The organism is Halorientalis pallida, from assembly GCF_004118325.1.
GTDB lineage: Archaea > Halobacteriota > Halobacteria > Halobacteriales > Haloarculaceae > Halorientalis > Halorientalis pallida.
In genome coordinates this window covers 294,424-348,260 of record NZ_RDFA01000001.1, presented here as the reverse complement: position 1 = coordinate 348,260, position 53,837 = coordinate 294,424, and the positions used below count along the sequence as shown (strand labels likewise).

Here is a 53,837-nt window from a genome sequence, read left to right as displayed (position 1 = left end):
CCGGCGCGAGCGTCGTCCACCTCCACGCCAGGCAGGACAACGGCGAGCGCGCCTTCCCGACCGAGCGGTTCCAGGAAGTCACCGACGAGGTACGGAGCCGGACCGAGGACGTGATCGTCCAGCACTCGACGGGCGGGACCGGGGCGTCGGTCGAGACCCGCGCCCAGCCCCTCCGGACCGACCCCCCGCCGGAGATGGCCAGTCTCGACATGGGGCCGCTGAACCGCTACGACCACCTCACGAGCGAGAACACGCGCGCCACCGTCGACGCGCTGCACGACGAGATGCAGGATCGAGGCATCAAACCGGAACTGGAGCTGTTCAACGACGGGCACATCAACGAGACGCACCAGTTACTGGAGCGACGCGACCTCGACGACCCTCTCTGTGCCACGCTGATCTTCGGGTCGGGGACGCTCACCCGGCCACGGCCACGGAACTTTCTGAACGCCATCGACGATCTGCCCGAGGGCACGCTGTTCAACACGCTCGGCTTTGGCCCCCACCAGCTCGCCTTCGCCACCATGGGCATCCTCTTCGGCGGCCACGTCCGCGTGGGGCTCGAAGACAACGTCTACTACGAACGCGGTGAAATCGCCGAGAGCAACGCACAACTGGTCGAGCGCGTCGCGGGGGTCGCCGAGACGCTGGGCCGACCGGTCGCGACGACCGAGCAGGCCCGCGAGATTCTCGGGCTATAACAGATCCGCGACCAGCCCGTCGAGGTGATCCAGTTCGTCGGCGTTGACGCCGTGGCCCATCCCCTCGTAGATGCGGGTCGTCACGTCGCCCCCGAGGTCGGACAGAATCTCCGCGGTCGCGTGGACGCGCTCCTCGGGGATGTGCGGGTCCACGTCGCTACAGCCCAGAAAGACTGGGGTCGACTCCAGATCACCCTCGATCGCGAGGTAGTCGTCGGGATCGACCGCCTCGCCGATCAATCCCCCCGAGAGGACCGCCAGGCCGCCGTAGCGGCGCCGGGTGCGGGCGACGAACTCGCTGGAGAGACAGCCGCCCTGCGAGAACCCGACGAGCAGGACGCGATCGTGGGGGACACCCGCGTCGACGGCGATCTCGACTGCGTTCTCGACCGCCTGCAGGCCGGAGGATCGACCGGGCTCGTTGCGCTCGACGGGTGCGAGAAAGGAGTTGGGGTACCAGGTGCTCCGGGCGGCCTGTGGGGCCAGCAGGGCGACGCCGTCGCGGTGGATCTCCCGACCGAGTTGCTGGACGATGCTCTCGGCGCTCGCGCCGCGGCCGTGGGTCAGCACGACTGCGGCCTCGGCGTCGTCGAGGTCGGCCCCGGCGGTGACCAGCGGCTGGTCCTGGTGGGGCCCGGTCATCGCTCGGCCTCTGTGGGGGTGGGTTCGTCGATGTCGGCCAGTTGCGACTCGATAGTCTCCCGATCCTCCGCGAGCCACGGCGGGAGTGTCAGCTCGCTGCCGAGTCCGGCCACCGACTCGTCGCGGGTGAAGCCAGGCGGGTCGGTCGCGATCTCGAAGAGGACGCCGCCGGCCTCCCGGAAGTAGATCGACTGGAAGTACTGGCGGTCCTTCTGTTCGGTGACGCGTTGCCCCCGCTCGATCAAATCCTCGCGCCAGTTCAGCTGTGTCTCGGCGTCGGGGACGCGGACGGCGACGTGGTGGACGGTCCCAGTTCCCTGCCGGCCGCGCTCGCCCTCGGGTCGGTCGAGAACGTCGACCACCGTCGCGCGCTCGCCGTCGGTCTCGTAACGCGTCCGTTCGCCCGCCTCGTCGACGGGTTCGTACCCCATCGACTCGAGGAGGCTCCCTGTGTCGTCGGGTGCGAGGGAGTCGAGCGTCACGCCGTGGAACCCGCGGATGGCGTGTTCCGCGGGGACCGGCCCGTCGGCCCACGGTTCGATATCGCTCTCGCCGGTGACCAGTTCCAGCGGCTGGCCGTCGCGGTCCTCGAAGGTGACGACCGAGTCTCCGAATCGCTCGGTCGGTTCCGCGACCGGGAGTCCCTCGGCTTCGAGGCGGTCGACCCAGAAGGCGACCGATCCCTCGGGGATCACGAACGCAGTGGCGCTGGGCTGGCCCCGGCCGACACTGCCGGACTGGCCGCTCTCGAACGGGAAGAACGTGAGGATCGTGCCGGGCGTGCCGACCTCGTCGCCGTAGTACAGGTGGTAGGTGTGCGTGTCGTCGAAGTTCACGGTGCGTTTGACGAGCCGCAGGCCGAGCACGTCGGTGTAGAGGTCGACGTTGGCCTGCGGATCGCTCGCGATAGCCGTGACGTGGTGGATGCCGGGTGTCTGGATGCTCATCTGGTGGTCTCCTCGAATGGAGGGTCATACGCGAGCGACGCATATAGGCGCTCTCTGACCACGATGCTATCAGGTGATACCGGTGTCACCGGGCCAGCCCGTCAGGCAGGGCGCTCGCCGGTCCCGGTGTCGTCCGCCGCCGACTCCGCGGGTCCGGCCCGGCCGAACAGGACGCCGGCGAGCGTGTGCGGGCTGTGGTTCCGGAGGACCGAGAGGAGATTCGCGGCGAACACGACGGTGTCGGCGGCGACCAGTGTGCTCGCGAGCGGGGCGACGACGGCGGGCAAGGCCAGCAGGTCGGCGGCGACGAGTCCGCCCGTGCCGGTGGAAAACAGGGCGAAATCCGCCGCCGCCAGCCGGTCGTCGATTACGGGAACGTCCTCGAACCCGAGGCGGTCGCTGTACCGGTGGACCCAGACGATGAACGGGACGACGTGGTAGAGGATGCCGAGGACGACGAACCCGACGACCCCGGGCGCGAGCAGGTGCGCAGTGCCGGGGCCGCCGAAGCGGTAGGCCAGCGCGAGCGGATCGGTCAGCCACGCCGGTGCCGTCAGCAGGCTCCAGCCCGCCATCGCGACGGCGTACCGCGAGAGCATCGGCGCCCGGTCGACGCGGGCCTCGATCAGCCGGCGGGCCAGCAGGATCGAGACGCACGCGACGCCGAGGAGCACGAGTGCACCGCCGATCCGTGCGAGCAGTGGGTTCCCCACCAGTCGACCGCCCGCGAGCGCGAGGACACCGGCGGGGTACCCGTACGACTCGATCCGGCGGCAGTGGTGATCGACTCCGTGGGGTTCGGTCTGGGTGAACGTCGTCGCGAGCTGGTAGAGCGCGCCGAACACGGCGAGCGTGGCGTGTGCGCCGACGAGACCTGTCCGCGTGACCGGCAGTGCGGCGAACACCGGCGTGACGCAGGACAGCGCGAGCAGGAACCTCGGCGCGGTCACGAGGACGAACGAGCGGAGCGCGAACGCGAAGTGGGCTTCGGTCACGTCGAGGCCGTCGACGCGGGCCAGGGTCCGCCCGACGTCGTAGGCGACGGTCCAGAACCCTGCCAGCGCGAGCGTCCCGAAGACGCCGTCGGCGACCGCGAGACCGGTCGCGCCGACGAGGAAGCCGACCGCGACGACGAAGTGCCGGAGCGGGACGGTCGTAGGCAGCCCCCGTCCGGCGTCGATGTCGCCAGGAACGACGCTCATGATCCGGGATACGTGGCGGTCCCTCGAACGGCTGTGGCCGAACAGGGTCGGTCCCGGTGCGCACAGTACCGACGGTGGACGCTAGAGGGGTGTTACGGTTGGACGGTCGAAGTCGCGAGAACGGGAGCGCGTGTCGGCCGGAGTCGGTTCGCCTCGTCGCGATCACTCCACGGTTCGGGGTTCGTCACCGGCGTCGAGCGGGGCGGGGTCGGCGTCCTCGTCGAGGTCGTGGGTGGAGTAGCGACGGACCGCGTCGGCGGGGCAGAGCCACACGTCGGCGGCGAACCAGCCGAACAACTTCGTCGCCTGCTCGTAGGCCACGTCGGCGTCCGGTGCGGTGACGCTGCCGACGTATCGCATGCGGCCGTCGGTTTCTTCGCGGACGAACACGTTCCACTCGCGTTCTGTGGCGTCCCGCGGTGCGTCGCCGACGCGGGCGCGTTCGGGTTTCTCGACCATGTGTCCTCACTCTGTAGTCTGGATGTCGGTCCTGTCCAATCCGTTCGTCACATCTCGTAGCCGGCGTAGCCCATCAGGTCGGCGAAGATGTCGGTGTCCATCGCCTCCTCGTAGACGATGCCGGTGACCATCCCGCCGGGGTAGGTGGCGGCTGCGTCGAGGCCGTTGGTCGCGTGGTTGACCTTGTGGCAGTGCATCAGGTAGATGCCGGGCTCTGCGCTGGCCTCGAACTCGATGGTGTGGCGCTCGGCGGGCGCGATGTTCGTGATGTCGCGCTCGAACTGCAGGGGTTCCGGGAGCTGGGTGCCGTCCTTCTCGACCAGGTCGAACCGGTGGTTGTGGGTGTGCATCGGGTGGGCCATGTACCCGCCGACGTTCACCATGTGGACCCGGACGGTGTCGCCCCGACTGACGATCAGCGGCGACCCGTCCTCGGGGTGGAGCGTCCGGGGGAGACTGCGACCGTTGACGGTGAAGACGTCGGCCTTGCGACGGGTCGGGCTGTAGCTCACGTCCTGGCCGGCGTACAGCCGGGGGAGCCGGGAGTCCCAGTCCTTCACGGTGAGGAAGTACTCGCGATCGGCCTCGTCGTAGCCTTTCGGGTCGACCCGGAAGATGCCGTACATCCCCATCTCGATGTGCTGGTGAGTCTGGTAGTGGCAGTGGTAGCCGTGGGTCCCGGGGGTGTTGGCGGGAATCTCGTAGGTGTGTTTCTCCCCCGGCGGAACCTTGATTCCAGAGGTCGTCGGCACGCCGTCGTCCTTCCAGGCCTTCTGGACGCCGTGGAAGTGGACGGTGTGGGGTCGCTTGCCGTCGGTGTTGTCCAGCGTCACCTCGATCACGTCGCCTTCCTGGGCACGCAGGACGGGGCCTGGGACGCTGGGTTGGCCGTCGTCGGCCGCGAAGGCCCACACTCGCGGGAGTTCGATGGGGCCGCCGAGCGACTCCTCGGGGTGGACCGGGAGCCGCGCCGGGACGGTCTTCAGGGTCACCTCGTTGTCCTGCTCGGCGAGATCGACCATCTCCGGCGGGGCCGCCGCCGGCAGCGACGACTGGTTCGACTGTGCCGCCGGCGTCGTCTCCGGTGTCCCGGCGGTGTTCTCGGCGCGCGGAGCGCCCTGACATCCGGCCAGCGCGACGGTCGCCGCTCCGCCAGTTGCCGTCACGAAATCACGACGCGAGAACCGCGTTCCCGGCGCACTCATCTGGTCGCTCATGACAGCTTCAGCTTGTGGTGAGTGATATATACGGGACAGGAGGATTCCAACGGCCCGGGAATTCATTCGAACATGTTCGGCTCGGGAGCTACCTTGGCGGTCCCCACCCGTGGCCTGCACACGCCAGGCAAGTACTTTCCGCCGGCGACGGCGTACGCGGCGTGTGCGGCTGGTTCACCTCTCCGTTCCCGACGCCGACCGGGCGGCCGTGGTCGGGGTCCTCGACGACAGGAATCTCGGCTACGTCGAGACTGCGGGTGCGGGCGACCTGGCGGACCGTACCCTGGTTTCGGTCGTCGTCCCGGCGGACGCCGTCGAACATCTCCTCGACGACCTCGAAGCGGTCGGCTACGACGACGACACGTACACCGTCTCGCTGGCGGCCGAGTTCGCCAGCTTTCCCGGTATCGACGCGGTCCAGGACGAGTGGGCGGCGACGCCGAACAAACTGGCGCCCGCGACGCTGCGCTCGAAGGCCAAGGACCTCCGGTACAACACGCAGACGTACCTCTGGATGATGTTTCTGAGTACAGTGGTCGCGACCGCGGGCCTTCTGCTGGATTCGCCCGCTACCGTCGTCGGATCGATGGTGCTCGCCCCCATCGTAGGGCCGACGTTGACCGGCAGCGTCGGCGCCGTCCGCCGGGACTGGCAGATGGTCGTCGACAGCGTCTACCTGCAACTGCTCGGGATGGGGCTGGCCGTCGGCGGTGCGGTCGTCGTCGGCCTCGCGACCCGGTGGTTCCTGACCGTGCCGCCGTCGCTGGCCGTCACGAGCATCGAACTGGTGACGCTCCGGCTCTCGCCCGGTCTCCTGCCGCTCGTCGTCGGACTCGCGGCCGGGGCCGCCGGCGCGTTCGGACTGGCCACGAAGGGCCAGGTGAGTATCGTCGGGGTCATGATCGCGGCGGCGCTGATCCCGGCCGCCGCGGCGGCGGGAATCGGGTTCGCCTGGGGGAAACTCCTGCTGGGCCTCGGTGCGACCACGCTCCTCGTCTCGACCCTGCTCGCGGTCAATCTCGGCGGGTACACGATGTTTCGATATCTCGGCTACGGCCCCGACGAGGTCCCGACGGAACCGCTGGCAGGTCGACACGAGCGAACCGTGTTTCTCGTCGCCGTGATCGGCGTCGCGGTCGTACTCACTGGCCTCGCGGTCGTCGGACTCGCACAGCAGAGTACGTTCGAGCGGGACGCCACCGCCGCGACGGCGCGCGTCCTCGACACCGAACCGTACCGCGGGCTCTCGGTCAGTGACACGACCTTCGAGTACGCCGGCGTCGGTCCCGTCTCCGAGCCCACCACCGTCACGGTCACGCTGGCTCGCACCGGGAACCGCTCCTATCCAGACCTGCCCGAGCGACTCGCCCGCCGGATCGCCGACCGGACCGACACGTCCGTCGCCGTCCGGGTCCAGTACGCCGATTACGATACCGCCACGGTCAGAAACCGGGACCCCGGTCGCGACTCGCCACCCTCCCGACCCCCGACCAAAAATTATTTTGTCCTCTCTCGCATCAGCTTGGACAAGCTCGCTTGCTGTAGTCAAAGCGAACTTGCAATCAATCCATGACCCAGGACACACTCGTACTCGTCGGGCAGGAGGGGACACACGCCAGGGAGACGCTGGCGACCCACGCGGACCGCGTCGCGCGCCGCGGGGCAGTCGACGCTGCCCACGCAGTGACGTATTCCGAGGAACCCGGCCGGGAACTCCGCGACCGATTTCGCTCCCTGCCCGAGGGCGTCGTGTACGTCGTGCCGGCGTCGCTGGCCCACAGCCGCGAGACGACGGACGTGCTGCCGCGGACCTTCCCCGCGTTCGACGGGACCGTGCGGTACTGCGAGCCGATCGGGCAGAGTCCGGCGATCACGCGGCTGGTGACCGCGCGCGCGACCGCGCTGGTCGAGGCCGGCGACGACGGGACGCTCGTCCTCGTCGGCCAGGGCAGCAGTTCCCAGCCTTACCACCGGCAGATGGTCGAGTACCACGCCACACGGATCGCCGAGCGCACCGACTACGCCGCCGTCGAACCCACCTACCTCCTGCAGAACCCCGCCGTCGAGTGTATCCGCTACGCCGTCGAGACCGACCGTGCCGTCGCCGTTCCCCTCTTTCTGACCGCCAACGCGACCACCGATCGCCGCATCCCGGCGAAACTCGAACTCGATCGTGGCGGGATGGCCTACGCCGATCCACTGGGCGACCACTCGCTCGTCACCGACGCCATCGAAGGCGAGATCACCCGTCAGCGCGCGCTGGCGGCCGCCGACCGGGCCACGCCGACCTCCTTCGAGGACGCGCTGGTCCAGGGCGCACGCTCGGTCGCCACCGACGGCGAAGGCCGGCCATAGCCCGGCGTGGCCTCCGCCTGAACCCCCCGCCTGTCCGTCGGGTGTGGACCGCTACCACCTGCCGTTCGCGCCCGGGCGACTTTGCTAACACTCTTGAATCGTGACCTCGTCGTGTGCGGTATACGTGTATTTTTCGCCAACCGACACCCAGCAACACGCTCTCGTTCCACGACTATGTACACTATCGACGGGTGAACTGTGAATCCGAGTCGTGTCGACTCGATCGTCGATCTCACGTACGGGCTGCTGATCGCGCTCTCCGTGGCGCTGATCGTGGTCGTCGACAACGCCGCTGGACTGGCGTTCGGGTTCGGCGTCCTGCTCTCCTATCTCATCCACGTCGTCTGGAAGATGGCCCGGTTCGACCCCGACTGGATGACCACTGCGGTCAAAGAGACCGTCCAGGAGACCGTCGACGAAACCGTCGGCGACACGGTCGAGGAAACGGTCGGTGAGACCGTGGAGAAAACCGTCGACGAAACTATCGAAGAGACCGTCGAAGCGAAGGTCGGCGAGACGGTCGAAGAGACGGTCGGCGAGACCGTCGAGGAGAAAGTGGGCGAGACGGTCGAAGAGACGGTCGGCGAGACCGTCGAGGAGAAAGTGGGCGAGACGGTCGAAGAGACGGTCGGCGAGACCGTCGAGGAGAAAGTAGGTGAGACTGTCGAGGAGAAAGTGGGCGAGACTGTCGAAGAGACGGTCGGCGAGACCGTCGAGGAGAAAGTAGGTGAGACCGTCGAGGAGAAAGTAGGTGAGACTGTCGAGGAGAAAGTGGGCGAGACGGTCGAAGAGACGGTCGGCGAGACTGTCGAGGAGAAAGTGGGCGAGACTGTCGAGGAGAAAGTAGGCGAGACTGTCGAAGAGAAGGTAACGGAGAGGGTCGAGGAAACCGTCGAGGAGACGCTCGAAGAACAACTCGACGGTGCGGAGGACGACGACTCGGCCGAACACGAGGACGACGAAGACGGGGGGAGCTGATGGTCGCGATACTGCTCGTGGTCGGCGTCCTCGTGGCGATGTTCGTCGCCTACAACATCGGCGGCTCCACGACGGGGCCGGCGTTCGGGCCGGCCGTCGGCGCGAACGCGATCTCGAAGACGGGTGCAGCGGCCCTGATGGGGCTGTTTTTCTTCCTTGGAGCCTGGACTATCGGGCGGAACGTCGTGACGAAACTCGGGACGGAGCTCGTGGTCGACACCGGTGTGTTCACGCTCGAAACGTCGATCGCGGTACTCTTCTTCATCGGAGTCGCGCTGCTCGTCGGAAACGTCTTCGGTGTGCCGGCCTCGACGTCGATGACCGCCGTGGGCGCGATCGCGGGGCTGGCCCTCGCCGGCGACGTGCTCGACCTCGCGGTCATGGGCGAGATCGTCATCTGGTGGGTCGTCTCGCCCATCATCGGGTTCTGGGTGTCGCTGATCATCGGCCGCTACTTCTACGCGCGACTCAACAAGTTCGTCGCGATGGAGCGCAGCGAGGGGCCGCTACTCGATATCGACCGTTCGGGGCTGGTCCCGATCCCTCACGTCCACCGAACCACCAACCGACGGGAGTTGATCGGGACGGTCACCGTCGTCGCGATCGGCTGTCTGATGGCCTTTAGCTCCGGGACTTCGAACATCGCCAACGCCGTCGCGCCGCTGGTCGGGAGCGGCGAACTCGCGATGGATCCCGCGATCGCTCTCGGGGGCGTCGCCGTGACCATCGGTGCGTTCACGATCGCCCGGCGGACGCTGGAGACGATGGGCAGTGACATCACGGAACTGCCGCTGACGGCGGCAATCGTCGTCGCGTCGGTCAGCTCCACGCTCGTGGTGTTCCTCTCGGTCCTGGGCATTCCAGCTAGCTTCGTCATCATCGCGACAGTGTCGATCATCGGACTGGGATGGGGGCGAGCGACCCGAGCTGTGACCGTGCCCGAGGCGGTCAGGAAAGAGAAAGCGCCGCCAGTCACCGTCGACGCGCTGGCCGACGACGAAGCCGGTGAGGAGCTACCACCCATCGGTGAGGAGGAGCCCGACAACGTCCCGCGCGCGGGAAACCTCTTCGACCCTGCGACGACCGCCCGCGTCGTCCTGATGCAAAACGTCGTGCCCGCCATCGCGACGCTCGGCGCGTACCTCACCTTCCGGTACGTCCCGATCTTCGGCCTCTGAGGGGCCCCGCCCCTACTCTCGACGGACGACCAGCACCGACAGATCCGAGAATGGCGTGTCTTCCGGCCTGTCGCCGCCCGCGTGTTCGGACAGTCCGCCGAGCGTCGTCCGCGTGATCGACTCCTCGTCGTGGGTCAATCGCTCCAGTACGAGTGCGTCCAGTTCCGCTGGCGCACCCGCATCCACCAAGTCGGCAGCCACGTCGCCGGGCATCAGGTCGTACGGCCGGGGCAAGACGAGCAGGTGACGCTCGCCCACGGCCTCCCGGAGCCCCACCAGATCGGCCGACAGGTCGCCACTCCTGTGCAACGTGACGAACGCCGTGTCCTCCATCGGCGTCCGGGCGCGCGAGGCCGCCACCTGGAGCGCGGAGATGCCCGGCACGACTCGCACCGGTCCGGTTCCGGCTTCCTCGGCGGCACGCTCTACCTTCCCGAGGAACTGGTAGCCCGAGTGGTTCGGGTCGCCCATCAGGACCGCCGTCCCGCGCTCCCCCGAAGCGACACGCTCGGCGAACCGGGCCAGCGTCTCGCCCTCGTCGCGGTAGCCACAGGTCAGCAGGTCGGCGTCGGTCAGGTCCGCGACGAACTCGACGACCGTCTCGAAGCCGACGACCACGTCGGCCTCGGCGATGGCCCGCCGCCCCCGCGGCGTCAGGAACTCGGGATTGCCGGGACCGATGCCGACGGCGTGGATCGGATCGTCGGGATCGACCGGCTCTGGTTCACTCGCGGCGAACGCGGCCGGGTCGGGGCCCGAATCCAGATCGTAGTCGTCGGTCATTCTGGAAGGTCCACCGCACCGTCTCGTGCGTCGCTGGCGACGTGGACGAGTTCGTTGGTCAGCCCGGCGGCGAGCCCGCTCCCGCCCCGGCGGCCGACGTTCGTGATCGCGGGCACGTCGTGTTCGGCGGCCACCGCACGGAGCCGTGTCCGGCTCTCGGCGGCCTTGACGAATCCCACAGGTGTGGCCACGACGACGGCGGGCCGGGTCCCGTCCTCGATGCAGTCGGCCAGCGCGAGCGCCGCGGTCGGGGCGTTCCCGACGACGGCGATGGCCCCGTCGTAGACGCCCTCGCGGTCGAGTTCGAGGACGGAGGCAGCGGTGCGTGTCATGCCGGTTTCGGCCGCGAGGTCCGCGCCGTTGCCGATGGCCTTCCGGACGGGGCAGTCGTGACCCCGGCCGGTGATGCCCGATTTGACCATCGTGATGTCGGTGACGATGGGCCGTTCGTCCAGCACTGCCCGCGCGCCGGCGACGACGGGTTCGTCGTCGGTCTCGCCGGAAAAGCGGACGAGGTGCTGGAACTCCGGATCGCCCGTCGCGTGGACCGACTTCTGTCTGATGCGGTCCGCAAGCGTCTCGTCGGGGACGAGTTCGCGCACGCGATCCATCGAAGTCTCGGCGATGTCCATGGCGTTCTCGGTGGTCGCGCCGAGGTCGGCGTACTCCTCGAAATTTGAGCCATCAGTCGTCATCGCTGGTCACCTCCTCGGAATCCTGGCCGGCGCGGTCGGCGGCCGCGCGGGCCTCCAGGTCACCGTCGACATCCAGATTGAGGTCACGCAACCGGTCCTCGGTCGCCTCGTCGGCGTCCCAGAGACCACGCTCGATGGCTTCGAGCAGGGTGTCGGTGATCGAGTCGAGTGCCCAGGGATTCACCTCTTTCAGCCAGTCCTGGCGTTCCTCGTCGAAGGCGAACTTCTCGGCCACGTCCGCCCAGAGGTGGTCCGAGACGACGCCGGTGGTGGCGTCCCAGCCCAGCACCACGTCGACCGTGGTCGAGAGGTCGCCAGCACCCTTGTAGCCGTGGTCCTCCATCGACTCGATCCACTCTGGGTTGAGGACGCGGGCGCGCATCGCCTTTCGCACTTTCTCCTCGTTGGTGTACACGTCCACGTTGTCCGGATCGGCCGAGTCGCCGACGTAGGACGCTGGTTCCTCGCCGCTCGTCTCCGCGACGGCGGTGATGAACCCGCCGTGGAAGGCGTACCAGTCCGAGGAGTCGAACTCGTCCTGTTCGGCCGTGTCCTCGATCTTGACGGTGGCGTCGACGTTGCCGAGGCGGCGCTCGAAGGCGTCGTGGGCCTCGCTGACCTTCCCACGGGAGCCCATCGCGTAGCCGCCCCACTGGACGTAGACGTCGGCGAGGTCGCTGCGGTCGTCCCAGTTGCCCTCGTCGACGGCCTTGTTGGTCCCCGCACCGTAGCCGCCCGGGCGCGTGGTGAACACGCGGTGTTTCGCGGCGTCGCGGGCCTCGCTCGCGTCGAGGCCCTCCGACTCCAGGTCCTCGGCCTCCTCGTCGACGTGTTTCTTGACGTAGTTCATGTCGTGTGGCTCGTCCAGATCGATCACGGCGTCGACGGCGTCGTGGATCACGCCCGCCGCGGCGGGGAAGGCGTCCCGGAACAGGCCGGAGACGCGGGTCGTCACGTCGATCCGTGGTCTGTCGAGTTCGTCTAGCGGGATCGGATCCACGCCGTCCACGCGGCCCGCGTCGGTCCACTGGGGTTCCACGCCCATCAGTGCGAGTACCTGCGCGATGGTCTCCCCCCTCGTCCGGACGGTCGGGGTGCCCCAGGCCACGACGCCGATCTCTTCGGGATACTCGCCCTCGTCTTCCAGATGGCGTTCGGCCACGCTGTCGGCCACCTCGCGCCCGACGTCCCAGGCGCTCTTGGCCGGGACCTTCCGTGGGTCGAGGGTATAGAAGTTTCGCGCGGTCGGGAGCAGGTCGACGCCGCCGCGCGTCGGCGCGCCGGAGCCACCGGGGGGAACGTACTCGCCGGCCAGTGCGTCCGCAGTGCGGGGAATCTCTTCTTCCGCGCCGGCCACGCGCGGCGCGGCTTCCTCGCAAATGAACGCCAGCGCCTCGCGGAGGTCCTCGTGTGCGCCCGAGTTCGCGCGGGCATCCCCGAGCGGGTCGATGTCGACGACCAGTAGGTTCATGTTGACCTCGCTGTCCCCGTCGTCGAGTTCGCTCTCGGGCACGTCGAACTCGTGGTCGGACAGCGTCCCCACGAGGTCGAGACTGGTCTCGTACACCTCGTCGGCCGCCTGCGCGTAGGTCATGCCCAGGTCCTCGTCGTAGGTCCCAGGCTCGTCGAGCATCCGCTGGTAGTCGACGCCCAGCACGCCCGCGACGGCCTCCCGGAGGCTCGGGCCGCCGGGGTTGTCCAGTCGCGTGAGCGCGACCAGATACTCGGTCAGTCGGTCGCCATCGGGTGGTTCACCCATCGTGTGCAGGCCGAGCCTGATCTGGGTCGTCTTCACGTCGGTCAGGTACTCGTGGATGCGCTCGACGAGGGCGTCGATGTCCACCTCGTCGCCCTCGACGGTGCCCTCCGCGAGCGTCGACCCAGCCTCGTCGGGGCCCCTGACATCAGCTTTCTCGTCGATCTCCCCTGCGATCCCCAACTCGACTGATAGATCGAGGTCGTCGACCGTCTCGCGGATGCGATCGGCCAGCGCCTCGCCGTCGTCCGTACGAGCGTCCTCCATCCCGGCCTCCCGATAGCGGTCGGCCAGTTCCTCCAGATCGGCCAGGTCGTCGTAGGTACCTGCGTTGCTCATCACCGGCGTGAGGTAGTCGACGACGGCCGCGTACGAGCGGCGCTTGGCCTGCGTCCCCTCGCCGGGGTTGTTGACGATGTAGGGATAGACGTTCGGAATCGCGTCGATCAACTGATCGGGCGCACTCTCGCCGTCCAGCCCGACGGTCTTGCCGGGGAGCCACTCCAGACTGCCGTGGGTGCCCAGGTGGACGACGGCGTCGGCGGCGAACTCCCGCTCGAGCCACTCGTAGAAGGCCACGTAGTCGTGTGGCGGCTGGAGATCGGAGTCGTGGTACACCTTCGAGGGGTCCATGCCGAACCCGCGCGGCGGCTGGACCGTGACGAGGACGTTCCCGAACTCGACGCCCGGGATGGCGAACGGTCGGTCCGGGGCCTCGCCCCACTCCTCGATCACGTTCTCGCGGAACCGCTCGTCCTTCTCGGCGAACCAATCGCCGTATCGGTCCGGGGCCACCGTGTCGACGGAGAGTTCCCGCACGTCCTCGGGGGCGACCCAGCGGTCGTCCAGCGTCAACTGCGCGGTGAGGTCGTCGATCAGCGACTGGCCATCCGGGGGCGACCGACCGCCCATGTCGTACCCGCGAGCGCGGAGTTCGTCCAGCAGGTTGACGGTACTTTCAGGACTATCCAGCCCGAAGGCGGTCCCGATGCCGTCGTCGCTGGGCGGGTAGTTGTGGAGGACGACGGCGACCTGCTTGTCCGCGTTCGGGGTGTGCCGGAGTTCGGCCCAGTTGACCGCCAGGCGGGCGGCGTGGTCCACGCGGTCGTCGATGGGGAAGTGCTGTTTCGGGGCGCTCCCGATGTCCGCGGTGTCGTCGGTTCGCTCCTTGCCGCTGATCGGGTGGGTGATGACGTTGCCGTCGAACTCCGGGAGCGCGACGGACAGTGCGAGTTCGAACCCCATGACGCCGGTGTCGCTCGACTCGTACCGGGAGCGCGAGCGCATCGTCGTCACGGTCTGGATCACGGGGACACCCAGCCGATCCAGGAACACCTCTTCGGCGGAATCGCCCTCGTCGCTGGCGCTGCGGCCGCGCTCGTCCATCGACAGCGAGAACATGAACGAGGAGAGCACGGCGTCGACGACGGACTCGCCGTGGGCGTCGAGCAACCACTCCTCGGTGACGCGTTCGGCGTCCCACTGGCCCTCGGCGTCGGTGGCGGGTTCACAGAAGATCGGGAGCGCGTTCGCGCCCTGGGCCTCGACCGCCCGGACCTGCGCGTCGACGTAGTGCGTGTTCTCGTGTGTCCAGTGAGACTCGTAGAACCAGATGGCGACGGTCGGCGCGGCCGGATCGAACGTCTCGACGAGTTCGTCGTAGCTCGCCGCCGGGTGATCGGGGTGGTAGACACCTTCCGTCGGGAGATCGACGGGCTCGTCGTAGGCCGGGTCGGCGTCGGTCGCGTAGGTGGCCGTGAGATAGCGCAAGCAGTTGGCGACGTTGGCCGTGCCGCCCCGTTCCAGATACGCACAGGCCTGTTCGCGCTCGGCGCTGGCGACAGTCGTATCCTCGACGGCGAAGGCGTCGCCGGTCGCCTCGACGATCAGGGGGACGCCCGCCTCGGCCAGTCGCTCGCGGGCGTGGTCGTAGCCCGGCATGCTGTCCTGACCCCCGTGCAACCAGAACACGACCGCCGTCGCGTCCGTCAGTTCGTCCACGAACGCGTCCACGTCGGCCACGCCGTCGAGGTCCCCGTCCGAGCGCACGACCAGGTCGCTCTCGACCTCCGCGGCCGCGCGCTGGACCGCGCCCAGTTCGTTCTCCGTCGCAGTGTATAACCCGATCTTCGGCATAACGTTGTTAAACCTCTGTTTACTTAACGCAAGTATGGTTGATTACGGCGACGGCAAAAAAGCTTCGCAGGCCCGGGCCGAGCGTGGCGCGAATCGGCCGGCGTTCGGCGAGATCGTCGGGCAGGCGGCGTTCAAGCAGGCTTTACTCGTCGTCGCGGCGAACGACGACCTCGACGGACTGCTCGTGTCCGGGGAGAAGGGGACGGCCAAGTCGACGGCCGTCCGCGCGCTGGCCGGTCTCCTCCCCCAGCAACGGGCGGTCGCGGATTGCCCGTACGGCTGTCCGCCCGAGGACCCCGCCGGGCAGTGTGCGGACTGCCGGGACCGCGACGATCCGCCGGTCGAGACACGACCGGTACCGCTGGTCACGCTCCCGCTGGGTGCGACCCGGGATCGGGTCGTCGGGACGCTCTCGGTCGAAGATGCCCTCGACGGTAACAGTGAGTTCGAGCCCGGGTTGCTGGCGCAGGCCAACCGCGGAATCCTCTACGTGGACGAGGTGAACCTGCTGGACGATCACCTGGTGGACGTGTTGCTCGACGCGGCGGCCAGCGGGGTCAACCGCGTCGAGCGCGACGGCGTGAGCGTCAGCCACCCCGCCGAGTTCACGCTCGTCGGGACGATGAATCCCGAGGAGGGCGACCTCAGACCGCAGTTGCGCGACCGCTTCGCGCTCCAGGCCACGGTGACGGGCTGTCGGGAGATCGAGGACCGCGTGGCGATCATCCGCCAGGCGCTCTGTGAACCTCCGGGGTCGGATACGGACGCCGACCCCGCGGCCCGACTCCGGCGGGCGCGTGACGCTCTCGGGGACGTGGTACTGCCCGACGAGTTCGCGGCCGACATCGCAGAGTTGTGCCGCGACGCGGGCGTCGACGGCCACCGCGGAGACATCGCCACGGCGCGTGCCGCGAGGGCGCTGGCGGCGCTCGACGGGCGCCCGCGAGTGATCGAGTCCGACGTGCGCCGGGCCGCCGAGCTGGCGCTCCCCCACCGGCTCCAGTCCCGACCCTTCGAGGACGCCCCGGATCCCGAGGACGTCCTCGACGATCACTTCGACGGTGACGACGCCGACGGAGAGGACGCCGACGGGGACGGGACGGGCGGCGACGGGAGCGAGGGAAGCGACACCGAGGGGAGTTCCGAAGAACCGACAGCCGACGACGAGCGGGCCGACGGACCCCGATCCGACGGAACCGACCCGGCGGACGGCCAGGGGGGTGACCGATCCGGCGACGGTGACGGCGACGGCGACCGCTCCGACGGCCAGGACCACCCCGACGGCGGTGACGGCCGGAACGGGCAACCGTCACCGACCGCCGAGGGTGATACGGCCGGTGACGGCGAGCCCGGTGCCGAGGAAACCGAGTCTGGGACCGATTCGGACGGAGACGAGGCGGAAGACGGGACGCCGGCCACGCCATTGCTCCCGGGCCAGCGACGTGCGGAGATCGGTGACGCCGCCGCACCGGACCTGTCACCACCCGACCCCCTCGGCCGGGGCGAGGAGAGCCGCGGTGGCTCGCGCGCTCAGTCGGCCTCGAGTCCCGACGCCGAGGGCGGTCGCGTGCGGACGACCCGGACGGACGGGCACGACGGTATCGACGCGTCGGCCTCGGTCCGTGCGGCGGCCCAGCGGGGCGGGTCAGCGGTGGAGTCCCGCGACCTCCGGCAGTCGGTCCGGGCTGGAAATACTGGGGCGCTGGTTCTGTTCGTCGTCGACGCGAGCGCGTCGATGCGGGGCGCGATGCGGACGGCGAAAGGGACGGTCCTGGAACTGTTGCAGGACGCCTACGAGGCTCGCGACGAGGTGGGCTTCGTCGCGGTGGCCGGCGACGAGGCCGACGTGGTCCTCCCGCCGACCGACAGCGTGACCCGTGCGGCCCGCCACCTCAAGGACCTCCCGACGGGCGACCGGACGCCACTGCCCGACGGACTCCGAACCGCGAGGGCGGTGCTGGACCGCGCCGATCCGGACGCCGCGGTCGTCGTGCTGGTCACCGACGGCCGGGCCAACGTCGCCGACGGGAGCCCGACCGCCGAAACCCGCGGGGCCGCCCGCGACCTGGCCACGCTGGACGCCGAGACCGTCGTCGTCGACGCCGGCGACGGGAGCCGTGCGGAGGTAACCGACCTCGTCTGTGACACTCTCGACGCCACTCGGGTCCCGCTGTCGGCGCTTTCGGCCGACCGCGTGAGCGCCGCCGTCGACCGCAACTGAGATTTGGCGCACTCGAAAGTTTTACAACTAAGCTTGCTGTTGTACAATCGTAGTTTACTATGGCGACAGCGAACACCGTTCACGGACGTATCGAATCGGCGCGGCCGGCGCTGACCACGCCGCGGGTTGCACTCGGTCTGACACTGATCGCGATTCTCGGATTCACCCTCCTGTTCGTGCAGGAGCCACTGGTCCACGACTCGCTGCACAACGCTCGGCACGCGGCGGGCATCACCTGTCACTGATGCTCGAGTCGTACCTGGTGCGCGGACTGAAAGCCGGCCTCGTCGCAGGCGTCGCACTCGGGCTGTTCGTCGCCGTCCTGGCGAATCCGATGATCGCCGCGGCCGAGGGCCTGGCCGGCGACCACGGCGGCCACCACGCCAGTGACGGCTCGGGCGGCCACCACGCAGGCGAGGGGGGACACGGCGGACAGGAGGCGTCGGGCGTTCTCGGCGTCGTCTCCGCGCCGCTGATCAGCGTCGTCGGCGGCGTGTTCTGGGGCCTCCTGCTCGGCGTGCTCACGTTCGGCCTCGCTTTCTACTTCCTCGAACCGGCGATTCCGGGGACCGGGGCCACCAAGAGCGCCATCGCGGCGGCCGGCGGCTTCGTCACCGTCTCGGGTGCGCCCTGGCTCGTCTTGCCGCCCCAGCCACCGGGTGTCGAGCAGGCGCTCTCGACGGACGCACGGCTCGCCCTCTACGCCGGGCTGATGCTCGCCGGATTGAGTGCCTGCCTGCTGGCCGGATACGTCTACACCGGACTTCGCGACGGCGGACGAGGCCGCGCGCTCGTCGGTGCGGCGGTGCCGTTCTGTACACTGGTCGGCCTCGCGTTCGTTCTCCCCGCGAACCCGGCGACCCAGTCGCTCCCGGTCGCGTTCGTCGCCGCGTTCCGCGCCCAGGTCGTCTTCGGCCAGGCGATGGTCTGGACGCTCCTGGCCGGGACACACGCCTGGCTGGCTGCGGGCGACGAGACAGACGAAAAACAGTTCGCGACCGATGTGGGCGTCGACGACCCGGTGACCGCGGACTGACCGGTTCTTCTCCCGTCTCAACTCTCGACGAGCAACCGGTACTCTCCACGAACGTCGTTTTCGTCGTGATAGGCGACCGGTTCTTCGATAGCGACCACGCGCTCCCCGTCGAGCGCCGCGGCCGTGAGTACACCGTCGGCGTCGCGGGTCGATACCGAACCGTCGGCCACCTCGAATACCTCCAGGCCGTGCCCCGCGGCGTCGCGGTCCCGGAAGTGCTGTGCGCTGGGCACGGCGACCCGGCCGCCTGCGGTCCCGATCCCGGTCGCGAACCCGCCGACGGGTTCGCGCCAGGCGCCCTCACCGTCGAGCGTGACTCCGACTGCCGTGTGCTCGTTCGGGTGTCGCGCCTCGGTCTCGCGACCCTCCTCGGGGTAGGTGTTGCCGGTCACGAAGACTGCGCCCGCCGACGTGGCGTGGACGTGGTTCGGGTAGGCGTAGACCCGCTCGCCGTCGACCGTCTCGGGCGTCGCCAGCGGAACGCACCAGCGGTGGCTCCCGTCGTCGTTCAGCAGGTACCCGCAGTAGTCGCCGTGACTCGCGACGACGATCCCGTCGTCGAGCAGGGAGACGTCGCCGACCCGTCGTCCGCCGTCGGTCCCGGGGTCCCAGGTCGTGCGCTCGTCGCCGGACTCGCGGTCCAGGACGACCAGCCCGCACTGGTGGTCGCCGGGACACCGGTTGTAAGCAACTGCAACACGACTGTCCCGAACCGCGAGACTGATCGGGGAGGCGTCCGCCCGATACCGCCAGGCGACGGTACCGTCGGGATCGAACGCGTAGACGACGCTGTGGAACGTTCGGCCGTCGTCGCAACGTTCGTACCGCCGCGCCGCGACGTAGACTCGCTCGTCGCCCGCCACCACGTCGGCGACGAACGGCAGGAGAAATCGCGTCTCCTCCTGTGGGTCGCCCACGTCCGTGGCCGTCTCGTAGCGCCACTGCAGGTCCCCCGAGTTCAGGCCGTGACACCGGACAGCCCCCGAGGGACCGCGTTCGCCGACGATTGCCGTGCCCTCGAAGGTATCGATGGACACGAGGCGCCCGTCGCAGGTCTCGCTGCCGCTGTCGGTCCAGTTCGGACGCAGGTCGCGGTCGAACGCACGGAGGTCGCCGCTTCCCGTGCCGACGAGTACTGTGTCGCCGGCGAGCGCCACGGCCGACCGTTTGCCCAGGTGGCGCGAGCCGGCCGGTTCGATCTCCCCGAGCGATGCTGTTCGGCGGCCGAGACTACTCATCGACCGGGAACGCCTCGTGGAGGTGATGGTGGGCTTCGCCGAAGCCGCCGAGGACACTCTCGGCCTGCTGGGTCAGCCGGTGGATCGCCCGCTCGGCGTCACGGACGGCCACGAGCCGACCCCGTGTGTAGTCGTACTCGGGGTCGTCGGGGTCCATCCGCGCGACCTCCTCCTCGAGGTCGACGAGGGCGGCATCGAGGTGCCGTTCGATCTCCGGTAACGTCTCCGCGTTGGCGAGCGCCTCGATGGGCCCCTCCATGCTCCCCTCCAGTTCGTTCCGCGCGTGTTCGCGCGTGCTTTCGTCGCCGATGCCGAGTGCCGTCATGACGCCCAGTCGCAGGGCTTCGAGTTCGTCACAGCTCATGATTGTTGGTGTCGATCACAGCGTCTGATCGACGAGGTCGGACACGATGCGGTCCCGGTCGAGGTGGGACGAGACGATGCGGTCGGCGTCGTCCTCGTCGGCGTCGCCGTACCAGACGCCGTCCGGATAGACGGCGACCATTGGCCCCTCGCCACAGCGGCCGAGACAGGAGGATCGGGTGACGCGCGCGTCGCACTCCTCGGAGTCTCGGACGGCCTGACGGAGGCGTTCGAGGACGGCCGGTGCGCCGTCGGCGGCGCAGGTCTGGTTCGTACAGACCGCGACGTGTTTCTCGGGTGCGTCGTGGACGTGCGGATCGTCGGCCACGTCCTCGCGGTCGGCGTGGGTCTCCTGGTGGGTCAGGGCGCGGAGCATGGCCCGCGCGCCGCCCACGTCTTCCTCGTAGCCGTCGAGTTCGACCTTGTACTTGCAGGTGTCACAGGACATCTCGACGCTCCCGCTCCGGGCCTCCTGCCAGCGGTCGCCCAGCACGTCCAGCAATCGTGAGTCCGTGCCCAGCGGGTCGCCCGCCGCCGCGTCGACGTAGGGATACTCGTCGTCGAACTCGTCGGCCGAGTCTCGAATGCGCTGGGTCAACACGCCGTCGCCCAGCATGTACGGGATCACGACCACCGCGTCGGGGCGATGCTTGGCGACCCCGTGCAAGGATTCGTCCAGCACGGGTTCGGTCACACCGATGAACGAGGCCTCCACGCGGGCGAAGTCGCGCCCCTCGTCGAGCAGGCGGGCGAGTTTGTGCACGTCGCCGTTGGCGTCGGGGTCGCTGGACCCCCGGGCACAGACGACGGCGAGGACGTCGTCTTCGGTCCGGTCGACGCCGAGTTCGGCTTCGACGGCCGCCGCGCGGTCGTCCAGCAGGTCGACGATGGCGGGGTGAATCCCGAGGTGTGCGCCGTTGTTGACGGTCAGCCCGTCGTGTTCCGCCCGGGCCTGCTGGACTGCCAGCGGCACGTCGTTTTTGACGTGACTCGCCGCGAACAGCGAGAGCGGGACGACCGTGACTTCCGAGACAGCGCCCGCCAGTCCCGCGATGGCCTCGGGAATCGCCGGTTCGGCGAGTTCGAGAAAGCCCGCGTCGACGGGCACGCCCAGCCGCTCTTCGAGGGCGACCGCCAGGTCGCGGACCTGCTCGTTGGATTTCTCGCGCCGGGAGCCGTGGCCGACCAGCAGGACCGCCTCGTCGTCGAACGCGCCGGCGGCGTCGCTACCAGTGGTGCTCCGACTCACGGGTCGAGGCCCTCCGCCTGTTCGAGGCTCCGCTGGAGTTTCCGTCGCCGTGAGGGCGCGAACAGTCCCGTCTCCTCGCTGCCCTCGTAGAGCCACGGGCCGACGGTCGGGACGGCCGCGTCGTCGACGCCGAACCAGTGGCCACCCGAGGAGGTCTCGGCGATCTCCCCACAGGGTGCGTCGACGGGGAGCCTGCCGAGTAGACTCCGGATGGTCTCCAGCAGTCGCCGGTCGTCGGCGACGAACGAGAGCCCGACCGTTCCAGCCGAACTCTTGAAGCAGACGGTGCCACAGCCTTCCAGCAGACCCCGAAGGAGTTCCCGGTCGTGATCGGCGAAGGTGTCGAATCGGTAGCCGCCGGGCTGGCCGCCGCGGGGCAGGCCGAACGCCGCCGACGCGCGACCGGGCAGGTCGCCGAACACTTGCACCGTGTACTCCTCCTCGGTTCTGGTGATCGACGTATCGTGAGCGTACTCCCGCTCGCGGATGCGCTTGTCGACCTGTTCGGCGCCGGCGATAGCGGCGAGCCGACGGGCCGCGGTCTCGTCGCTCGTTCGGACGGTGATCGAGTCCTCGCCGAGGTCCCCGTCGCCGACGACGCGGCCCCAGAAGTAGGCCGTCTCGGGGTGGCTGGCCAGTAGGTCCGAGGGGACGCCGGTCTCGACGCTCACGATTCGCCCTCCTCTGTGGTGACGCTGATCGCGTCGACCGGACAGGCCGCGGCGGCCTGTTCGGCGTCGGCGAGTCGGTCGTCGTCGAACGTGACCGTCACCGTCCCGTCGGCCGGTTCGGGGCCGTCGGCCGCCTCGCCTTCGATGCCGGCCAGGCCGTCCGCACGCTCGGTGAACCGGTCGTCCCGCACGAGACAGGCGAAGATGCCGTCGCAGGCCTCCCGGTCGAGTGTGACTCTGTACATGGTCAGTAGTCGTACTTGGTCTCGTAGCCGCGGGGGGTCACCATCCGGTCGTCCCAGACGTACGTGTCCTCGTTGCCCACGAGAATCGTCGTGGTCATGTCGATCAGGTCCGTCTCGCCCAGTTCGGGCAGTTCTTCGAGATCGACGATCTCGACCCGTTCGTCCTCGCGGCCGGCGGCGTGGACGACGCCGACCGGCGTCTCGGGATCGCGGTGTTCCAGCAGGATCTCACAGCACTTCTCGAAGTTCTCGCGGCGCTTCCGGCTCCAGGGGTTGTAGATCGAGATGGTGAACCCTTCCTTGGCGGCCGCGTGGAGCCGCGACTCGATCGTCGGCATGTCGGTGAGGTGGTCCGACAGCGAGATCGAGACCGTGTCGTTCACGAGGGGTGCGCCAACGCGGGCGGCACAGGACTGGGCGGCGGGGACGCCGGGCACCACGTCGAAATCCAGCATCGTGGCGGTCGCGCCTTTGGACTCGACGATCTCCAGGGCGAGCCCCGCCAGCGCGTACACGTTGGGGTCGCCGCTGCCGATGATCGCCACGTCGTTGCCGGCCAGCGCCCGGTCGATGGCCTCCTCGGTCCGGGACACCTCGCCGCACATCGGCGTGTCGTAGATGTCCTCGGCCGCCTCGGTGATTTCGTCGGGCAGGAGTTCGACGTAGGTCGTGTAGCCGACGATGTGCTCGGCCTCCGCGAGGGCGGTCTTGGCCCGGTCGGTCATCCCCTCGGGCTGGCCGGGTCCGAGGCCGACGGCGACCAGCTGGCCGGGGTCGGCCTCGAAGTCGTCGACGGTCGCGCCGACTTCCTCCTCGTCGTCGGTCGATGCGCCACAGCTCGAACTCGAACTTGACGAGTCCGTGGACGCGCCGCATTTCGACTCGCTACTCGTCTCGTCGGTGGCCGTCGTTGCGCCACACTTCGATTCCGTCTGCGTCTCTGTACTCGCGTCGCTCGTGGTGGTATCGTCAGTACTCATGGGTCAGAAATCCTCCACGTCACGCCCGCCGCGGGGCGTGACGAGAAACTCGCGGTGGTCGTTGGTCCAGACGTTCGTCTCGTGAGTGCCGATCAGGATGGACGACCCCATCCCGCCGACCTTCTCGTCGTGGTCGGTCACGTCGGCGAGGGTGGTGATCGTGTGTGTCTCGCCGTCGACGTTGCGGCCGGCGTCGTCTCGGCCGGCGTCGTTGACGATCGCGACTGGCACGTCGTCGGCCCGCTCCTCTCGGACGACCTCGATGGCCCGTTCGTAGTCGCGCCAGCAGTTGTAGAGGACGATCACGAATCCCGAGATCGCGGCCGCGCGCAGTTTCTCGGCGATCTCGTCCCAGCCGCGCCACTTGTCCGACAGCGAGACCGTACAGAAGTCGTTCGAGAGCGGCGCACCGAGGTTGGCCGCCCCGCCCAGCGCCGCCGTGACGCCGGGGACGATCTCGATGGGCACGTCGGTCGCGCCGTCCTCTTCGGCCATCGTGAACAGCAGGTCCGACTTCCCGTAGACGTTCGGATCGCCGCCGGAGACGTGGGCGATGTCCTCGCCCGCGCGAACGCGCTCGAAGGCCTCCCGCGCGAGCTCGACTTGCTGCCCCATCGTCGACCGGACCAGCGTCTGACGGTCGCCGTTCGGGCGTTCGAGGACCGTGCCGTCCTCCGACTCCGACGCGACCGCACCGCCGTCGGCGGCCGCCTCGACCGCCGCGCTCTCGGGCGGCAGGGTGCCGTCCCTCCGGAGGAACTCCTGGTAGAGGTTCGAGGCGATCACGCAGTCGGCGGTCCGGATCACGTCCTTGGCCCGCTGGGTCATCCCGCCGGGGAGTCCGGGGCCGATGCCGACGACGTAGAGGGTGCCGTAGTCTTCGGCTGGCGTCCGCTCACCGTCGGCCGCCTCGGTCCCGGTCATCGGCCGACCGCCACCGTCACGGCCTCCTCGTAGCGCTCCTTCTCCCGAATCAGTTCGTGCTCGCGCCCGCCCGCGATGGCGCTGGCCTCCGAGATCCCGGGCCAGCCGATCAGCTCCTTCGACCGGGATGGCGTCGGTCCCTCGAACTCCTCCAGAGTCTCCTTCTCGAAAGAGACGACGCCCAGGTCCAGCTCGGCCGCGGCGTCGAGCAACCCGTCTTCCTCTTCCTTCCGTGTGCCGGTCGCCACGAAGTCCACGTCCCCGAGGTCGTACTTGGTGCCTTCGAGGGCATCCTTCCAGGCGGTCTCGAACTGCTCGGCTTTCGCACCCGACACGCTCCCGGTTCCGAGGACCACGCCGCCCTCGCCGTTGCGCTTGAGGACCGTCACGTCGTCGTCGACCATCACGGCCTTCGGGCCGTCGAGGCGTTCGACCGGGCCGAGTTCGTCGTCCAGCACGGCGAGGTTCGTCGCCACCGTCGAGTCACCGTTGACGACGTGAGCGTCCAGCGCTTTGGCCTGCTTCTCGACGCCCTGCTTGTCCGCGGCCTCCGAAGCCGTCGTCATCGCCGGCACCGCGCCCATCGTGGCGAGGTCGTCGGCCACCTGGTTCGCGCCGTGGTGGCCGCCCGTGATCGGGATGGCCCACGTCAGTTCCTCGTCGACGACGACGATGGCTGGATCGTCCCACTTGTCGTCAAGTAACGGCGCGGTCTTGCGCATCGCGATCCCGCTGGCCATCAGGCCGACGAAACAGTCGTACTCGCCCCAGTGCTCGGCGAAGACCTCACCGTGGTACTCGATCAGGTCGATGGTCTCGTACCGATCACCGATTTCGTCCCTGATCTCCTCCGCTGTGTTCCACTTGCGATCGAAGGAGACGATCGCGATCTCCTCGGCGACCTCCCCGTCGCTGTCGGGGGTCGAGCAGTGACCGCCGCTCGATTCTTCGCTCTCCTCTGTGCTCGTCTCGGCCGTGTCGTCCGTGTCCGTACTCATCAGTCGTCTGCCTCCGTTTCCGTGTCGTCGCTCCCGCGCGACGCCCAGCCGTCGTAGAGGTAGGATCGTTCGTAGCCGTCGCCCGCGACCGCCTCGCCGATGATGACAAGCGCCGACGCGCGGTAGCCCGCCTCTTCCACCCGGTCACCGATTGTCGCGATGGTGCCTTCGATCACGTCCTCGTCGGGCCAGGACGCGTGGTAGACCACTGCGACGGGCGTCTCGGGGTCGTGGCCCTGGTCGAGCAATCGGTCCATCGTGTCCGCGACCGCGTGAGTACCGAGATAGACGCAGGTCGTCACGTCGCCCATCTCGACGAACTCGGCGATGTGGTCCTCGTCGGCGTCGAGCGTCTTGCCCTGCGGTCGGGTGAACGCGACGTGGTTCGAGACCTCGTTGAGAGTCAACTGCGTTCTGAGGGTCGCGCTCGCGGCGAACGCCGCGGTCACGCCGGGGACGAAGTAGGTCGGCACGCCCTCGTGTTCCAGCGCGTCCATCTGCTCCAGTGCCGCGCCGTAGATGGCGGGATCGCCGCTGTGGAGCCGGACGACGTTCTCGCCGTCATCGTAGGCGTCCCGCATCAGCGGGATCAGCTCTTCGAGGTCCTTCCCGATCGAGGAGACCGTCTCCGCGTCCGCGCAGTACTCTTCCAGCAGTTCGCTGTTGACCAGCGAACCGGCGTGAACCACCAGATCGGCGGTCTCGACGAGTTCCCGGCCGGCCACGGTCAGCAGTTTCGGGTCACCGGGGCCGGCACCGACGAAGGGGATGCCCTCCTGTTCGTCGCCAGCGCTGTGCTCGTAGACCCGCGAATCTCGCTCCGAGCGGCCTGCGGTGGCGTCGATAGCGTCCTGCGGATCGGTCTGCGAGTCAGTCATCCGACCGCACCTCCGGGGACTCGTCGCCACAGGCGACGCCTTCCGCGCGCTCCTCCGTGACGGGACCACTGTGGCCGTCTGTCGTCTCGAACTGGGCCGTCGCCAGCGCTTCCGCCGCGTCGCTCCGTGTCGCGTAAGCCAGCGTGTAGTAGTCACGCTCGTCGATCTCGCCTGGGTCCTCGGTCACGACCGTCTCGCCCTGTTCCATGAACAGCCGGCGGCCGTAGGTCACGTCGTAGCCGGCGTCGACGAGCCCCTCGTGTGTCGCGGGCGCGTCGGTCACCTTGAACAGGATCATGCGGTCCGGACCCGTCGGCGAGCGGCCCTGGTCGGCTTCCCGGAGCGCGAGCCCCGAGCCGGCCGGGACCTCGACGCCCAGCGCTGTCGCGAACGCGGTCATGGCGCTGACCCCGGGAACGACTTCCAGGTCCACGTCGGGGTGGAACGCGTCGAGGGTCCGTCGCAGGTGGCCGAACGTCGAGTAGACGTTCGGATCCCCGAGCGTGACGAAGGCGGCGTCGCCCTCCCGGGCACGGGGTGCGATCTCGGCCGCCGCCTCTTTCCAGGCCCGCCGGAGTTTCTCCTCGTCGCGGGTCATCGGGAAGTCGAGGTCGCCGATCCGAGCTTCGGGGACGTGTTCGGTCGCCACCGTCCGGGAGAGTCGCCCGGGGGAGTACACCACGTCCACGTCCTCCAGAATTCGCTTGCCGCGAACGGTCACGAGTTCGGGCTCACCCGGACCGAGGCCGATGCCGTAGAGGGTCATCGCTGGTCCTCCGGGAATCGCGAAGCTTCGCTTCGCTCACCACCATCCGTGGCAACGTCCGTCGCGCTCCCGATCAACATGTAGACCGGATTGTCCGAGTCGAAACTCGTCGCGCCGGCGAGTTCGTAACCGTGGCTGACCTGGAACTGCACGACGTCTTCGAGGAGCCCGCGGTCGCGAAAGGCCTCGGTTGCCGCGCCGGCGACTTCGAGCCGCGAGACGTTCATGATCACGCGGTCGACGCCGGTCTCGGCGGCGTGATCGAGGACGGCCTCGTAGTTGCGGCTGCCGCCGAGAAAGAGCGCGTCGGCGTCGTCGGGCAGCCCGTCGGGGGCCTCCGTCGCCCGCAGGTCGACTGCGGCGCTGGTCTCGTTTTCTTCGAGGTTCTTCCGGGTCACCTCCAGGCGCGATTCCTTGCGTTCGACGGCCGTGACACGCCCGGCTCGCCGGGCCGCTTCGATGGTGACCGCACCGGTACAGGAGCCGACCTCGACGAAGTGATCCGCGTCCGTGAGCCCCAGCTTCGAGAGCAACACGGCCCGGACCTCGGGCTTGGTCGGCCCCGCCTTCGCGTCGTGTGGGAGCGCTACGCGGGACATCACCAAATACAACCGGAGTCTCGAATAAAACAATTTTGGTTGTACTAACGAAAGCTAATTTTTCAAAATGCGTCGAGAGCGGCGCTCTCGGGAAAGTAGGCCGGGAGTATGGCAAAAGTACTTGAGTTTCCGGGTCCCACGGGCAATCATGACAGCGGACGAGTCCGGTGACGCGAACGTGCTCCGGAGCAAGCGGGACGCGACGCGCTACCAGATCCTCGTCCAGATCGCCGAGCGCCAGCCGGCAGTCAGCCAGCAGGAGGTCGCCGACGCCATCGGCATCACGTCCCAGGCGGTCAGCGACTACCTGCAGGACCTCATCAAGCAGGGTTTCGTTCAGAAACACGGTCGGGGTCGCTACGAGGTGACCAAAGAGGGGGTCGACTGGCTCATCTCCCACACCAGTCGCTTACAGGAGTACGTCACGCACGTCTCCGAGGAAGTGATCGGACAGGTCGAGATCGAGACGGCGCTGGCGACGAGCGACATCGAGGAGGGGCAGGCCGTCTCGCTGTCGATGCACGACGGCACCCTCCAGGCGACGCCGGGAACCACCGGCTCCGCGACGGCGGTCGCGGTCACCGGGGCCACCGCCGGCACGGACGTAGGTGTCACCGACTTCGAGGGCGTCCTCGACTACGAACTCGGTGACGTGACCATCGTCTCGCTCCCCCGGGTGGACAACGGCGGGAGCCGCACCGCCGACACCGACCGCGTGGCCGACCTCGCCGTCGACGCGGACCTGCTCGCGGTCGCCGGGACCGAGGCGCTGGCCACCGCCCGCGCCGCCGACCACGAACCCGATCTGCGGTTCGGGACCGCCGACGCCGTCCGCGAGGCCGCGACCCGCGGACTGGACGTCCTCCTGCTCGCCGTCGAGACCGACCTCGCGGGCCACACCGACCGCCTGCGGGAGGACAACGTGAGCTACGAGATCGTCGACGCCGCGGAGTGAGGGTGTCGTCGGTCACGCGACTCGAACTCGTCGGACCCCGCCAGGCCGGCACCTGCCCGTGTTCCCCGAATACGTTCGGGACCACACCCACGGCCTCGCTGGCCGTAGCCGCCCGTCTGGACATCCCTTCGCCGTTCTCCGGCGACGACGCGACCTTCGACGAGTACGACGCGTTCGTGCCCGAGCGCATCCCCGACCCCGGCACGTACCTCGACGACCACGTCCTGACCGGTCGGGAACACCTGGCCTTCCACCGGCAGACCCGTACGCTTTTTCACGAGCGAGGCGTCTACGACACGACCTTCGGCTACGACCTCGCGCGACTCAACCTCGACGTGCGTCACCCCGACGCTGGTACCGGTACGCGCGCGCGAGCCCAGTCTGACGGTCCCGACGCGGGCGACAGTCGCGTCCTCGTCGCCGAGTTCACGCCGACTACCGAGTTCTGTCCCCAGAGCACGAGGCTCGCGAAGGGCTCGTTCCCGGCCTGGAACGGACTCGCCCACCGCCACGAGTACGACCTCCTCCGGGTCCGGATCGACGAGATGCACTACGAGAGCGCCGTTATCAACGAGGAGTTGCGCGACCACGAGAAGTGGTACCTGGAGTCCGGAACCCTGCCGGACCAGCGCGGTGGCACGGGTGACCCCGGTGACGGGGAATACGTCGAGGGGCCCGAGACGCCGTTCTAGTCGAGTCGCTCGAACTCGACGGAGTCGAGCCGGCGTTGCAGTTCGCCGTCGATCAGGAGTTCCCCCGTCCCGGTGAGCGTGACTTCGTGATCCGGAATCTCGAAGATCAGCGACCAGTTCGACCGATCGAACGCGGCGAGTGACTCCAGTGCTTCCGTGTCGACGTAATCGTACAGGGAGTAGTCGAGTTCGTGTGGTTCGACGCCGTCCACCTCGGCGACCGCCCGGACCACCTCGACGAGTACACTCTCGCGGCTCATACTGCCCCGCCTTCCCGTTTCTCTTCGAGGCGGTGACATCCATGGGGCAACTGCGGCGGAATATGGTCGGTGTTTGCGTGCAACGCCTCGAACACCGTAGCCACCTCCTCGAATCTCGGACCGCGCTCGACACAGACGGGCTCGCGGTCCCACTCGACGAAGCCCTCCTCGGCCGGCAGCGGGAGGTGGTTGCGGATCAGTTCAGTCGGGAGTCGCTCGGGATCGTCGAGCAGGTACGTCGGATTGGCGGCCTGGGGGAGCGATAACGCCGGGTCCGGCGAGGACTCCAGCAGGTTGACGACGACCTGCCGTCGCTGCTCCGCACTGACCGCCCGGAACACGGCGTCCCAGCGCGAGATCATCTCGGCCTTCGCCCGTTCGCGGGGTGGCATACAGTTCACTGGACCGCCACCGCACAGAAAGCATTTTTGAAGGACGCTCCGGACGCTCCGTCACCGCCGTGCCCGCTGTCGGAGGATCCCGAACAAGTTCGGGACAATCCGGAGGCCGGGCCGCCGGGAACTGTCGGTGTATGCCAGCTATCGACGTGCACGAGATCCCACCGAAGGAGCGTCACCCACAGATCATGGACACCTTCGCGGAGGACGACGCCGAGGTCGACGCCTTCGACGCGGACAACTACGAGGTGCGCCGCGAGGACACCGAGAAATTCGTCGCGGAGTTCCCCAAGCAGTGATGGCCGAGACCGTCGCACTCGACGAACTGACTGGCTCGCCCCACGCGAAACTGTTCGACGAACCGCTGGTGGTCCGGCTCGATCTGTCGGCTGGTGAGACGGTCGACCCGCACCGCCATCCCGAACGGACGGTCGTTCTGCCCCCCCCCCCTCGGGCGAGATGGCGCTCGATCTCGACGAGGAGACAGACGACCTGGAACCGGACGACGTGATCCGGTTCGACGGCCGCCGAGAGGTGTCACCGAGGGCCGTCGAAGACAGCGAGGCGCTACTGGTACTCGCCCGCCGGACCGAGGACTAGTCGCCGAACAGGTCGAGGGCGATCCGGACCGGGTCGCCGTCGGCGTCCGGGGTTTCGGTCACGGCGTCCAGACGACGGTCACGACGGCCTCGTCCCGTTCGACGGTCCCGTACGCGTAGCCCCTGTCCTCGAGTTCCGGGAAGGGGTGCTGTGGCGCGCGGTCGTTGAACTGGCCCAGAACGGTCCCGTCGTCCAGGTCCGCCAGTCGCTCCAGCGTCCGCGTCGGCGGCTTCGGCGGCCCGAGGTCGCGCACGTCCAACCGTTCCTGCGGTGCCGACTGGGGCGCACCCGTCTCCTCGACGGCTCCGTGAGCGACGTCCGTGGGCTCGACTCCCATACGCCGACGTACGGCGACACTGCCCCCAATCCTTATGTCGAACCCGTTCGCACGGAGTGCCGAACACGTTCGGAACCGCCTACTGGGGAGCGTGGTGCCAACTCTCTACTATCCCATGCCACGAGCCAAACTGAGCGTCCGACTGCCGCAGGCGGCCTGGATCGGCGACCTCTCGACGGACTACCCTGACGTGGAGTTTCGGGTGCTGGCGGCGCTCCCCACGGGGGAGACGGGTGTCGGGCTGGTCGAACTCAGTGGCGAGGACCTCCCGGCGGTGATTCGGCGCATCCAGGAGCGCGAGACCGTCGTGTCGCTGGACCTGCTGGGGCAGTCCGACGACCGGACGCTGATCCAGTTCGAGACGACCGAACCGCTCTTGCTGTTCTCAGTCAAGGAGTCCGGGATCCCGCTCGAACCGCCGGTCGAGATCCGGGGTGGTCTCGCGACCGTGGAGGTGACCGCGTCCCGGGACCGGCTGTCGACGTTCGGGTCGCAACTCGAACAGTTCGGGATGAGCTTCGAGGTAGAGTACGTCCGTCGGACGGTCGATTCGACGGACCAGCTACTGACGAACCGACAGCGAGACCTCGTGGCGGCGGCGGTCCAGCAGGGCTACTACGACACGCCCCGGGGGTCGTCCCTGACGGAACTGGCCGACCACCTCGGGATGGCGAAATCCACCGTCAGCGAGACGCTCCACCGTGCCGAAGAGGCCATCGTCAAGGAGTTCGTCGCGGAACTCGACGAGGGCCCGATCGCCGAAGCCCAGTGACGCTCCGCGGCTCGTCGTTCCTACGGCGTGGGAACGTCGCCCGCGGGTTTTGAAACCGGGCTGTGAACGTGTACACATGAGCACGACCGAACCCGACCCGATCCAGGCCGGTGTCAGCGTGACTCTCGCCATCACGCGACCCCGCGAGTGTCCGCTCGCGGACGCGTCGAGCCGTTCCGGGGCGCGGGTCGACTCGGTCGCCCGGACCAGCTGTGGCTCCCAGAACAGTACCAGCACGGAGTTCACGGTCCAGACCGACTCCACGACCGACGGCGTGGACGGCGACCCGGTGTTCCGGACCGACGAAGGCGTCCGGTATCGCCGTCAGTGCGAGGCCGAGACCTGCCCCGCCGACCTGGTCGAGAGTTTCTGCTGCCCCGTCAACGACGTTCACGCCGTCGACGGAACGCTGTACGTAGTGTTCTACGCGCCCGATACCGATCAGGTGCGCGACATCGTCGCGGCCGCCCGCGAGCGGTTCGACGACGTTGCCGTCCGCAACCTCAGTCAGTCCGGTGAAGTGGTCGGGAACGGCTTCGTCTCCGTCGATACGGGCCGGCTGACCGACCGCCAGCGCGAGGTCCTGACGACGGCCTACGACATGGGCTACTTCGAATACCCGAAGGGGGCAAACGCCGAGGAAGTGGCAGCCGAACTCGAGATCTCGCCGTCGACGCTCGCGGAACACCTCGCGGCGGCCCAGCAGAAGGTCCTCGGCCCGGTGGCCAGCCAGGACTGAGCGCCGACGTGCAGGGCCGCGAGAGCGACCGCATCTACGACCCCGACGCGAAGGGACCCAGTCACGAGGGCCCCATCTACGAGTGACCGCCCGTTTCGGCGCTCGATATCGGTCACTGTGTTCGACACGAGGGTTAATCCGTCCCGAATACTGTGGTGCGATATGGCACACCACGAGACCGATGCGATCGGCCGGGTCTTCGGTCTCCAGCGGACGGCGGTCCGCGAGAGCCGCAGGGCTGTGTGGAACGGGCTCGTCCTCCAGCGACAGGTCGACGACGCGGTGCTGGTCGGCATGCGGGCGGAAGCGGCCACGCGCGAGGCGGTCGTCGAGTCGTGCGCCGACGCCGTTCGCGGCGGTGCCGACTGGCTCGCCGGCGTCCTGCCCGGTGAGGGGCCCGGCGACGAACCGGGGCCGCTCCGACGATTGCTCGACCGTCCGATCGACGCCCTCGTGAGCGCGAACGCGACTGCCAGTGACCGGTTCGTCGGTGCCGCCGACTCGGGGTTCGACCGCTACGAGCGGGGGCTCCGGTCGGTGTTGCTCGCGATCAACCGCCAGCTCAACGTCTTGCTGGACAGACACGAGGCCCTCGAACAGCGGCTCCGTGAGTACGTCGCGTCCCTCGACGAGGACGAACGCGACGAGCAGGTAGCCGAGTTTCGCCGCCAGTTGTCGACGCTCCAGGCGGACCTCCGGACGATGCACGCCCGCCTCGCGGGCTTCGCGGCCGCGATGGCCGACTGAGCCACGGGACACCAGCCGACGCCGAACTGCCACTATCGCATCACTAGCCTTCAAGCGGCTGGCTACCGACAGTCGGGACATGGCAAACGACAGTAATCCGGTGAGCCAGGCGTTCGAACTCCAGCGACAGGCGCTCGAACGGAGTCAGAAGGCCATGCAGCAGGGTATCGAGTTCCAGCAGCGGCTCAACGAGGCGATGTTGAGCGGGGCCGAAGGCGGGGCCGAGGCGACCGAGCGCGGTTCGGAGATGACACGCGAGGCGATCCACAGCACCCTCGACACGATCGAGGGGATGGTCCCCGATGGCGAGACCGACTTCGACCAGATCCGGGACGCCATCGACCAGCAGTTCGACGCCGCCGAGGAGGCGACCCAGCAGGCCAACGAGCAGGCCATCGAGTTCACGGAAGCCGGCTTCGAGAACGCCGAGTCGGCCGCCGAGTCCTACGTCGAGTCCGTCGATCAGCAGGTCGAACAGCTCCGGCAGGCCCACGAGGATCTCGAAGAACAGACACTCTCCTTCCTCGAACAGACCGAGGAACAGCTCGAGAAGCTCCAGCAGGAGACCGACGGCACGCCGTTCGACGGGTTCGAACAGCTCCAGACCCAGATGGAAGAGCTGCGCGAACGTCTCAGTCAGTGAAGTCGGCACGCGAGCGGAGATCGGACTTCCGTCACCCGATTCGGCCGGTCGAGGGCTACTCTTAAGAGTGCGGCGTACGACCGCCCACGTACAGCCATGGCAGACGAAACGCCAGTCAGCGAGATCATGAGTTCTCCGGTCAAGACGGTCGGGAAGGACGCGACCGTCGAAGAGGTGGCGCGTGTGTTCGCGGAGGAGGGCGTCGGCTCACTCATCATCGGCGAGGACCCCATCGACGGCATCATTACCGAGTACGACGTGGTCAAGTCCATCGGCCAGGGCAAGGACCCAGCGGACACGACCGTCGGCCAGTTGATGTCCGAACCGGTCGTGACCATCCGGCCCGACGACACCGTAGAGAACGCCGGTGACCGCATGGGCAACAACGGCGTCAAGAAACTGCCAGTCACCGAGGGCGGCGAGCCCGTCGGCATCGTCACCACGACGGACCTGGCTCACTTCCTGCCCCACCACCGGCTGGAGATGGCCGGACAGACCGAGGAAGACGTCTCCGACGGCGAGTTCGAGTAACTGCCCACCCCGACGCCGACCGCCACCGTGTTTTAATTGTCCGCATCAGTTCCCCCGAAACTATACCCATTCCCGACCGGGTTGTGACCCATCCGCAAGGATCTGGGTGCCGGAATGCGTGACTACGACTACTATCGGCAGACGTTCGCCGACCTGGAGTTCCCGCTGGCGTTCGTCGACCGTGACGCGTTAGACGGAAACATCGAGCAGGTACGGACGCGGGCCCGCTCGCTCCCGGTTCGGATCGCCTCGAAGTCACTGCGCTGTCGGGCGGTCATGGAGTACGTCCTCGACCACGACGGCTTTCGTGGCGTCATGTGCTATCACGGCGCGGAAGCCGCGCACCTGGCGGCACTGGGGTTCGAGGACCTGCTCGTGGCGTATCCGATCTATCAGCCGTCGGAACTGCGGACCGTCTGTGAGACGGTCGAGTCGGGGACGACGATCACGCTCATGGTCGACGGCGCGGCCCACGTCGAACGCGCCGGGGAGGTGGCCGCCGAGATCGGCGTCGAGGTCCCGCTCTGTCTCGACGTAGACATGTCGAGCGAGCATCTGGGCGTGTTCTTCGGGACGCGGCGCTCGGACGTTCGGACGCCGGCCGACGCGCTGGCGGTGGCCGACGCCATCGAGCGAACCGACGGGGTCCGACTCGACGGGGTGATGGGCTACGAGGGGCAGATCGCCGGCCTCCCGGACCGGAACCCCGCGAACAACGCGGCGGTCGACGCGGCCGTCCGCCTGCTGAAAGAGCGGTCGAAACGCGCCGTCGCCGACCGTCGCGGGGCCGTCGTCGACGCGCTGGCCGACCGCGGGCACGACCTGCGGTTCGTCAACGGCGGCGGGACCGGGAGCCTGGCGTACACGACCGACGACCCCGCGGTCACGGAAGTGACCGTCGGCTCCGGTTTCTACGCGCCGACGCTGTTCGACCACTACGACGGGTTCCAGCACACGCCGGCGGCTGGGTACGCGATCGAGGTCACTCGTCGGCCCGCCGACGACATCTACACCTGTCGCGGCGGCGGGTACGTCGCGTCCGGGCCCGCCGGCTCCGACAAGGCACCGACGGTCGCGCGACCCCGCGAGGCCGAGTTGACCGACACGGAAGGTGCCGGCGAGGTCCAGACCCCCATCGAGTACGACGGCTCGCTCTCGCTCGGTGATCCGGTCGTTTGCCGCCACGCCAAGGCCGGCGAACTGTGTCGCACCTTCGCATCGATGGCGGTCGTCGCCGACGGCGCGGTCGTCGAGACGGCACCCACGTACCGAGGTGACGGGAAATGTTTCATGTAACCACGACACCGACAGCCGAGTTCGACGAACAGCACGGGGCGACCCGGAGAAATCATGAGCAGTGAGTGGCGCAACTGGGCCGGGACGGCGTCGTGTCACCCACAGCAGTGGGAGACGCCCGCCTCGGAGGAGGAACTGCGCGAACTGGTCGCTGGCCTTGGACCAGGGGCCGGCACGCTTCGCGTCGCAGGGTCGGCCCACTCGTTCCCGCCAGTCGTCCCCAGCGGTGACGTGCTCGTCACCCTGGAGAACTACAGCGGTATCGTCGACGTCGACGAAGCGGCCCAGCAGGTGACCGTCCGCGCCGGGACGCCGCTGTCTCACCTGTCGAGCGAACTGGCCGCCTACGGGCTGGCGATGGAGAACCTCGGCGACATCGACCACCAGACCGTCGCCGGGGCGATCAGCACCGGCACCCACGGCACGGGCAGCGACCTGGGTATCCTGTCCACGCAGGTCGCCCGCATGGGGCTCATCACCGCCGACGGGACCGTCGTGGAGTGTTCGCCCGACGAGCGGCCGGACCTGTTCCGGGCCGCCCAGGTTTCGCTGGGTGCGCTCGGGGTCATCTCGACGGTCACGCTGGACGTGGTCCCCGCGTACGACCTCGAACTCCGGACCCGACCGATGCCCCTCGACGCCTGTCTCGACAGACTCCCCGAACTTCGTTCGGAGAATCGCCACTTCGAGTTCTTCTGGTTCCCCCACACGGAGACGGCCTTCGTCAAGACGATGAACCGGACCGACGCCGATCGGACGGGACCCGGCGGCGACTTCGACAGCAAAGTCGAGAACCTCGCGTGGGAGGTGCTGTGCCGGCTCTCGACCAGATTCCCGTCGACTGCGCCGTACGCGACCAGGGCTGCCGCGTGGTCGTTCTCGTCGGATCGGGCCGTCGGTCCGAGTCACGAACTGTTCGCCCACGACCGGACGGTCCGCTTCGCCGAGAGCGAGTGGAGCATCCCCGCAGACGAGATCACGCCGGCGATCCGGGAGCTCAAAGCTTGGATCGAGCGCCACGACGAACCGGTCACGTTCCCAGTCGAGGTCCGGTACACCGCCGGCGACGACATCCCGCTCAGCCCGGCCTACGGCCGTGAGTCGGGGTTCGTCGCCGTCCACAAGTACCACCGCAAGCCCCACCATCGCTACTTCGAGGCCGTCGCGTCGATCCTCCGGGAACGCGGCGGCCGACCTCACTGGGGCAAACTCCACTCGCTCGACGGCACGGACGTTCCGGCCCTGTACCCGGAGTGGAACACCTTCCGACGTGTCCGCGAGGCGTGTGACCCTGGCCGCCTCTTCCTGAACGACCACCTCGACCGGCTGTTCGGACAGTGACGATGGCTGAGCGGTCGCGCCGGTCGCCGTCCCGCCATCGCCGCACCTGATCACCCGGTGTCGATAGAAACGTCGTCGAAACCGCCGTCCTCCGAGAGATAGAGTCTACTGACCGCCGTCCCAGTCCATCCGGCACGTCTCGTCACAGAAGTGCGCCGACTGCACCTGGTCGTCTTCGATCCACGTGATGACGCGGTGCTCCGGTTCGTCGACGACGAGATCCCCACACGTCTCACAGACGGGCGCGTCGTCCTCCGATACGTCTTCGCCGATATCCGATGTCGGATCGACCATTGAGTGTACCTCTGCAACCGACGTACTTAATCCCACATATCGCCGCCGAGTGTCGAGGCCCGACAGCACCGGACTGTGGGCCCGAGTGGACTCAGATGGAGCGCTCGTATTCGGGATCGAACATCTGGGCAGACATCGGGGCCGGGTCGCCCTCGGTGAGGTTGTACTCGCTGAAGTCGGTGACGCCGGCCTCGGCGAGCAGTTCCTCGTCGTAGACCGCGTTGCCGGTGAACTCGGCGGGGTCCCGAGAGAGGATCTCCATGACGGTGTCGGCGACGATCTGGGGGGTCCGCCAGTCGTCCTCGGTGCCCATGCCGAAGTAGCGGGTCGCTCGCGTGTCGATGGCGGTCACCGGCCAGAAGGAGTTACAGCCGATGTCGTAACCGCCCAGTTCCTGTGCCAGCGAGAGCGTAATGAACGACATCCCCATCTTCGACCACGAGTAGGCGGCCTTGCCCGGGGAACGGTCGATCTCGACCGGCGGCGCGTTCGTCAGGAGCCACGCGTCCTCCTCGGTGTCCTTGAGGTGGTCGATGAACGCGCGGGAGACCAGATAGGTGCCCCGGACGTTGACCTCGTTCATGAGGTCGTAGCGGTTGCCCGGCATCTGCTCGACGTTGGCCATCTGGATCGCACTGGCGTTGTTGATCACGATGTTGATCTCGCCCATCTCGTCGATGGCCTCCTCGACAGCGGCCTCGACGGCGTCCTCGTCCCGGACGTTGAGCTGGATGGCGTGCGTGTCGACGCCCTTCTCGGCGCACTCCTCGGCCGTCTTGTGGATCGTCCCCTCCAGGTCGGTGTCGGTGTCGTCGACGGTCTTGCCCGTCGAGACGACGTTACAGCCGGCCTCGGCGAGTTCGAGCGCGAGCGCCTTGCCGATGCCGCGGGTGGTTCCGGTGATGAACGCGGTCTGACCGCTCAGGTCTGGTGTCTCGATCATCCGTGACTGTTCCACTCTGCCATACCTCATATAACTCCTGCAACCGCAGTCGGTACGGGAAGCGGTGGACCGCGACCGAACGGTGTGAAATTAAGTCCGGGCCCCCCTAACAGCCGGTCATGCCATCGGCCGTCGTCGCCAACGCAAAGCGTCTGGTCGTCTGGGTCGTGAGCCTCGCGGTCGCCGCCCTCACCGTCGCACTCGCGAGCGGACTGGTGCCCTGAGTCAGCGATCCCGCGTGACCGACTCGCCAGGCTCGGTCGTCGCACCGGGCGAGAGGGTCAGCCCGGGGTTCAGGCTCGTGTTGATGCCGGTCTTCGCGCCGTCGCCGGCCACGACGCCGAACTTCCGGCGACCGGTCGAGACCCGCTCGCCCTTGACCGTCAGTTTCACGTGCTCGTCGTCGTGTCGGAGGTTCGCCACCTGGGTCCCCGCCCCGAAGTTCACGTTCCGCCCGAGGACGCTGTCGCCGACGTAGGACAGGTGGGGCACGTTCGTCCCCTGCATGATCACGCTGTTTTTGATCTCGACGCCGTTGCCGACGTGGACGTCCGCACAGAGCAGTGTCGAGCCCCGAACGTACGCGTTGGGCCCCACGTCCGCGCCGCTACGGAGCAGTGCGGGGCCCTCGATCACGACGCCCGGTTCGACGGTCGCGCCCGCCTCGACGACGACCGGCCCCCGGAGGTCGGCGTCCTCGCTCACGTCACCCCTGACTGCGGGTTCGAGATCGCCGAGTTTCCACTCGTTGGCTTCGAGCAGTTCCCACGGCCGGCCGACGCCGAGCCAGCGTTCGACGTCGACCGTCCGCACGTCGAACTCGCCGATCACTCGTTCCAGCACGTCCGTGATCTCGTGTTCGCCGCGTTCACTCATCGGCACGTCGAGCCAGTTTCGTGCCTCGGCGGGGAAGACGTACGCACCGACGTTGACCCGGTTCGAGGGCGGATCGTCGGGTTTCTCCACGATGTCCGTGACGGTGCCGTCCTGCACGTCGAACACGCCGTAGGGGGTCGGGTCGTCGACGGCGTACGTGCCGACGGCCGGCCCGCCCGAGAGAAGGGCCGAGAGCGCGGCCGGATCGTAGAGGTCGTCGCCGTTCAAGACGGCGAAGGCCCCGTCGATGTGGTTCTCGGCAGCTTTCACCGCGTGGGCCGTCCCGAGCTGTTCGTCCTGGACGGCGTAGGAGACCGGCACGCCCCGGTAACGCTCGCCGAAGTGGTCGCGGACGGTCGCCTGCTCGTAGCCGACGACGAAGACGAGTTCGTCGACGCCGGCTTCCACGGCCGCGTCGGCGGTGTGGGCCGAGAGCGGTCGGTCGGCTACCGGCAACATCGGTTTCGGCAGCGACGCCGTCAGCGGACGCATCCGCGTCCCCTCTCCCGCGGCGAGGATCACAGCCTGCATGTTCGGCCCTGCCGCTGGCTCCCACATAGCCCTACCGGCTGTTCGTCACCGTAGGACGCGCATTCTTATGTTTGCACTCGCCACGACCGGACGCAGCGCTCGGCGCTGGCGCGGCTCACGAGAATCGTCCGGGGTGAACGGAAGGGGCGAGATTCGAACTAGATGCAGACGCTCCTGCGCGGGCTGTGACTTCCGGGACTCAGATCCCCGACGCCGCTCAGCGATTCAGCGACGGCTCGGCGTCGGCACGCCTCCCCGGAAAGAATCGCTGAACGGAAGGGGCGGGATTTGAACCACGCGAAGCCCATTGCGGGTTGACCGATAGCCGGGTTTCTGGCATTCCAACCATCGGCGCTCTACCACTGAGCCACCCTTCCAAGCGCTAATTAATTGGTTTCCGAGCGGTATGAACCCTACGGTGCCCCCGAAATCGACCGGGTGTTCGCCCCGGATCGAGCACAGGTTCCAGGCCCCGGTCGTCCGCCCACCTATCGCCCACCGGGCCCGCCTCCGTCGAGACCCAGGTCGTACTCGCGAGCCCGGTCCCGGACGGCCGCGGCGTCGACCCCGACGTGGTGGCCCTCCTCGTACAGTACGTCGCCGTCGACCATCGTGAACGCCACGTCGTCGCCGTGCGCCGAGAAGACGAGGTGGGAGTAGACGTCGTGGATCGGCACCGCCCGCATCCGATCGGTCCGGAGACCGACCACGTCGGCCCGCCAGCCCTCGCGGAGCCGGCCGACCCGGTCGAACCCCGCCGCTCGCGCGCCGTTCTCGGTTGCCATCTCGAACACCGTCCGGGCGGGCAGGGTCGTCGGATCGAGCGCGTCCACTTTCCCCAGCAGGCTGGCCTGGCGCATCTCCGTGAACGGGTCGAGCGTGTTGTTGCAGGGTGGGCCGTCGTTGCCCAGCGCGACCGTAATCCCGCGGTCGAGGTAGTCCGCGACCGGCGCCACGCCGGAGGCGAGTTTCATGTTCGCGGACGGACAGTGCGTCACGTGGGTGTCGGTTTCGGCCAGGAGCTCCCGTTCGCGCTCGTCGGTCCAGACACAGTGGGCCAGCACCACGTCGTCGCCGGTCAGCCCCACCTCGTGCAGCCACTCGACGTTTCGCATGCCGGTCTCGCGCTCGATCCGTTCGATCTCGCTCCGGTTCTCGCTGGCGTGGGTGTGGAGTCGGACCCCCTCGTACGCGTCGGCCAGTTCGCGCGCGCCACGCAGGCAGGCTTCGGTGCAACTGATCGCGAACCGCGGCGTGACGGCGTACTGGATGCGTCCGCCGCAGGTGTCGTGGTGGCGCTCGATCAGCCGCTCGCTCTCGGCCAGCGCCTCGTCGGCGGTCTCCTGCAGTCCGGCGGGCGCGTCCCGGTCCATCAGCACCTTCCCCATCCGGGCGCGGATGCCGAGGTCGCGGGCGGCCTCGAAGGCCGCTTCGGCGTGGTGGACCGACAGGTGGTCGACGACGGTCGTCGTCCCGGACTCGATGGCCTCCAGATAGCCCACCTCTGCCGCGAGCCGCATGCCGTCGGCCGATAGGGCCGCCTCCATCGGGAGGACGTGACCGGTGAGCCACTCCAGCAGGGACGTGTCGTCGGCGATGCCACGACCCAGCGACTGGACAGAGTGGACGTGCCCACCGACCAGTCCCGGCGCGAGGACGTCGTACTCGCGGCGCTCGTGGTCGGGGTAGCGCTCCCGGAGGTCGCTGGCCGGCCCAACGGCTTCGATCCGGTCGTCCGCGACGACGACCGCCCCGTTCTCGACGACCGTCTCGGCGTCCGCGACGACCGCCCCGGCCAGTAACATCTCGCCCACACGTTCGGCAGTCCGGGAGAAAAAGCTCCCGACAGATCCAACCGTTCGCCGGCCCACAGTCGATCTATGTGTGGCCGCACCTCCCTGTTCGCGCCGGCGGCTGAACTCCGCGAGCGATTCGACGTGACCGTCCCCGACGACTACCGACCGCGGTACAACATCGCACCGTCCGAACCCGTCGAGGTCGTGACGAACGAGGCGACCGACCGGATCGACCGCGCTCGCTGGGGCCTCCTGCCGGAGTGGGCCGAAGCCGGCGACGAGGGGTTCATCAACGCCCGTTCGGAGACGGCCGCCGAGAAACCCGCCTTCGAGGCCGCCTGGGAGTCCCGCCCGTGTCTCGTCCTCTCCTCGGGATTCTACGACTGGAAACCCGTCGAGCGCGGCCCGAAACAGCCCTACCGGTTCCACGTGGAGGGGACCGTCGCCTTCGCCATGGCCGGTCTCTGGGAGCGCCGCGAGACCGACGACGGGACGCTCGATACGGTCACGGTGCTCACGACCGAACCGAACGACGTGGTGGAACCCATCCACCACCGGATGCCCGTGATCCTGCCCCGCGACGAGGAGGAGACCTGGCTGACTGCTGGCCCCGACGAGCGCGAGGCTCTCTGCCGCCCGTATCCCGGCGACGACCTCGACGCGTACCCAATCTCGACGACGGTCAACGACCCCAGCAACGACTCGCCGTCGATCGTCGAACCCGACGAGTCCGAACAGTCGGGTCTGGGTGAGTTCGCCGAGTGAGGATCAGGCGGTTCGCCAGCGGACCAGCAGCACTGCCGTTCCCGCGACGAGCGCCCAGAGCGCTGCTACCGCGCCGAATCCAGGCCCAGACTCCTCGGTCGTCACCGCGGCCCGGGTCGTCTCGGCGGGCTCGACGGTGGACGATCCCTGCTGGCCGGCCGCGTTCAGACCGTCGACCCCCGCCGTCGATCTCGGTTCGGCCGTCTCCGTTTCGTTGGGCTGGACCGTCGTGTTCGCGCGTTCGGTGTCGGCGTCGCGCCCGGACGCGTTGGTGACGACGCCCGGGATCTCCGCGTCCAGACCGTCGATGCTCGCGGTGAACGCGGTCCCCGGATCGACGGCCGACAGGTCGAGGCTCGTGGTGAAGGTTCCATTCTCGCTGACGCTCGTCTCGTTGCGCTGCAGGAAGGTTCCAGCCGCCCGCGCCTCGACTTCGAGTTCCGTCCGCGGTGCCAGCGTGGTGCTCCCGGACAGTCCCGCGTCGGGGCTCGACGGCAGTCGCAGCGTGCCGTTGGCCCCGGTCTCGAAGGTCGCGCTCCGGTCGACGACGCGGATCTCGTCCGCCAGTGCGGCTTCCTCGATGGTCAGGCCGCTCTCGGATTCGATCACGAAGACGACGGTGTAGCTCTCCCCGGCTTCCAGCCGGTTGGCGTTGCCCTCGTACCGGAGCGCCGACGTGTCCATCGCGACGGTCAGCCGACCGGTGCTCGCGTCGGCGGCGACGTCGAAGGCGTCGTTCTCGAAACTCCGGTCGAGCGCGAGGTCGGCGTCGGTCCGCCCGGGTCGGATTTCCAGTGACGCGTTCCGTCCAGTCACCAGCGATCGGAACCGGGCCGTCGGGGTGTCCCCAGGCTGGGCCGACAGCATCCCGAGTACCCCGCTGGTATCGATCGTCGCGACGAGCGTGTCGCCGACGGCCATGCGCCCGGTTCGGCTCGACGACAGATCGGCCGGGTCGTCACCGAAGTCACTCGCCGGAGCGACGGCGACTGTGAGGTTGTCTACTGATGCCGGCCGGAGCGCGATCGGTGTGACGACCCGCTCGGAGCCACGGACGGTCAGGTTCGCATCGTAGATTGCCGGCTCCAGCGGATCCGAGAGGGGTGCCGTGTAGCGTGTGACGTCTGTGACACGACCGCTGTCGGCCGACCACGCGCGGGTCTCGTTTCCGAGGTGCCCGCCGGCGAGAAACGTGTTCCACGAGAGCGTCACGTCACCGTCGCCGCCGTCGGTGAACGCGACGCTCGTGAGGTACGCTTTCTCTTCAGAGCCGAGATACAGCCGTCCGGAGGCACCGTCGGGCACGCTCACGTCGATCTCGATAGTATCGCCGGTCGAGCCACCGTCGGTTTCGCTCTGGTCCACCGGCGCTTCGGCAGTGGATTCGGTCCCCGACGTGGCCGCCACAGTCACGCCCGTCGCCGGGAGGGCGGCGACTGCGATCAGGACGACCACGCCGAAGACGACCGCCTGCCGGGAGACTGTGCTCGGACCGGCGTTCTGGAACGCCAGTGAGTGCATGCACTATGGCTCACCTTCGCCCGCTCATTGTTACACGTCGAATTCTACGCCACCGGCATCCGTCGGCACGCCGAAGTCGGCGACTTACCGACCCCCGACTTCGACCCAGCCATCGCTCAGACAGTTCGTACGCTGTGCCTGTCTCTGCAGCAGGGGGTACGTCCACCCTGAAACGGGTGACTGGCGCGAGCTATGTGAGATCGATACGCGGTCGATAGGCAGGTGGCCCGAAAAAAGACGGCTGGGCTCAGTACGAGCGTTCCTTCGGCTCGTAGGTCTTGTCCTCGCCTTCGAGTTCGACGGGTTTGTAGTAGATCGTGGGGTTGCCGTCGTTCCAGGCGAGCATCGTGTGTTTGATCCACTCGTCGTCCTTGCGTTCCTGGTGTTCCTTCCGCCAGTGGGCACCGCGGAACTCCTCCCGTGCCAGGGCACCGAGCGTGATGGCCTCGGCCACGTCGATGATGTTACGCGTCTCGATGGTGTGGATCAGGTCGGTGTTGAAGGTCCGCGACGGGTCACGGACGAACACGTCCTGGTAGCGCTCTCGGGCGACGCGGAGGTCCTCGAGAGCCTCCTTGAGGTTGTCTTCTTCCCGGAAGACGTTGACGTTCTGGGTCATCGTCTCCTGCACGTCGGCCCGGACCTCGGCGTGGTTGACGCCGTCCTCTTTCTCGAGCAACTCGTCGACCCGCCGTTCCTCGGCGGTCACGTGGTGGTCGATGACCTCGGACGGTTCCACGAGCGCGCCGTCCGCGGCGATGTCTTCGTCGCCGGCGTCGATGGCACCGGGGGAGACCGGCGTCTGGACGTCTTCCTCCTCGCTCATGGCCGAGGGGCCCGTGTCGATCCGGGCTTCGCCCAGGTCGCGGCCGCCGGCGTGGTAGCCAGCACGCGCGCCGAAGACGAGCAGTTCCGGCAGGGCGTTGCCGCCGAGGCGGTTCGCGCCGTGCATGCTGACACAGGCACACTCGCCGGCGGCGTAGAGGCCGTTGATACACGTCTCGCCGTTCTCGTCGACCTCGATGCCGCCCATCGCGTAGTGCTGGCCGGGCTTGACCGGCATCGGCTCTTCGAGGCCGTCGACACCCTCGAAGTCCTCCGCGAGGTGCAGGATGTTCTCCAGGCGGTCGAGGATACGTTCCTCGCCGAGGTGGCGCATGTCGAGGTGGACGTACTCGTCCTCGATGCCGTTGCCCTCGTTGACCTCGGTCAGTTCGGCGCGGGAGACCACGTCACGGGAGGCGAGTTCGCCCTCGTTGTTGGCGTACCCGTCCTCGAACATGAACCGCTCGCCCTCGTCGTTGTAGAGGATGCCACCTTCGCCACGGACACCCTCGGAGATGAGGACGCCAGTCGAGGGGAGCGTAGTCGGGTGGAACTGAATCATCTCCATGTCCTCGACCGGGACGCCGGCGCGGTAGGCCATCGCCGGGCCGTCGCCGGTGTTGGCGACCGCGTTGGTGGTGTGATCGAAGGCCTGCCCGAGGCCGCCCGTGGCCAGGATGACGCCGCCGGTCGCCCGGAAGCCTCCGATCTCGCCGGACTTGATGTCGTAGGCGACACAGCCGTGACAGACACGGTCTTCGGGGTCGTCGTGGTCGGTCACGGCCAGCCGGCTCACGTACCACTCGTCGTACACCTCGATACCTCGCTTGACCACCTGCTCGTACATCGTGTGGAGCATGTGGTGCCCGGTCTCCGCGCCCGCGTAGGTCGTCCGCGGGAACGAGAGGCCGCCGAAGGGACGCTGGGAGACACGGCCGTCCTCCTCGCGGGAGAACGGCATCCCCCAGTGTTCGAGGTTGATGACCTCGTCGGGGGCGTTCTTCGCGAAGGTTTCGATGGCCGGCGCGTCACCGAGGAAGTCCGACCCCTTCATCGTGTCGTAGGCGTGATCCTCCCAGGAGTCGGCGTCCCGGAGCGCGGCGTTGATACCGCCCTCCGCCGCGCCAGTGTGACTCCGGACGGGATGGAGCTTCGTCACGATGGCCACGTCGGCACCTTCCTCGTGAGCCGCGATCGCCGCGCGCAATCCGGCTCCGCCGCCGCCGATGACCAGAACGTCGTGTTCGTACATGGTTTTAAATGTCGATGTGTTCGCTAGGGATTACCAGAACTTCAAGTTGTTCTTCACCGCTTCGCGTTTCAGTTCCTGAATATGTTCGGTCAGCGGAATGTCCTTCGGACACACCTCGGTACAGGAGAACTGAGTCTGACAGCGCCAGACGCCGTGTTCCTGCTCGATGATGTTCAGCCGCTGTTGTTTGCGATTCTCGCCCTCCCGCTCGTCCATCGCGAACCGGTAGGCCTTGTTGATGGCCGCCGGACCGAGGTACTCGTTGTCGCCGGCCGCGATGTTACACGAGGACATGCACGCGCCACACCAGATACAGCGTGTGGACATCTTGATCTTCTCGCGGTTCTCGCGGTCCTGGCGCTGTTCTTCGAGTTCGCCGTCGGGGAGTTCGTCGGCGTCGAAGAACGGCTCGACGGCCTCCATCTGGTCGTAGAAGTGCTCCATATCCACGACCAGGTCCTTGACGACCTCCTGATGGGGTAGCGGTTCGATCCGGATCGTCGAGTTGAGGTGGCCCTCGAGGTCCGCGATCTGAGTCTTACAGCCCAGGCACTGGGTCCCGTTGACGAACAGTGCGTCCGACCCACAGATCGCCTGCCGGCAGGAGTGCCGGAAGGTGAGCGAGGAGTCGTAGTGGTCGCGGGCGTAGATCAGCGCGTCGAGCACCGTCATCCCCTTGAAGAAGGGAACGTGGAAGGTGTCGAAGCGCGGTTCTTCCTTGCCGGCGACCTCGGGGTCGAAGCGGAAGACTTTGATCTCGATGGTCTCGTCTGCGTCGTCGATCTCCTCGCGGGCTTCCTCTTCGAGGTCCCGCTGTGACGCTCGCTGGCGCTTTTGCTCCATGCGCCGCGACTGGTGGGACGACTCGACGGATTCGGTCTCGGTCTGTTCGGTCTCTTTCTCTTTGACTTCAGTGCTCATGCGATGATCCCTGCCATGTAGAGTGCGGTCCGGATGCCCTGGGCGATCAGCACGCCGCTGGCGACGACCAGAACCCACTTGACGGTGGTCTTGCGCGTGCCGGTGAGGCCCTGGTTGATCAGGGCGTTGTAGACGCCGTTGACGCCGTGGAAGGTCGCGGTCACGAGGAACGCGACCATCGTGCCGAAGTAGCCGACCTGTTGCATCCGGGCTTGGGTCCCCAGGAATGTAACTTCGGCGGCGTGGTTGACGAAGTGCAACAGCATGAAATGAAACGCGAGTACGCCGATCAGGAACACGGCGGTGATCCGCTGGAGGAACCACCGCGTCCCCTTGTACTCGAACGAAGAGTAGTGTTCGGCCATCGTTAGAACGCCCCCGCGAGGAAGGTCGGCACGCTCGCGATCACGATCGCTGCCGAGACCACGAGCGATGCGTAGAAACTCTTGTCCTGTGCCTCCAGTCCGACACCGAGGTCTACGAACAGCAAGCGGACGCCGTTGAGGATGTGGAACACGGCGACCGCGAGCAGGCCGACTTCGAGCACGCGGACGATGGCGAGCGATTCCAGACTGCGGATCGTCCCCGTGTACAGTTCCGGACTCTGTGTCGCAGTGCTCAACACCGCGATGTGCGTAAACAGGTACCCGATCAGCACCCAGCCGGAGAACTTGTGGAAGATCCAGGCCCACATGCCGGCCGAGAACTCCTTCCACCGGCCGAAGTCCTCGATGGTGCCCCGGTCGTACGACTGACTCATAACGTTCGAGGCGTAGTGCTGGGGGTGTATAGTAGTTTCTACCTCGCCTCCGGATCCCACTTTTCAGCCCCCGACGACCCGCTCACGTTCGGTTCCGACTGTCCGGTTCGACGACGTGTTCGCCCCCGTCCGTCCACCTCCGTCCGGGGATCGCTGCGAGGTTCTCACACACCGCACTCCACCGTCCGGCCGAAACGCATATTGGCGGCCCACATCTGCATAAACCGACTGGGACACCATGCGAAGACGAATACTGGCAGCAGTGGCCGTCGCGGGACTCATGACGATGGCGGGATGTGGCTTCCTGCTGGGAACCGAGGCACTGGAGTTCTCGGCCTCGCAGGCGACGGCCTCCGACGAGGCGCTCGACGATACCGGCTACGAGGAGGCCAACGTGAGCCAACAGGTGGTCGAGCGGGAGTTCGAGGCGGCGGGTCAGACCCGCGAAGTCGTCGTGACCAACCATCTCGCTCAGTACGAACGGCAGGTGGGGCTCGAACGCATCGGCGAACAGCGAGCCGCGGCAGTCGTCGCCTTCTCCAGCCCACAGATAAAGTTGCCGACGGGCGACACGCTCAACCCCATCGGCGATATGTCCGAGAGGGAGATACTCACTAATTTCAACACCAACTACCAGGGGATCTCCGTCGGAAACCAGACCGGGAGTCAGAACGTCTCGGTGCTGGGCGCCGACCGCTCGATCGAACAGTTCGACGGGACCGCGACCCTCGCCGGACAGGAGGTAGACGTGGTCATCCACGCCGGCAAGTTCAAGCACGGGAGCGACTACATCGGCGTCGTCGCCATCTACCCCGAGATGGCCGCCGGCGAAGAGGACCGCGTCGTCACCCTGTTGAACGGCCTCGAACACGAGACCGAGAGCTGATCGGGCGCTCGACGAACGCCACTCACCTCGACGCCGTCGGTCCGGACTGCTCCTGTTCGACGGCCCGGAGCGTGTCGGTGTCGACCCTGACGAGGTGACAGAGCGGGTTGCCCGGGTACACGAGCGGGTTTTCGAGGACGCCGACGATGACGCCGTCGAACGGCGCACGCACCGTCTCCGAGGCTGCCTTGAACGGGTTCGTGATGGTACAGATGCGGCCGCCCTCGTGGACCAGTGCCCCCTGTGTGTGGTGCATCTCGACGACGCCGCCGGCGTTGGCCCGCAACCACGTCTTCTCGTCGGTGTCGCCCACGGTGGTCCGCCAGCCCGGCCAGCGGACGGCGTCGGTGGGGCGGAGGCCGTACTCGGCGAGCACGCTCACGACGCCGTCGATCGCGTGGTCGATCAGGTCCCGCTGGAACCGGTGGGCCTCGCCCATCTCGACGGTGATCGTCGGGACGCCCGCGTCGGTCGCCTCTCGCCGGAGCGACCCGCTCGGCCCCTGGCTGGAGATGATCACGTGTGAAGCGAACGCCTTCGCGAGGCGCGCGACCTGCGGGTCGTCGGTGTCGGCCCGGACGTGGAGCATGTTGGTTCGGCCCCGTGTCGAGGTGTGGAAGTCGATCCCCAGGTCGCAGGGTTCGACGAACTCCGAGAAGATGCGGGCGGCCATCCGGCGGGCGCTGGTGCTGTCCTCCGCGCCCGGAAACGAGCGGTTGAGGTCACGGTCGTAGATCGGGAGGTAGCGCTGCTGGGCCATGAACCCCGGGACGTTGAGGACGGGGAGACAGACGAGGGTCCCTTCGAGGCCGTCGTGGTCCCACTCCTGGGCCACCTCGCGGACCACCTCGATCCCGTTGAGTTCGTCGCCGTGGACCGCCGCGCTGAGGAAGACGGTCGGGCCCGGTTTCGCCCCGTTGATGATCGTCACCGGGATGCGGATCGGGTCACCGAGATACGTCTCGCTGACCGGGAAGCGGATGTCGTCGGTCTCGCCCGGCTCGACCCGGCCGCCGCTGTACGTGAAGACCCCCTCGGCCATGGCTACCTGTGAGGCAGGCAAGTACAAAAACCGTTCACACGGTTCGAGTCCGGAAACCCGCCGCAGCGGGCATTCGTCGGGCCCGCCGAGTCACGCCGACCGATCAGCACACATACGGTCGGGCGGGTGTTTCCTCACACATGACCGACGCGACGGACCCGACTATCGGCGTCCTCAGTCTCCACACCAGCAAGGAGTCGAAGGCCATCTGTAACGCCGTTACCGCGCTGGGGTACGAGGCCGAGTGGTTCCGTGCCGAGAACACCGCCGTCGACGTCCGCGAGGGCCGAGCGACCCTCGAACCGGACGCCGACGTGATCGTCAACCGCCTCCTGCTCTCGAAACAGGAACAGCCCGCGGAGGGACTCGGACTCGCCGCTACCATCGCCAACCTGCGGCCGATGCTCAATCCGCCCGGGCCGACCCTGACCGCGACGTACAAGTTCGCCACCGCCACCGCGCTCGCCGAGGCGGGTGTGCCGGTCCCCGACGCCCTGCTGGCGCTGGCGACCGACCGACTCGACGCCGACCGCGGACACTTCGGCGACACCGCCGTCTACAAGACCGCTATCGGCACCCACGGCGGTGGCGCCTGGAAAGTCGACGCCGGCAACAGCGTCAACGCGCAGGTCGGCCCCCGGCAGGCGTTCCTCCAGGAGTTTCTCTCCCCCGGCGACGGCCGCCACAGCGACCTCCGGGTCTACGTCGTCGACGACGACGTGATCGCCGCGATGTCCCGCACCGCACAGGGCGAGGAGTGGCGCGCGAACGTCGCACTGGGCGGTGAAACCGCCGACGTGACCGACGACCTTCCCGACGGGGTCGCCACCATCGCCCGCGAGGCGACCGGGGCCGTCGGGCTCGACTACGCTGGCGTCGACGTGATCGAGGGCGAGGAGGGCTGGTACGTGCTGGAGGTCAACCCCACCGCGGGATTCAAGGGCCTCTACGGCGCGACCGGAATCAGCCCTGCTCCGTACATCGCCAAACTCGCCATCGAACGGGCCGGCGGGACCGTCGACGACGGGACGGTCGCGGACCTGGCGGCGACACTCGACGACTCCCGGCCGGACTGCATGCCGGAAGTCGACACGGACGATCCGACCGATCCGGTCGTGATCGGCTACACCGAGGAAGTCGTCGTCCGGGGGACCCGTGGGACCGAGACCGTCTACGCCAAGTCCGACACGGGCGCGACCCGGACCAGCATCGACGCGTCGCTGGCCGCCGACATCGGCACCGGGCCGATCAAGGACATCGTGAAGATCCGGTCGGGCAGCGTCAAGCAGGGCCGCTCCCGCCCCGTCGTCGACCTCGTGGTCGGCATCGGCGGCAGCCAGCACACCGTCACCGCCAGCGTCGAGGACCGGAGTCACATGGACTACCCCCTCTTGCTGGGCCGGGACATTCTCGAACACTACCACGTCGACGTGACCCGACGCGCCGACCGCGCCGCGACCGAGGTTGACACCGAGGAAGAGGAAGACACCGAGGAGTGAGCCGGTAAGCCGATCCTACCGATGGGCGGCCGCGACGCACCTGTGTGAACCCGGGCGTACCGCAGCCCCCTCCCGGACAGCCACTCTCTAACTATGCCGGTGGCGTCCCCAGGACCGATATGTACGACACCATTCTGGTTCCGATCGACGGCAGCGACGGGGCAAACCGGGCGACCGAACACGGACTCGAACTCGCCGAGCGGTTCGATGCGACGCTGTACTCGATCTTCGTCGTCGACACTCGCCTCTACGGGGAACCCGGACTGAGCAGCACGGAACTGGTGATCGACGAGATCGAGGACACCGGCCACGGCTACCTCAAGACCCTGATCGAACGCGCCGAGAACGAGGGGATCGAGGTCGAGACACGCAGCTGTCACGGCGTGCCACACCGGCAGATCATCGAGTACGCCGACGAGGTCGACGCCGACGCCATCGTGATGGGTTTCCAGGGCAAGACTCACTCCGAAGGCAACATCGGCAGCGTCGTCGAGCGTGTCCTCCGGGACGCCAGCCGGCCCGTCTTCGCGGTTTAGTCCTCGCCGACGACTTCCGCGACGCTCTCGGCGATGTCCTCCTCGACACGCCACAGATAGAGGCTCGCGTGGCTTCGGTAGGGGCGCCAGCGTTCGGCCGCCTCGACCATCTCCGCCCGCGTGAGGTCGCCGTCGAAGAGGGTCTCCATACCTTTCCTGACCCCGAGGTCGCCGACGGGGAACACGTCCTCACGACCCAACGAGAACAGGAGTTGCATGTTCGCGGTCCACGTCCCGACGCCCGTCACGTCGGTCAGCTCCGCCCGTACTGCGTCGTCGTCCATGCCCTCGAACTGGACCTTGCTCCAGCCCCGTTGCTCGAAGGCCCAGGCGACGTTGTTGACGTACCGGGTCTTCTGACGGGAGAGGCCGGCGTCACGCAGAACTTCGTCGTCGGCCCGCCGAATCCCGGCGGGCGTCACCTCCACGGCATCGAACAGTCGCTCCCGAGTGGCGGCTGCCGAGGCTATCGACACCTGTTGGCGGAGGATCGACGTGACGAAGCGCGGGAAGAAGTCGTCGGCCGGCTCGATGGTCAGGCGGCCGTGGGTCTCGATAAGCGGCCCGATGTACGCGTCGGTCGCCAACTCGTCGTGTGGACCTGTCACGTCCCGGGACAGGGAGCGAGCGGCAAAGTACGTTTCCTCAGCAGTCGGCCAGCCAGTGGGGTTCGGACTCGGCGTCGGCCGTCGCGTCCGGCGCGTCGCTCGCATCGCCGTGCTCGTCGGCGCGTTCGGTGATCTCGGCGGGCACGCCCTTCGCCGTCGCACCGGCCGGAACGTCCTCGGTGAGGACCGAGCCGGCACCGACGGTCGCGCCCTCGCCGACCGTAATCGCCCCCAGCAGTGTTGCCTTCGCGCCGAGGGTCGCACAGTCCTCGACCGTGGGGTGGCGCTTGGCCCGGCGCATGGAGTCCCCGCCGAGGGTCACCCCGTGGTACACGAGTACGTCGTCACCGATCTCGGCGGTCTCGCCGATCACGACGCCGTGGCCGTGGTCGATGAACAACCGCCGGCCGATGGTCGCGGCCGGGTGGATCTCCACGCCGGTCAGAAACCGGGCGACCTCCGAGAGCGCGCGGGCGGCCAGCCGGTGGTCGCCGGTCCAGAGGTGGTGTGCGATGCGGTAGAGCCAGACGGCGTGGAGGCCCGGATACAGCAGCGCGACCTCCAGCGCGCTCTTGGCCGCTGGGTCTTTCGCCAGTGCGGTGCGGACGTCTTCGGTGACGTGTTTCCTGATGTCGTCGAGTCGGTCGAACATTGTGGTGTGTGATGTGGGGGGAGACTAACGGTGCGTCCAGCGGGTCGAGAAAGGAATCAGCACCGGCAACAGCCGCGCCGGTCGGCGAGGCTGGTTGCGAGCGAGCCGGCCGCACGCGAACGCTGGACGCGCATGTTGTGCTAACTCGTCGCCGGCCACGTATAAATGCTGCCCGGAACGGGTGCGGGGACGGGCCTGCCGCTCACGTCGACCGCCGACGGGCCACTCCGAGGGGGTCTACATCCCCTTGCCGAGGAGTTCGCGGGCGATGATGTTCTTCTGGATCTCGGTGGTGCCCTCGTAGATCTGCATGATCTTGGCGTCGCGGTAGAACCGTTCGGCGTCGAAGTCGTCGACGTAGCCGGCACCGCCGTGGATCTGGACGGCCTCGTTGGCCACGTCGACGGCCACGCGGGAGGCGTACTCCTTGGCCATCGATGCGAGCGTGGTCAACTGCTCGTCCGCGTTGTCGACGCTCCAGGCCGACTTCAGGGTCAGGCCGCGCGCGGCCTCGGTGTCGGTGAACATCTCCGCGAGTTTGTGCTGGATGGCCTGGAACTCGGAGATGGGCTGGCCGAACTGCTCGCGCTCCTGTGCGTAGTCGCGGGCGCGCTCGGCGGCGCCCTTCGCGACCCCGACTGCCTGGGCCGCGACCTGGGTCCGGGTTTCGTCGAAAAACTGCATCTGCTGGAGGAAGCCCATGCCTTCGGTGCCGATCAGGTTCTCCTCGGGCACTCTGACGTCGTCGAGGATCAACTCGGCCGTGTCGGAGGCGCGAATCCCCATCTTCCCGGTGATCTTGTCGCTCTCGAAGCCGTCGCGATCGGACTCGACGACGATCTGGGAGAAGCCGTTGTAGCGGCCCTCCGCGTCGGGGTCAGTGCGACAGAGGACGACGAAGAAGTCGCCGACGGAGCCGTTCGTGATCCACATCTTGTTCCCGTTGATCACCCACTCGTCGCCGTCCTTCTCGGCGCGCGTCGAGATGGAGGACACGTCCGACCCCGTGTCGGGTTCGGAGATCGCCGATCCCATGATCGCCTCCCCCTTCGCGAGCGGCGGGAGGTACTCCGCTTTCTGGTCTTCCGTCCCGAAGCCGACGATGGCCTCGCTTCCGAAGGCCGTCCCGAGGATCGCGCCGGCACAGCCCGGATCGATGGCGTACAGTTCCTCGATGATAATCGCGACTTCCAGCGCGTCGTAGCCGGCACCGCCGTACTCGACGGGGATCTGGGCGCCAGTCAACCCCATCTCCGCGCCCTTCTCGATCAGCTCGTGGGGTGTCTTCTCCTTATCGTCGTGCTCTTTGGCCACCGGCTCGATCTCGTTCTCGCCGAAGCGGCGCACCTCCTCCCGAATCTGTCGAAGTTCGTCGGAAAGTTCGAAGTCCATGGGCTCTTCGCTCGCCCTGTAGTTACCAGCAAACAATAAAACCGTGGCACGTTTAACAGTGTTAAGTAAAAAACCGGATCGGTGACCGTCGGTTTACGAGAGGCCTTTACCGAGGAGTTCGCGACCGATGATGTTCTTCTGGATCTCGGTGGTGCCCTCGTAGATCTGGAGGATCTTGGCGTCGCGGTAGAACCGCTCGGCGTCGAAGTC

59 protein-coding genes and 1 tRNA gene (1 of these 60 running past the window's edge) are annotated in these 53,837 nt (G+C 67.9%); 23 read left to right on the top strand and 37 right to left on the bottom strand.

The genetic code is table 11. The features are described 5' to 3' along the window. A protein-coding gene (locus EAF64_RS01920) for a BKACE family enzyme (protein ID WP_129067286.1) crosses the window boundary here: on the top strand, nucleotides 1-701 show its 3' portion. It extends 142 nt beyond the left edge of the window; 701 of the gene's 843 nt are visible here — the last part of the coding sequence; its start codon lies off the left edge, out of view; the stop codon is at nucleotides 699-701. Here the strand turns inward: EAF64_RS01920 and EAF64_RS01915 are convergent. The 5 genes from EAF64_RS01915 to EAF64_RS01895 all read right to left on the bottom strand — a co-directional run bounded on the left by EAF64_RS01915 (nucleotide 696) and on the right by EAF64_RS01895 (nucleotide 5,168). Next, nucleotides 696-1,343 carry an alpha/beta hydrolase gene (locus EAF64_RS01915; RefSeq protein WP_129067285.1) on the bottom strand — a complete coding sequence of 216 codons (648 nt, stop codon included), beginning with the start codon at nucleotides 1,341-1,343 and terminating at the stop codon, nucleotides 696-698. The two genes, EAF64_RS01920 and EAF64_RS01915, sit on opposite strands and share 6 nt — an antisense overlap. Then, on the bottom strand, nucleotides 1,340-2,290 hold the full coding sequence (locus tag EAF64_RS01910; RefSeq protein ID WP_129067284.1) for a ring-cleaving dioxygenase: 951 nt from the start codon (nucleotides 2,288-2,290) through the stop codon (nucleotides 1,340-1,342). Before EAF64_RS01910 ends, EAF64_RS01915 begins: the two co-directional genes overlap by 4 nt. 101 nt (nucleotides 2,291-2,391) lie before the next feature. Further along, the gene (locus EAF64_RS01905) at nucleotides 2,392-3,492 is read right to left on the bottom strand and encodes a hypothetical protein (RefSeq protein ID WP_129067283.1); all 1,101 of its coding nucleotides are present in this window, start codon (nucleotides 3,490-3,492) and stop codon (nucleotides 2,392-2,394) included. Nucleotides 3,493-3,654: 162 nt separating this feature from the next. After that, on the bottom strand, nucleotides 3,655-3,951 hold the full coding sequence (locus EAF64_RS01900) for an Htur_1727 family rSAM-partnered candidate RiPP (protein WP_129067282.1): 297 nt from the start codon (nucleotides 3,949-3,951) through the stop codon (nucleotides 3,655-3,657). A 47-nt stretch (nucleotides 3,952-3,998) separates the two neighbouring features. Next, nucleotides 3,999-5,168 (bottom strand): multicopper oxidase domain-containing protein, encoded by a 1,170-nt coding sequence (locus EAF64_RS01895; RefSeq protein ID WP_129067281.1) that lies wholly within the window; start codon nucleotides 5,166-5,168, stop codon nucleotides 3,999-4,001. A gap of 163 nt (nucleotides 5,169-5,331) precedes the next feature. Here EAF64_RS01895 and EAF64_RS01890 point away from each other — a divergent pair, with 163 nt between their 5' ends. The 4 genes from EAF64_RS01890 (at nucleotide 5,332) to EAF64_RS01875 (ending at nucleotide 9,679) form a co-directional block, all read left to right on the top strand. Further along, nucleotides 5,332-6,741, top strand: coding sequence for a DUF389 domain-containing protein (locus tag EAF64_RS01890; protein WP_129067280.1), 1,410 nt, complete (start codon nucleotides 5,332-5,334; stop codon nucleotides 6,739-6,741). After that, on the top strand, nucleotides 6,738-7,523 hold the full coding sequence (locus EAF64_RS01885) for a CbiX/SirB N-terminal domain-containing protein (RefSeq protein WP_129067279.1): 786 nt from the start codon (nucleotides 6,738-6,740) through the stop codon (nucleotides 7,521-7,523). The genes EAF64_RS01890 and EAF64_RS01885 overlap by 4 nt, the downstream gene beginning before the upstream one ends. A gap of 198 nt (nucleotides 7,524-7,721) precedes the next feature. Further along, entirely contained in the window at nucleotides 7,722-8,501 is a 780-nt protein-coding gene (locus EAF64_RS01880) for a hypothetical protein (protein WP_129067278.1), read from the top strand. Beyond that, entirely contained in the window at nucleotides 8,501-9,679 is a 1,179-nt protein-coding gene (locus EAF64_RS01875) for an inorganic phosphate transporter (protein WP_129067277.1), read from the top strand. The genes EAF64_RS01880 and EAF64_RS01875 overlap by 1 nt, the downstream gene beginning before the upstream one ends. A gap of 12 nt (nucleotides 9,680-9,691) precedes the next feature. On the opposite strand, the gene EAF64_RS01870 is transcribed toward EAF64_RS01875, so the two are convergent. Genes EAF64_RS01870 through cobN form a run of 3 tightly spaced genes read right to left on the bottom strand, consistent with a single transcriptional unit; the run spans nucleotide 9,692 to nucleotide 15,049 of the window. Then, nucleotides 9,692-10,462 (bottom strand): cobalt-precorrin-7 (C(5))-methyltransferase, encoded by a 771-nt coding sequence (locus tag EAF64_RS01870; RefSeq protein WP_129067276.1) that lies wholly within the window; start codon nucleotides 10,460-10,462, stop codon nucleotides 9,692-9,694. Continuing rightward, a complete protein-coding gene (locus EAF64_RS01865; RefSeq protein WP_129067275.1) occupies nucleotides 10,459-11,157 on the bottom strand; it encodes a precorrin-8X methylmutase in 699 nt (232 codons plus the stop codon). The genes EAF64_RS01870 and EAF64_RS01865 overlap by 4 nt, the downstream gene beginning before the upstream one ends. Further along, nucleotides 11,147-15,049, bottom strand: a complete 3,903-nt coding sequence (gene cobN / locus EAF64_RS01860; protein ID WP_129067274.1) for a cobaltochelatase subunit CobN — start codon at nucleotides 15,047-15,049, stop codon at nucleotides 11,147-11,149. Before cobN ends, EAF64_RS01865 begins: the two co-directional genes overlap by 11 nt. Before the next feature lie 34 nt (nucleotides 15,050-15,083). On the opposite strand from cobN, the gene EAF64_RS01855 reads away from it, so the two are divergent. The 3 genes from EAF64_RS01855 to EAF64_RS01845 are packed head-to-tail and all read left to right on the top strand — an operon-like array spanning nucleotide 15,084 to nucleotide 18,306. Continuing rightward, a complete protein-coding gene (locus tag EAF64_RS01855) occupies nucleotides 15,084-17,270 on the top strand; it encodes a VWA domain-containing protein (RefSeq protein WP_129067273.1) in 2,187 nt (728 codons plus the stop codon). A 59-nt stretch (nucleotides 17,271-17,329) separates the two neighbouring features. Then, nucleotides 17,330-17,515 (top strand): CbtB domain-containing protein, encoded by a 186-nt coding sequence (locus EAF64_RS01850; RefSeq protein ID WP_129067272.1) that lies wholly within the window; start codon nucleotides 17,330-17,332, stop codon nucleotides 17,513-17,515. Next, on the top strand, nucleotides 17,515-18,306 hold the full coding sequence (locus EAF64_RS01845) for a CbtA family protein (RefSeq protein WP_129067271.1): 792 nt from the start codon (nucleotides 17,515-17,517) through the stop codon (nucleotides 18,304-18,306). The genes EAF64_RS01850 and EAF64_RS01845 overlap by 1 nt, the downstream gene beginning before the upstream one ends. A gap of 17 nt (nucleotides 18,307-18,323) precedes the next feature. On the opposite strand, the gene EAF64_RS01840 is transcribed toward EAF64_RS01845, so the two are convergent. Genes EAF64_RS01840 through cbiT form a run of 11 tightly spaced genes read right to left on the bottom strand, consistent with a single transcriptional unit; the run spans nucleotide 18,324 to nucleotide 27,217 of the window. Beyond that, on the bottom strand, nucleotides 18,324-19,544 hold the full coding sequence (locus tag EAF64_RS01840; RefSeq protein WP_129067270.1) for a PQQ-binding-like beta-propeller repeat protein: 1,221 nt from the start codon (nucleotides 19,542-19,544) through the stop codon (nucleotides 18,324-18,326). Further along, entirely contained in the window at nucleotides 19,537-19,908 is a 372-nt protein-coding gene (locus EAF64_RS01835) for a DUF3209 family protein (protein WP_129067269.1), read from the bottom strand. The genes EAF64_RS01840 and EAF64_RS01835 overlap by 8 nt, the downstream gene beginning before the upstream one ends. Before the next feature lie 15 nt (nucleotides 19,909-19,923). Continuing rightward, the gene (locus tag EAF64_RS01830; protein ID WP_129067268.1) at nucleotides 19,924-21,156 is read right to left on the bottom strand and encodes a CbiX/SirB N-terminal domain-containing protein; all 1,233 of its coding nucleotides are present in this window, start codon (nucleotides 21,154-21,156) and stop codon (nucleotides 19,924-19,926) included. Then, nucleotides 21,153-21,827 carry a cobalamin biosynthesis protein gene (locus EAF64_RS01825; protein ID WP_129067267.1) on the bottom strand — a complete coding sequence of 225 codons (675 nt, stop codon included), beginning with the start codon at nucleotides 21,825-21,827 and terminating at the stop codon, nucleotides 21,153-21,155. The genes EAF64_RS01830 and EAF64_RS01825 overlap by 4 nt, the downstream gene beginning before the upstream one ends. Next, a complete protein-coding gene (locus tag EAF64_RS01820) occupies nucleotides 21,824-22,072 on the bottom strand; it encodes a ferredoxin (protein WP_129067266.1) in 249 nt (82 codons plus the stop codon). The genes EAF64_RS01825 and EAF64_RS01820 overlap by 4 nt, the downstream gene beginning before the upstream one ends. Nucleotides 22,073-22,074: 2 nt before the next feature. After that, the gene (cobJ, locus tag EAF64_RS01815) at nucleotides 22,075-23,052 is read right to left on the bottom strand and encodes a precorrin-3B C(17)-methyltransferase (RefSeq protein ID WP_129067265.1); all 978 of its coding nucleotides are present in this window, start codon (nucleotides 23,050-23,052) and stop codon (nucleotides 22,075-22,077) included. A gap of 3 nt (nucleotides 23,053-23,055) precedes the next feature. Then, entirely contained in the window at nucleotides 23,056-23,976 is a 921-nt protein-coding gene (locus EAF64_RS01810) for a precorrin-3B C(17)-methyltransferase (RefSeq protein WP_129067264.1), read from the bottom strand. Beyond that, entirely contained in the window at nucleotides 23,973-24,974 is a 1,002-nt protein-coding gene (gene cbiG / locus EAF64_RS01805; protein ID WP_129067263.1) for a cobalt-precorrin 5A hydrolase, read from the bottom strand. The genes EAF64_RS01810 and cbiG overlap by 4 nt, the downstream gene beginning before the upstream one ends. Then, entirely contained in the window at nucleotides 24,974-25,852 is an 879-nt protein-coding gene (locus EAF64_RS01800) for a cobalt-precorrin-4/precorrin-4 C(11)-methyltransferase (RefSeq protein WP_129067262.1), read from the bottom strand. The genes cbiG and EAF64_RS01800 overlap by 1 nt, the downstream gene beginning before the upstream one ends. Further along, a complete protein-coding gene (locus EAF64_RS01795) occupies nucleotides 25,845-26,618 on the bottom strand; it encodes a cobalt-factor II C(20)-methyltransferase (RefSeq protein ID WP_129067261.1) in 774 nt (257 codons plus the stop codon). The genes EAF64_RS01800 and EAF64_RS01795 overlap by 8 nt, the downstream gene beginning before the upstream one ends. Beyond that, complete coding sequence (gene cbiT, locus EAF64_RS01790; RefSeq protein ID WP_129067260.1) at nucleotides 26,615-27,217, bottom strand: precorrin-6Y C5,15-methyltransferase (decarboxylating) subunit CbiT; 603 nt, start codon at nucleotides 27,215-27,217, stop codon at nucleotides 26,615-26,617. Before cbiT ends, EAF64_RS01795 begins: the two co-directional genes overlap by 4 nt. A gap of 148 nt (nucleotides 27,218-27,365) precedes the next feature. On the opposite strand from cbiT, the gene EAF64_RS01785 reads away from it, so the two are divergent. Together EAF64_RS01785 and EAF64_RS01780 are read left to right on the top strand one after the other, a co-directional pair. Continuing rightward, nucleotides 27,366-28,172, top strand: coding sequence for a DUF7839 domain-containing protein (locus EAF64_RS01785; protein WP_129067259.1), 807 nt, complete (start codon nucleotides 27,366-27,368; stop codon nucleotides 28,170-28,172). Between the two features lie 98 nt (nucleotides 28,173-28,270). Further along, nucleotides 28,271-28,864: a hypothetical protein gene (locus EAF64_RS01780; RefSeq protein WP_129067895.1), complete on the top strand. Its 594-nt coding sequence runs from the start codon at nucleotides 28,271-28,273 to the stop codon at nucleotides 28,862-28,864. On the opposite strand, the gene EAF64_RS01775 is transcribed toward EAF64_RS01780, so the two are convergent. Beyond that, nucleotides 28,861-29,124 (bottom strand): HalOD1 output domain-containing protein, encoded by a 264-nt coding sequence (locus tag EAF64_RS01775; RefSeq protein WP_129067258.1) that lies wholly within the window; start codon nucleotides 29,122-29,124, stop codon nucleotides 28,861-28,863. The genes EAF64_RS01780 and EAF64_RS01775 overlap by 4 nt on opposite strands. After that, entirely contained in the window at nucleotides 29,121-29,516 is a 396-nt protein-coding gene (locus tag EAF64_RS01770) for a hypothetical protein (RefSeq protein ID WP_129067257.1), read from the bottom strand. The genes EAF64_RS01775 and EAF64_RS01770 overlap by 4 nt, the downstream gene beginning before the upstream one ends. Nucleotides 29,517-29,656: 140 nt before the next feature. Here EAF64_RS01770 and EAF64_RS20710 point away from each other — a divergent pair, with 140 nt between their 5' ends. Both EAF64_RS20710 and EAF64_RS21275 read left to right on the top strand, forming a co-directional pair. Beyond that, nucleotides 29,657-29,821, top strand: coding sequence for a hypothetical protein (locus EAF64_RS20710; RefSeq protein WP_193767537.1), 165 nt, complete (start codon nucleotides 29,657-29,659; stop codon nucleotides 29,819-29,821). 160 nt (nucleotides 29,822-29,981) lie between these two features. After that, nucleotides 29,982-30,122: a hypothetical protein gene (locus EAF64_RS21275; protein WP_227738853.1), complete on the top strand. Its 141-nt coding sequence runs from the start codon at nucleotides 29,982-29,984 to the stop codon at nucleotides 30,120-30,122. Nucleotides 30,123-30,180: 58 nt separating this feature from the next. On the opposite strand, the gene EAF64_RS01760 is transcribed toward EAF64_RS21275, so the two are convergent. Then, the gene (locus EAF64_RS01760) at nucleotides 30,181-30,459 is read right to left on the bottom strand and encodes a DUF2249 domain-containing protein (protein ID WP_129067256.1); all 279 of its coding nucleotides are present in this window, start codon (nucleotides 30,457-30,459) and stop codon (nucleotides 30,181-30,183) included. 115 nt (nucleotides 30,460-30,574) lie between these two features. Between EAF64_RS01760 and EAF64_RS01755 the strand changes: the two genes are divergently transcribed. The 7 genes from EAF64_RS01755 to EAF64_RS01725 all read left to right on the top strand — a co-directional run bounded on the left by EAF64_RS01755 (nucleotide 30,575) and on the right by EAF64_RS01725 (nucleotide 36,528). Beyond that, the gene (locus EAF64_RS01755) at nucleotides 30,575-31,231 is read left to right on the top strand and encodes a helix-turn-helix domain-containing protein (protein ID WP_129067255.1); all 657 of its coding nucleotides are present in this window, start codon (nucleotides 30,575-30,577) and stop codon (nucleotides 31,229-31,231) included. A gap of 76 nt (nucleotides 31,232-31,307) precedes the next feature. Beyond that, the gene (locus EAF64_RS01750; protein WP_129067254.1) at nucleotides 31,308-31,970 is read left to right on the top strand and encodes a helix-turn-helix domain-containing protein; all 663 of its coding nucleotides are present in this window, start codon (nucleotides 31,308-31,310) and stop codon (nucleotides 31,968-31,970) included. Nucleotides 31,971-32,132: 162 nt separating this feature from the next. Next, nucleotides 32,133-32,717, top strand: a complete 585-nt coding sequence (locus tag EAF64_RS01745) for a hypothetical protein (RefSeq protein WP_129067253.1) — start codon at nucleotides 32,133-32,135, stop codon at nucleotides 32,715-32,717. Nucleotides 32,718-32,796: 79 nt separating this feature from the next. After that, on the top strand, nucleotides 32,797-33,360 hold the full coding sequence (locus tag EAF64_RS01740) for a hypothetical protein (protein ID WP_129067252.1): 564 nt from the start codon (nucleotides 32,797-32,799) through the stop codon (nucleotides 33,358-33,360). Nucleotides 33,361-33,456: 96 nt separating this feature from the next. After that, nucleotides 33,457-33,891: a CBS domain-containing protein gene (locus EAF64_RS01735; RefSeq protein ID WP_129067251.1), complete on the top strand. Its 435-nt coding sequence runs from the start codon at nucleotides 33,457-33,459 to the stop codon at nucleotides 33,889-33,891. Nucleotides 33,892-34,005: 114 nt separating this feature from the next. Beyond that, nucleotides 34,006-35,187: an amino acid deaminase/aldolase gene (locus EAF64_RS01730; RefSeq protein WP_129067250.1), complete on the top strand. Its 1,182-nt coding sequence runs from the start codon at nucleotides 34,006-34,008 to the stop codon at nucleotides 35,185-35,187. A 54-nt stretch (nucleotides 35,188-35,241) separates the two neighbouring features. Next, nucleotides 35,242-36,528, top strand: coding sequence for a D-arabinono-1,4-lactone oxidase (locus tag EAF64_RS01725; protein WP_129067249.1), 1,287 nt, complete (start codon nucleotides 35,242-35,244; stop codon nucleotides 36,526-36,528). Between the two features lie 105 nt (nucleotides 36,529-36,633). Here EAF64_RS01725 and EAF64_RS01720 read toward each other — a convergent pair whose 3' ends face one another. From EAF64_RS01720 to EAF64_RS01700, 5 genes are all read right to left on the bottom strand, one after another. Then, nucleotides 36,634-36,822, bottom strand: coding sequence for a DUF7576 family protein (locus tag EAF64_RS01720; protein ID WP_129067248.1), 189 nt, complete (start codon nucleotides 36,820-36,822; stop codon nucleotides 36,634-36,636). Between the two features lie 91 nt (nucleotides 36,823-36,913). Continuing rightward, nucleotides 36,914-37,765, bottom strand: a complete 852-nt coding sequence (locus EAF64_RS01715) for an SDR family oxidoreductase (RefSeq protein WP_129067247.1) — start codon at nucleotides 37,763-37,765, stop codon at nucleotides 36,914-36,916. 225 nt (nucleotides 37,766-37,990) lie between these two features. Continuing rightward, entirely contained in the window at nucleotides 37,991-39,172 is a 1,182-nt protein-coding gene (gene glmU, locus EAF64_RS01710; RefSeq protein ID WP_129067246.1) for a bifunctional sugar-1-phosphate nucleotidylyltransferase/acetyltransferase, read from the bottom strand. Nucleotides 39,173-39,445: 273 nt separating this feature from the next. Beyond that, nucleotides 39,446-39,549: transfer RNA gene (locus EAF64_RS01705), tRNA-OTHER, on the bottom strand. A gap of 111 nt (nucleotides 39,550-39,660) precedes the next feature. After that, nucleotides 39,661-40,977 carry a 5'-deoxyadenosine deaminase gene (locus tag EAF64_RS01700; RefSeq protein WP_129067245.1) on the bottom strand — a complete coding sequence of 439 codons (1,317 nt, stop codon included), beginning with the start codon at nucleotides 40,975-40,977 and terminating at the stop codon, nucleotides 39,661-39,663. Between the two features lie 75 nt (nucleotides 40,978-41,052). Here EAF64_RS01700 and EAF64_RS01695 point away from each other — a divergent pair, with 75 nt between their 5' ends. Then, nucleotides 41,053-41,733 (top strand): SOS response-associated peptidase, encoded by a 681-nt coding sequence (locus EAF64_RS01695; protein WP_129067244.1) that lies wholly within the window; start codon nucleotides 41,053-41,055, stop codon nucleotides 41,731-41,733. A gap of 3 nt (nucleotides 41,734-41,736) precedes the next feature. Here EAF64_RS01695 and EAF64_RS01690 read toward each other — a convergent pair whose 3' ends face one another. The 5 genes from EAF64_RS01690 to sdhC all read right to left on the bottom strand — a co-directional run bounded on the left by EAF64_RS01690 (nucleotide 41,737) and on the right by sdhC (nucleotide 47,012). After that, on the bottom strand, nucleotides 41,737-43,254 hold the full coding sequence (locus EAF64_RS01690) for a BGTF surface domain-containing protein (protein ID WP_129067243.1): 1,518 nt from the start codon (nucleotides 43,252-43,254) through the stop codon (nucleotides 41,737-41,739). A gap of 247 nt (nucleotides 43,255-43,501) precedes the next feature. Further along, nucleotides 43,502-45,331, bottom strand: coding sequence for an FAD-binding protein (locus EAF64_RS01685; protein ID WP_129067242.1), 1,830 nt, complete (start codon nucleotides 45,329-45,331; stop codon nucleotides 43,502-43,504). 30 nt (nucleotides 45,332-45,361) lie between these two features. Next, on the bottom strand, nucleotides 45,362-46,252 hold the full coding sequence (locus EAF64_RS01680) for a succinate dehydrogenase/fumarate reductase iron-sulfur subunit (protein WP_129067241.1): 891 nt from the start codon (nucleotides 46,250-46,252) through the stop codon (nucleotides 45,362-45,364). Continuing rightward, complete coding sequence (locus EAF64_RS01675) at nucleotides 46,249-46,617, bottom strand: succinate dehydrogenase hydrophobic membrane anchor subunit (protein WP_129067240.1); 369 nt, start codon at nucleotides 46,615-46,617, stop codon at nucleotides 46,249-46,251. Before EAF64_RS01675 ends, EAF64_RS01680 begins: the two co-directional genes overlap by 4 nt. A 2-nt stretch (nucleotides 46,618-46,619) precedes the next feature. After that, complete coding sequence (gene sdhC / locus EAF64_RS01670) at nucleotides 46,620-47,012, bottom strand: succinate dehydrogenase, cytochrome b556 subunit (protein ID WP_129067239.1); 393 nt, start codon at nucleotides 47,010-47,012, stop codon at nucleotides 46,620-46,622. 238 nt (nucleotides 47,013-47,250) lie between these two features. Between sdhC and EAF64_RS01665 the strand changes: the two genes are divergently transcribed. Beyond that, nucleotides 47,251-47,898 carry a DUF6517 family protein gene (locus EAF64_RS01665; protein WP_129067238.1) on the top strand — a complete coding sequence of 216 codons (648 nt, stop codon included), beginning with the start codon at nucleotides 47,251-47,253 and terminating at the stop codon, nucleotides 47,896-47,898. A gap of 22 nt (nucleotides 47,899-47,920) precedes the next feature. On the opposite strand, the gene EAF64_RS01660 is transcribed toward EAF64_RS01665, so the two are convergent. Further along, nucleotides 47,921-48,940, bottom strand: coding sequence for a succinylglutamate desuccinylase/aspartoacylase family protein (locus EAF64_RS01660; RefSeq protein ID WP_129067237.1), 1,020 nt, complete (start codon nucleotides 48,938-48,940; stop codon nucleotides 47,921-47,923). Between the two features lie 140 nt (nucleotides 48,941-49,080). Here EAF64_RS01660 and EAF64_RS01655 point away from each other — a divergent pair, with 140 nt between their 5' ends. Further along, on the top strand, nucleotides 49,081-50,439 hold the full coding sequence (locus EAF64_RS01655; RefSeq protein ID WP_129067236.1) for a putative ATP-dependent zinc protease: 1,359 nt from the start codon (nucleotides 49,081-49,083) through the stop codon (nucleotides 50,437-50,439). Between the two features lie 119 nt (nucleotides 50,440-50,558). Further along, nucleotides 50,559-50,975 carry a universal stress protein gene (locus EAF64_RS01650; protein ID WP_129067235.1) on the top strand — a complete coding sequence of 139 codons (417 nt, stop codon included), beginning with the start codon at nucleotides 50,559-50,561 and terminating at the stop codon, nucleotides 50,973-50,975. On the opposite strand, the gene EAF64_RS01645 is transcribed toward EAF64_RS01650, so the two are convergent. From EAF64_RS01645 to EAF64_RS21705, 4 genes are all read right to left on the bottom strand, one after another. Continuing rightward, a complete protein-coding gene (locus tag EAF64_RS01645; protein ID WP_129067234.1) occupies nucleotides 50,972-51,583 on the bottom strand; it encodes a DNA-3-methyladenine glycosylase family protein in 612 nt (203 codons plus the stop codon). The two genes, EAF64_RS01650 and EAF64_RS01645, sit on opposite strands and share 4 nt — an antisense overlap. A 37-nt stretch (nucleotides 51,584-51,620) precedes the next feature. After that, complete coding sequence (gene cysE / locus EAF64_RS01640) at nucleotides 51,621-52,235, bottom strand: serine O-acetyltransferase (RefSeq protein WP_129067233.1); 615 nt, start codon at nucleotides 52,233-52,235, stop codon at nucleotides 51,621-51,623. A gap of 237 nt (nucleotides 52,236-52,472) precedes the next feature. Further along, complete coding sequence (locus EAF64_RS01635) at nucleotides 52,473-53,627, bottom strand: acyl-CoA dehydrogenase family protein (protein WP_129067232.1); 1,155 nt, start codon at nucleotides 53,625-53,627, stop codon at nucleotides 52,473-52,475. Between the two features lie 93 nt (nucleotides 53,628-53,720). Continuing rightward, the coding region (locus tag EAF64_RS21705; protein WP_135811381.1) for an acyl-CoA dehydrogenase family protein at nucleotides 53,721-53,837 on the bottom strand (117 nt) is incomplete at its 5' end.

Excerpts from the sequence above, each read along its gene's own strand:
- EAF64_RS01870 (WP_129067276.1), bottom strand. The coding sequence starts at position 10,462 with ATGACCGACGACTACGATCTGGATTCGGGCCCCGACCCGGCCGCGTTC.
- EAF64_RS20710 (WP_193767537.1), top strand. The coding sequence starts at position 29,657 with ATGCCAGCTATCGACGTGCACGAGATCCCACCGAAGGAGCGTCACCCA.
- EAF64_RS01675 (WP_129067240.1), bottom strand. The coding sequence starts at position 46,617 with ATGGCCGAACACTACTCTTCGTTCGAGTACAAGGGGACGCGGTGGTTC.
- EAF64_RS01655 (WP_129067236.1), top strand. The coding sequence starts at position 49,081 with ATGACCGACGCGACGGACCCGACTATCGGCGTCCTCAGTCTCCACACC.
- EAF64_RS01845 (WP_129067271.1), top strand. The coding sequence starts at position 17,515 with ATGCTCGAGTCGTACCTGGTGCGCGGACTGAAAGCCGGCCTCGTCGCA.
- EAF64_RS01910 (WP_129067284.1), bottom strand. The coding sequence starts at position 2,290 with ATGAGCATCCAGACACCCGGCATCCACCACGTCACGGCTATCGCGAGC.
- EAF64_RS01810 (WP_129067264.1), bottom strand. The coding sequence starts at position 23,976 with ATGACCGGGACCGAGGCGGCCGACGGTGAGCGGACGCCAGCCGAAGAC.
- EAF64_RS01850 (WP_129067272.1), top strand. The coding sequence starts at position 17,330 with ATGGCGACAGCGAACACCGTTCACGGACGTATCGAATCGGCGCGGCCG.
- EAF64_RS01720 (WP_129067248.1), bottom strand. The coding sequence starts at position 36,822 with ATGGTCGATCCGACATCGGATATCGGCGAAGACGTATCGGAGGACGAC.
- EAF64_RS01695 (WP_129067244.1), top strand. The coding sequence starts at position 41,053 with ATGTGTGGCCGCACCTCCCTGTTCGCGCCGGCGGCTGAACTCCGCGAG.
- EAF64_RS01700 (WP_129067245.1), bottom strand. The coding sequence starts at position 40,977 with ATGTTACTGGCCGGGGCGGTCGTCGCGGACGCCGAGACGGTCGTCGAG.
- EAF64_RS21275 (WP_227738853.1), top strand. The coding sequence starts at position 29,982 with ATGGCGCTCGATCTCGACGAGGAGACAGACGACCTGGAACCGGACGAC.
- glmU (WP_129067246.1), bottom strand. The coding sequence starts at position 39,172 with ATGCAGGCTGTGATCCTCGCCGCGGGAGAGGGGACGCGGATGCGTCCG.
- EAF64_RS01865 (WP_129067275.1), bottom strand. The coding sequence starts at position 11,157 with ATGACGACTGATGGCTCAAATTTCGAGGAGTACGCCGACCTCGGCGCG.
- EAF64_RS01755 (WP_129067255.1), top strand. The coding sequence starts at position 30,575 with ATGCCACGAGCCAAACTGAGCGTCCGACTGCCGCAGGCGGCCTGGATC.
- EAF64_RS01635 (WP_129067232.1), bottom strand. The coding sequence starts at position 53,627 with ATGGACTTCGAACTTTCCGACGAACTTCGACAGATTCGGGAGGAGGTG.
- EAF64_RS01900 (WP_129067282.1), bottom strand. The coding sequence starts at position 3,951 with ATGGTCGAGAAACCCGAACGCGCCCGCGTCGGCGACGCACCGCGGGAC.
- cobJ (WP_129067265.1), bottom strand. The coding sequence starts at position 23,052 with ATGAGTACTGACGATACCACCACGAGCGACGCGAGTACAGAGACGCAG.
- EAF64_RS01885 (WP_129067279.1), top strand. The coding sequence starts at position 6,738 with ATGACCCAGGACACACTCGTACTCGTCGGGCAGGAGGGGACACACGCC.
- cbiG (WP_129067263.1), bottom strand. The coding sequence starts at position 24,974 with ATGAGTACGGACACGGACGACACGGCCGAGACGAGCACAGAGGAGAGC.
- EAF64_RS01770 (WP_129067257.1), bottom strand. The coding sequence starts at position 29,516 with ATGCCACCCCGCGAACGGGCGAAGGCCGAGATGATCTCGCGCTGGGAC.
- EAF64_RS01760 (WP_129067256.1), bottom strand. The coding sequence starts at position 30,459 with ATGGGAGTCGAGCCCACGGACGTCGCTCACGGAGCCGTCGAGGAGACG.
- EAF64_RS01690 (WP_129067243.1), bottom strand. The coding sequence starts at position 43,254 with ATGCACTCACTGGCGTTCCAGAACGCCGGTCCGAGCACAGTCTCCCGG.
- EAF64_RS01795 (WP_129067261.1), bottom strand. The coding sequence starts at position 26,618 with ATGACCCTCTACGGCATCGGCCTCGGTCCGGGTGAGCCCGAACTCGTG.
- sdhC (WP_129067239.1), bottom strand. The coding sequence starts at position 47,012 with ATGAGTCAGTCGTACGACCGGGGCACCATCGAGGACTTCGGCCGGTGG.
- EAF64_RS01895 (WP_129067281.1), bottom strand. The coding sequence starts at position 5,168 with ATGAGCGACCAGATGAGTGCGCCGGGAACGCGGTTCTCGCGTCGTGAT.
- EAF64_RS01820 (WP_129067266.1), bottom strand. The coding sequence starts at position 22,072 with ATGTACAGAGTCACACTCGACCGGGAGGCCTGCGACGGCATCTTCGCC.
- EAF64_RS01750 (WP_129067254.1), top strand. The coding sequence starts at position 31,308 with ATGAGCACGACCGAACCCGACCCGATCCAGGCCGGTGTCAGCGTGACT.
- EAF64_RS01915 (WP_129067285.1), bottom strand. The coding sequence starts at position 1,343 with ATGACCGGGCCCCACCAGGACCAGCCGCTGGTCACCGCCGGGGCCGAC.
- EAF64_RS01840 (WP_129067270.1), bottom strand. The coding sequence starts at position 19,544 with ATGAGTAGTCTCGGCCGCCGAACAGCATCGCTCGGGGAGATCGAACCG.
- EAF64_RS01730 (WP_129067250.1), top strand. The coding sequence starts at position 34,006 with ATGCGTGACTACGACTACTATCGGCAGACGTTCGCCGACCTGGAGTTC.
- EAF64_RS01905 (WP_129067283.1), bottom strand. The coding sequence starts at position 3,492 with ATGAGCGTCGTTCCTGGCGACATCGACGCCGGACGGGGGCTGCCTACG.
- EAF64_RS01660 (WP_129067237.1), bottom strand. The coding sequence starts at position 48,940 with ATGGCCGAGGGGGTCTTCACGTACAGCGGCGGCCGGGTCGAGCCGGGC.
- EAF64_RS01650 (WP_129067235.1), top strand. The coding sequence starts at position 50,559 with ATGTACGACACCATTCTGGTTCCGATCGACGGCAGCGACGGGGCAAAC.
- cbiT (WP_129067260.1), bottom strand. The coding sequence starts at position 27,217 with ATGTCCCGCGTAGCGCTCCCACACGACGCGAAGGCGGGGCCGACCAAG.
- EAF64_RS01680 (WP_129067241.1), bottom strand. The coding sequence starts at position 46,252 with ATGAGCACTGAAGTCAAAGAGAAAGAGACCGAACAGACCGAGACCGAA.
- EAF64_RS01785 (WP_129067259.1), top strand. The coding sequence starts at position 27,366 with ATGACAGCGGACGAGTCCGGTGACGCGAACGTGCTCCGGAGCAAGCGG.
- EAF64_RS01740 (WP_129067252.1), top strand. The coding sequence starts at position 32,797 with ATGGCAAACGACAGTAATCCGGTGAGCCAGGCGTTCGAACTCCAGCGA.
- EAF64_RS01835 (WP_129067269.1), bottom strand. The coding sequence starts at position 19,908 with ATGAGCTGTGACGAACTCGAAGCCCTGCGACTGGGCGTCATGACGGCA.
- EAF64_RS01875 (WP_129067277.1), top strand. The coding sequence starts at position 8,501 with ATGGTCGCGATACTGCTCGTGGTCGGCGTCCTCGTGGCGATGTTCGTC.
- cobN (WP_129067274.1), bottom strand. The coding sequence starts at position 15,049 with ATGCCGAAGATCGGGTTATACACTGCGACGGAGAACGAACTGGGCGCG.
- EAF64_RS01665 (WP_129067238.1), top strand. The coding sequence starts at position 47,251 with ATGCGAAGACGAATACTGGCAGCAGTGGCCGTCGCGGGACTCATGACG.
- EAF64_RS01745 (WP_129067253.1), top strand. The coding sequence starts at position 32,133 with ATGGCACACCACGAGACCGATGCGATCGGCCGGGTCTTCGGTCTCCAG.
- EAF64_RS01715 (WP_129067247.1), bottom strand. The coding sequence starts at position 37,765 with ATGATCGAGACACCAGACCTGAGCGGTCAGACCGCGTTCATCACCGGA.
- cysE (WP_129067233.1), bottom strand. The coding sequence starts at position 52,235 with ATGTTCGACCGACTCGACGACATCAGGAAACACGTCACCGAAGACGTC.
- EAF64_RS01855 (WP_129067273.1), top strand. The coding sequence starts at position 15,084 with ATGGTTGATTACGGCGACGGCAAAAAAGCTTCGCAGGCCCGGGCCGAG.
- EAF64_RS01800 (WP_129067262.1), bottom strand. The coding sequence starts at position 25,852 with ATGACTGACTCGCAGACCGATCCGCAGGACGCTATCGACGCCACCGCA.
- EAF64_RS01725 (WP_129067249.1), top strand. The coding sequence starts at position 35,242 with ATGAGCAGTGAGTGGCGCAACTGGGCCGGGACGGCGTCGTGTCACCCA.
- EAF64_RS01735 (WP_129067251.1), top strand. The coding sequence starts at position 33,457 with ATGGCAGACGAAACGCCAGTCAGCGAGATCATGAGTTCTCCGGTCAAG.
- EAF64_RS01685 (WP_129067242.1), bottom strand. The coding sequence starts at position 45,331 with ATGTACGAACACGACGTTCTGGTCATCGGCGGCGGCGGAGCCGGATTG.
- EAF64_RS01775 (WP_129067258.1), bottom strand. The coding sequence starts at position 29,124 with ATGAGCCGCGAGAGTGTACTCGTCGAGGTGGTCCGGGCGGTCGCCGAG.